This is a genomic window from Streptomyces sp. NPDC001502 (assembly GCF_042894785.1).
Taxonomy (GTDB): domain Bacteria; phylum Actinomycetota; class Actinomycetes; order Streptomycetales; family Streptomycetaceae; genus Streptomyces; species Streptomyces kutzneri.
Window position 1 is genome coordinate 433,704 of sequence record NZ_JBIAVW010000005.1, and the last position, 56,148, is coordinate 489,851.

Genomic DNA, 56,148 nt, shown 5'->3' on the forward strand with positions numbered 1-56,148 from the left:
TTCCGCGCTGTACGCCCTGACCGTCGTCCCCTCGGCCGGGGTGCGCACCATGGGTGTGGACCGGCACTGGCGCTGCTACGTCTCGCCCGCCTTCGTCGAGGCGACCCCGGTCGTCGAACTGGCCGGGGTGTGGATCCACGAGGTGGCGCACCTGCTGCGCGACCACCACGGCCGGGCCGGGCGTCTGCCGGCCGCCGACCAGCGCGATCCGGTCCGGGTCAACATCGCCCAGGACTGCGAGATCAACGACGACCTGCTGGCCGACGGGCTGGTGCTGCCCGAGGGCCGGATGGAGCCCAGGCTCTACGGCCTGCCCACGGGCGGCCTGTTCGAGACCTACCTGCCGGCGATTCCCCCGACGCTCCACGGGCCGGACTGCGGTTCCGGTGCGCACGGCACCCCCGGACCCTGGGAGCTGGGCGAGGACGGCGGCCCCGCCCGGGTCGGCCCGGTGGAGGCCGAGGCGCTGCGCCGGCAGACCGCCGAGGCCGTACGGGCCCACCGGCGCACCCGGGGCCGGGTCCCCGAGGGCTGGGCCCGGTGGGCCGAGGAACTTCTGGAGCCCTCCGTCGACTGGCGCCAGGCTCTGTCGGGAGCGGTCCGCGAGGCCGCCGCCTGGGCGGCCGGCGCGGTGGACTACACGTACCGCCGCCCCTCGCGCCGGACACCCGCGCTCGGCGGCCGGGTGGTGCTGCCCAGTCTGCGCAGGCCGCTGCCGCGGGTGGCCGTCGTCATCGACACTTCGGGATCGATGGGCCCGGACGACCTCGCGGCCGCCCTCGCCGAAGTCACCGGCGTCCTGCGGGAGGTGGGCGTCGGCGGGAACCGGGTCGCCGTCCTCGCGTGCGACGCCGACGTGCATGCCGTGACCCGGGTGCGCAGTGCCGGCGAGGTGACCCTGGCCGGTGGCGGGGGCACGGACATGCGGGTCGGCATCGGTGCGGCCCTGGCCCTGCCCGACCGGCCGAACGTCGTGGTCGTGCTGACCGACGGGTACACGCCGTGGCCGGAGGAGACCCCGTCGTGCCGGCTGATCGCCGCACTCATCGGCAACTCCCCGCCCGCGCCCCCGCCCTGGGTGGAGACGGTACGCGTCGACCTGGCCGTGTGAACCCAAGTGACGTGCCTCCGGCGGCCTTTGCCGGCACGGCACCGGCGCGGCACCGGCGCGGCCTCCACAGCATCTCCAGTCACCCTCTGTGTTTAACGTCCCGTGATTTGGTAACAAGATGTAGTGACAGGCAGTCAATACTCGACGAAAGGCAGGACCATGAATCTCGTCAACGTGCTCATCCTCGTCGCGGTCCTCGCACTTGTCGGCCTTCTGATCGCGGCCCCCAGCGCCACCGTGCGGCGCAACCCGTTCCCGGGCCGGCGACAGCGGGCCGGCCATCGCCGCTCGGGCGCTCCCCGGTCGACCCGGGTACCCGGTCAGCGGGGCATCCGGCACCACGCGCCCTGACCCCGGGCACGGCGGCCGGCCGTCAGACGGATTCGGTGGCGAAGAGCTCCAGGTGGGCGCAGTGCGGGCAGCGGTACGCCTCGATGCGCCGCCGGGGCTTCCCCAGCCGTTTGGCACCGCCGAACATGCCGCGTTCCAGCGCCCCGGCGATCCAGCGCGCGTACCCCCGGGCCCCCTCCCCGGCGTCCTCGACGAATCCCGGCTCCAGGCCGACGCCACCGCAGTACGTACATCTCATCGCGTCCACGGGGCGAGTGTAGGAAGCGGGCCGCGGCGCCGGCGACCGGGGTCGGCGCCGCGGCCCGTGAGGAACTTCACCGCGGAGGATGTCTCCGGGCCGCGGAGCGCGTTGCTAGATTGTCCGGCGGCCGGTCCACGGCCCCGGACGAGATGCGCCGTACCCGGTTACGCACGACGACGCGAGGTGCCGCACGAGCGGCGCCGTCCGCTGTCCGCACCCGGGCAGCGTCCTCGTCGAGCAAGATGGGCCGTACGTCATGACCGTGCCACTCACCCGCAGCCTGTACCGGACGACCGCGCACGCCGCGGGGGGACGTACCGGATCCGTCCGCACGGACGACGGACGCCTGGACGTCCGCCTCGCCCCGCCGCGCAAGAAGGTGCCCGGCACCACCAACCCCGAGCAGCTGTTCGCGGCCGGTTTCGCCGCCTGCTTCACCTCCGCGCTCGCGGAGGTCGCCGCCGAGTTCGGGGCGGACGCCTCCACCGCGCGCGTGGCCTGCGAGGTCCGGCTCGGCACCACGGACACGCCCGCGGGCTACGGCCTCGCGGTGGCGCTCACCGTCAGCCTGCCCGGGTGGCGGGCGGCGGACCTCCAGCCCCTGCTGCACCGGGCGGACGCGGTCTGCCCGTACTCGCAGGCCGTACGCGGCAACGTACCGCTGACGCTCCTGGCCGTGGAGGAGCCCGCCGAGGACACCAAGGACGCCGAGGCCATCGAGCCTGCCGCCGATGACCGCGCCTGAGCCCGGGCCGGCCGGGCATGTCCCGGACGGCCCCGGCGTCCCGGTGCCCGAGCACGGTGCCTGGCTGCGGCGCGGCATCAGCCGCAACGGCGGACCCCTCGTCGAGGACCGCGAAGTGGTGTGGCTGCAGGCCGGGTCGTACTACGCCGACAGCCGTGGCTTCGCCGGTACGACGTCCTTCGACGGCTCCCAGGTGCACTTCCACCACCTCACGGGCGAGCCCGGGGAAGACGCCGGCACCTTCCGGTGGGACGGTGCGAACCTCGTCGAGCGGGGCACCAACCCGGACGGCGGCACCTTCCTGGAGATCTGGACCCCGCTGCCCGCCGCCGACGGCGCCTGCGGCTCCTGGTCCGGCCCGGACCACCACGTGGTGCGCGTCGGCCGCCACGTGGTGCATGTCGATTCCCGTGCCGGTACGTACTGGCGGCTGTAGCCCCGGGTGGTGGCCCGGGGCGGCGGCGCACCGTCAGGGCAGGAGACCGGCCGGGAGGTATTCCGCGTACTCCGAGGCCGGCCGGCCGGTGGCCTGGCGGACCAGCTCCTCGATGGGGTCGGCCGCCTCCTCCGGCGCGGGCGTGCCGAGGCGGGCGGCGACGTCCTTGCGGAGGGTCGGGAGCAGTGCGTAGAGGTGGTCGCCGGGGCAGGCGGTGGCGTTGAAGTCGCGGTGGCCGTAGATCTCCGACGCGGCCAGGCCGTACTGGTCGCAGATGTGGGCGCACAGGTCGGCCAGGGCCGCGTACTGGGCCGCGGGCGGGTCCTGCGAGGTGTACGTGCCTTCGTTCTCGATGCCGATCGACACGGTGTTCTGTCCGACGCAGTGCGCCGCCCGCACCTGGCGGGTGCCGGTGCGCAGCTCCGCGAGGCTGTTGTGGCGTCCCTCCAGCACGAAGGCCCCGCGGCTGACGGTGAAGTGCTGACCCGTGTCGATCCAGCCCTGCGCGTCCATGTGGTACGTCTGGATCGCGCGGGCGAGGGCGAAGGCGCGCTGCTTCGAGTAGTCCGTCACGTTCGCCGTCGCCGTGTGGTGGACGATGATCCGCTCCGGGCGGTTGTCCAGGACGACGACGGCTTCGGACGCCGCCCGCGCACCCCAGGCGGCGCAGCCGATGATGTCCGGGGCGGCGGCGGACGCCCGCCCCGCCGTGGCGAGCGGCAGTGCCGTGGCGGCGGCGAGGGCGAAGGCTCCCGTGAGGACCGACCGGCGGGTGTACGGGGCGGTGGCGCGCGTGGACGGCTGGTGCGGTGCGGAGAAGGTCATGCGGCGCCATTGAAGGGGACTCCACCTCCACCGGTCGCGCAGACACACCGCGCAACCCCCCGGACGTACCACCGCCGGTGACCCTGCCGGGAGCCCTCGTCGGCGCCGGATCCCGGTCGGGGCCGCCGACCCCACCCGACTCGGTGAGGTCGGCGAAGATCAGCGGTCCGCTGATGCCTCCCGCCGCGGTGCCGAGGGCGTGGAAGAAGGCGATGGAGCACACCCGAGAGCAGGTACGTGGAGGAGATCATGATCCGGCGCCCGAGCGTGTCGAACAGCTTCCCGAGCAGCAGGGGGCCGAGGAAGTTGCCCGCGGCGATCACGGCGAAGCAGTAGCCGGTCCGGCCCCGAAGCCGATGCTCTTGCGCTGGTGGATGGTGATCTCACCGGCAGGCGGCGGGAGCCGCTCGCCCTTCTCCTCCTCGATCCGCTGCTCCACGGACGACACCAGTTCCTCGGCGTCGTCCGCCCTGCCGTGGATGAACTGCCAGCGAGGGCTCTGCGGAACGTGTCGGCGTACGAGCAGGGCGACACACCTGCCGCTGCCCGTTCACGACCTGGACCGTCGGCCGTCAGGAGACGAGACGGCCCAGGGGGTGTTTCGCCCATCAGGCCGGGCTCGCGGTGCCTGGCACGCACGCTCGCTGATCCGGCCTGACCGACAAGACACCCCCTAGCCGAGGCCCGGCGCCTCCTCCCCATCGGTCCACCAGACACCCAGTCTCTGGCGGACCAGGTGCCAGCCGCCCTCGGGGCTCCGGCGGAAGTCCCAGTCGTACGGACCGCCCATGGAGTAGGGCGAAGAGCTCTGCCCGCTCCCCGTCACGGCGACGAACCACATGTACCCCACGCCCGTCGCCCGGTCCTCCTCCACCTGGAAGTCCATGTTCAGAATGTGGTGCTGCATGCTCGGGAAGTGCGCCTCCGCCTCCTCCACCTTCGCCCGGACCGCCTCCCTCCCACGGATCTCTCCCCACGGCCCGAACTCCAGCACCGCGTCCTCGGCCCAGCACTCGATCCAGGTCCGCCAGTCCTTGCGGTCCAGCGCCCGCCAGCCGCGGATCATGAGCCGCCGCAACGCTTCCTTGTCCTCCAGGACCCGCAGTCGGCGCAGCAGGTCCTCGTACGCACCTTCGGCCCCCGCGGTCACTGCGCACTCGCAGCGGGGCGTACGACGATCTCGTTGACGTCGACCTCCGTCGGCTGGGCGACGGCGTAGGCAATGGCGTCGGCGATGGCGGACGCCGGCAGCGCCACGGCGCGATAGGCCTTCATGGCCTCGCGCGCGGCAGGATCGGAAATCCCTTCGGCCAGCTCCGACTCGGTCACCCCCGGGGAGACCAGAGTGACCCGGACGGAGCCGTCCGACTCCTGGCGCAGCCCTTCGGATATGGCACGGACGGCATACTTGGTGGCGCAGTAGACAGCCGCGGTGGGCGACACCTCGTACGCGCCGACGGAGGCGACGTTCACGAAGTGCCCGCCGCCCTGGGCGCGCATCACCGGCAGGGCGGCGGCGATCCCGTGCAGCACGCCCCGCACGTTCACGTCGATCATCCGGTCCCACTCGTCGACCTTCAGCGCGTCCAGCGGCGAGAGCGGCATCACCCCGGCGTTGTTGACCATGACGTCCATTCGGCCGTAGCGCTCCCGGGCGGCGGCCACGAAGGCCCGTACATCGCCGGCGTCGGTGACGTCCAGCCGCTGGAAGGCGGCGGTACCACCTGCCTCGTTGATCTCATGGCTGAGCGCATCGAGCCGATCGCTGCGGCGCGCGCCCAGAAGCAGCCGGTGGCCATCTGCAGCGAGCCGCCGCGCCGTCGCCTCCCCGATCCCGCTGCTGGCTCCGGTGATGGCCACGACCTTGGCTTCGTTCCTCATACCTGCCCTACTCCTCGCTCGAAGCGGATGGCTCCGCCCGACCGAGTCTGGACAAGCCGTGGCCGACCGGCCAGGACGCATCGCACCCTGGCAGCACGCCTCCCCATCCTCTAGGGGGTGTCTTCCCCTATGCGGTGACGCTGCCGAGCCACAGCAGGTCACGAGCCCGGGTCATCGCCACGAAGAGCTGGCTGCGCAGCAGTTCCTCGCGCTCCCGGGCCGTCTCCGAGGTCTCCGTACCGCCCGCGGTACCGCCCGCCGTGCCGGCCGGCGTCCCCTTCGCGAACACCGCATCGTGCCGGGGCAGGAAGACGTTCTTGAACTCCAGGCCCTTGGCCCTGCGATAGGTTCCCAGCTTCACCGCGTCGACCGCGCGGCCGTCGTAGTGCTCCAACTGGCACACCGGGATGCCCGCCTGGGTGAGCAACCGCTGGTAGTGGCCGATGGCGCGCATGGAGGGGCACAGCAGGGCGGTGTCGGCACGCCCACCGTCGGGCAGGGAACGCAGGGCGTCCAGGAGTTCCCTGTCGTGGGCGTCGACCGTGGGCCTCGTGACGCGTACGACGTCCCCGTCGTGGTAGGTGAGGTCGACGTCGCGGCGCCCCGGGGTGCGCAGGCCGTCGATGTCCTCGAAGGCGTCGTCGGCCACGACGGTGAGGGCCGCGTCCAGGATCTGCTTGCTGTTGCGGTAGTTGGTGCGCAGCACCTGTCCGCGGTCGCCGCGGATGTCGATGCCCGCGTCGGTGAGACGGAAGCCGCCCGGGTACACGGTCTGCTGGCCGTCGCCGACGAGCAGCAGACCGTTCGGCACATCACCGACGAGCGCGTGCAGGAGGCGCACGCCGACGAGCGTGAGGTCCTGGACCTCGTCCACGATGACGGCCGCGTACGGGGGCCGCTCGCGCCGGCGTGCCGCTTCGGCCAGGGCCAGGGAGAGGACGTCGTTGAAGTCGTGGACGCCGCGCTCGCCGCGCAGCGATTCGTACGCCTCGTACAGCTCCCAGACCGACTGCCGGTGCGTACGGTGGAGGCGCGCCTTGCGCCGCCGCCTGGGGAGGGTCACGTACTCCTCGAAGCGGGTGAGGCCCCGCCCCTTGATGACGTAGTCGATCTCTTCGCGCCAGTACGTGGGGGCCGGGTCGAGGCCGGCCAGGCGGCCCTCGCGGCCGACGTTCTTCCAGGCGAGACTGAAGGCGGTCTCGGCCTTGTCCCCGTGCAGCCGCACCGGTATGCCCCGCTCCTGCAGGAACTCCTGGGCCCAGGAGTGGAGGCTGCGGAAGTCCACCCGGTCGGCGACGGCCGGGGCCATGGTCCTGAGGAAGGTGCTCTGCACCCGGGGCAGGTTGTTGGCGAAGGTGACGTACAGGATGCGGCCGGTCGTCCGCCGGGCCAGATGGGCCGCACGGTGCAGGGCGACGACCGTCTTGCCGGTACCGGCCGGTCCGCTGATGCGGGCCGGGCCCGCCCAGTTGCGGCGCACCAGTGCTACCTGATCGGGGTGGAGGAAGGTCATCCACTGCTCGATCGGCGCCTGCATCGCTCCCTTCAAGGCCGCGTCGCGCAGCCCTTCCAGGTCGAACAGCCCGTCAGGGGAGCTCGGTCGGTGCTGCTCGGGCGCCTGCGGCATCTGCTGGTCGACCGCCGACCCCGCGTAGCCCGGGAACACCCGCTCCAGATGATCGGCGATCGCCCGGACCGACTCCGCGCGCAGCCTGTGCCGCTGCGACAGCAGCACGGGGCCGATCTCGTGTTCGCCCAGGAGCCGTATCCGGCCGCGGCTCGTGTCGACACGCTGCCCGGCGAACACCACGAGCGGCTGGACCGCCACCGGCGACATGCCGAGGGACGCCACCGCGCTCTCGGCGGCCTTCGTGGCGGCGAGCAGCCCGGCCGCGTGTGCGTCGTCCGGCTCGCCGCCGGCGGTGACGTCGATGACGAAGACACCGCCGGGCCCCACCAGCAGCATGTCCGCCTCGGCCGTCGCCGTTCCGGACCATTGCCGGTCGACGAGCAACCGCCAGCCGCGCGCCGTCAGTACCAACAGCTGGGCGAGGACCCGCTGTTCGCCCTCGCCGACCGCACCCCACCGCAGGGCCTGCCGGCGGGCGGCCTGCCACTGCTCCCGGAGTAACCGCTCCTGCCGCCGCGCGTCCTGCGCCCGCTGCGATGCCGCCCCGCCTGCCCCCATACCAGCCCCCCTCGTACGCGGAGTGACGATCATAGGGCGGAACGCAACGGTGCCGGCAGGGCGCGTACCGGGCCGACGGGGACCATGCCGTTCCGCTTACTCCGCCGTGGCGCCGGACCACAACCTCGCCCTCACGGGATCCGGTGAGGGCCGGGCCTGGATCACTTGCGGGACAGCCCTTGGGTGGAGGGCTACACTCGAAGGGAGGTGGGGGCCGCAACTGCGGGAGTCACCCAAATCCCGTGGTTACGCGCCAGGGCGCGACGGCGAGATGTCCACGCGCTGGTCCGACGTCCGCGGCCGGTCAACGCAGTGTGACGGCGGCCGCGGCTACAGCCTCACCTCCGCGTATGGGCCGACAAGCTCTCATGACATCTGTGCGTGAGGCATGTGGGCCGTGCGCTGCACGCCAGGTCATGTCGGTCTGCTCTGCGGGCCGTTCTGTACCGGTCTGGCCGCTGTTCCTCCTGCGTTGCTCCGAGGAGTTCGACGTGCGACCAGCACGTGCGACGCATCTCCGGACAAGTGGAAGCAGGTGGGGTTCGAGCGGCGCTCGGCCGGCCAGGACCTACGCGGCATGGAACACAACGAGAAGGGTGCTGAATCATGCAAGCACTGAGAATCAAGCGTCTCTTCGCGGTGTCCGCCATCGGCGTTCTGATGGCAGGTGGCGCTGCCCTCGGCGCCGCAGGCACCGCCTCCGCGGCAACGCCCACCCACGCTGTCACCTACGTCGCCGGTGGTGGCTGGGACCATGACGACGACCACGGATGGTACGACGACGATGACGACTGGGGCGGAGGCTACGGCGACGACTGCTGACTGAACAGTGTGTGAAGCTGTGCGGCGCGTCCGGCCGCACAGCTTCACCTGCGCCCTGCACGTGGCGCCGCGTTCGGGTCGCCGGCGCCAGGCGTCGACCCCGGCCTTCCCTGGGCTGCACGGGACACAGTGAAGAGGCCGGATCCCGCACGGTGGTGACGTGGCGTCACACCGCGTCGGCGTGTCCGAACTCGCCACCTCCGACGCATTCCCGAGGAGCGACGCGACCGCCGTACCGAGCTGCCGCGGTCGGGATCAGCCCCGGGCGCGAGAGTGGCCCTCCCCGACGGCATCGCTGCTCGCCGTGCCGGTCAGGATCGCGTCTGCGACCACACCGAAAAGGCGATCGGCGCGGGGAGCGAGCGAGGGCTGATCGCCGAGCCAAGCGAGCGCGGCCACGAGCGCGAACAAATCGGCGCCGTCCATGTCGGTCCGCGCCGCGCCTGCGTCCTGGGCGCGGGTGAGGAGCCGCGCACCGGCGGCGCGCAGAGTGACGCACGAAGCGTGGAGTGCGGACTCGGTGTCCTCGATGGCGGCTGCCATCAGCGCGACCGCGCCCCGATACTCCGTCGTCCACGCAACGCAGTCGTGTAGCCACGAAGCGAGAGCGTCGCCGGGCGAGCTGGACGCCTCCAGGGTGTCCGCCTTGGCGGTCAGCTCGCCGAAGCTCGTGCGGAGCAGGGTATCGAGCAGCGCCTCGCGCGTCGGGAAGTGACGCAGCAGCGTCGCGAGTCCGACGTCGGCCCTGCGCGCGATGTCGCGCATCGACACGTCGACACCCTGCTCGGTGATGGCGGCGCCCGCTGCTGCGAGCAGCTGGTCGCGGTTCTTCCTGGCGTCGGCGCGCATCTGTCCCTCTTGACTAAACGGATCAGTGGTCCATATATTCGGATCAGTGGTCCGTTTATGTGGATCACTGATCCGCTAAGCCTATCCCGCAGCGCGGGCTGGAGGAATCGATGGCGACACATACGATGAGGGCGATCCGGCTCCATGAGCACGGCGGCCCTGAAGTGCTGCGGTACGAAGAGGTGCCCCTCCCCGAGGTGGGGCCGGGTGAGGTGCTCGTCCGTGTGCACGCTGTCGGCGTCAACCCCCCGGACTGGTACCTGCGGGACGGGATGTCCAACCTGCCTCCTGAGCTGAGACCGGAGTTCAGCTTGCCCGTGGTTCCGGGAACGGACCTGTCAGGCGTCGTCGAGGCCGTCGCCGCGGATGTGGACGACTTCTCCGTCGGTGACGAGGTCTTCGGCCTCCTTCGCTTCCCGGGCTTCGACGGCAGCACCTATGCCGAGTACGTCGCCGCGCCTGCTTCGGACCTCGCACTCAAGCCGGCCGACATCGATCACGTGCACGCTGCCGGGGCACCGATGGCCGGGCTTACGGCGTGGCAGTTCCTGATCGAGCTCGGACACGATCACCCTTCCCCCTTCCAGGCGGCGCGGCATCGCCCGGTGCCACTCGACACCGGCACGACGGTGCTCATCAACGGCGCCGCGGGCGGCGTGGGGCACTTCGCCCTACAGCTGGCCAAGTGGAAGGGGGCACGTGTCATCGCGGTGGCCTCGGGCAAGCATGAAGCGTTCCTGCGTGAGCTCGGCGCCGACGAGTTCATCGACTACACCAGGAACCGTCCCGAGGAACTCGTGCACGACGTCGACCTCGTCGTCGACGCCGTCGGTGGCCCCCACAGCAAGCGCTTCCTGCGCACGCTCAAGCGCGGAGGCTCCCAGTTCCCCGTGTTCTTCGGCGAATTCGACGAAGAAGAGACCGCGAAGCTGGGCGTCACGGTCACGGGCACCCAGGTCCGCTCGGATGCCGCGCAGCTTGCCGAACTGGGACGCCTGCTCGACACGGGCACGGTCCGCGTCGCGATCGACAGCACGTTCACGCTCGCGGATGCCCGAGCCGCGCACGAACGCGCCGCCCAGGGGCACATCCAAGGCAAGATCGTGCTCACGGTCGCCTAGGCAGGAGCCACAAGGGTGCCCCCATCTCGCGCCGTCTTCATCAGGTCGGCACGATGACCGGCAGGAACCGGCCTAGTCCTGCCAGTAGAAGAGCAAGGTGTCGGCCTTCAACGGGTCGCGGCTGCCGAAGTAGTACACGCACAGGCCGGTGACCTCGATCGAGGCGACGGCCTGGTCGATCCAGCGGAACCCGGCCGATTCGAGGGCTCGGCGCACGTCCGGATCGTCGTCGTCACCGGTGGCGAACCGGCCGAGCGTGCTGACGAACACCGTGCTGTCGTCCGTGCCGTAGCCGATCACGTGGTACGTGCCGTCCCCTGAGCCGTTGTCCTCTCCGCAGGAGACCGGCGGCTTCGGCGCGAGGCCCGCGGCCGTGAGGGCGGCCGTGGCCCGCAGCAGCCGCTCGGCCGGGTCGGAAGCCGGCGGCGGCTCCGTGCACACGGCCTCGATCCGCCACCGCGGATCGCTCCGCTCCTCGGCCCACTGACCGTACTCGTGGACGATCGCCGCGCGCAGTTCCTCGTCCAGGCCGGCCACCTCGACGCGGGGCCGCCCCAGCTCCTCGTACAGCCTCCGGGTCTCGGCGACGTCGTCGGTCAGCCGGTGCAGCGCGTACACGGCCCACAGCTTCGCCTCCTCGGCCGGCGCCCCGGCGAGGTAGCCGCGCAGCCGTTCGGGGTCGGTCAGGAACTCCTGGGCGCGGTACGCGACCGCCCGGTCGGGGTCGGCGAGCGCATCGGTGACGTCCTCGCCGGCGTGGTGGCGCAGGCGGATGGCGGTGGAGCGGTCCTCGGGCCGGGCCCCGTCGAGTTCGGCCAGGACCGCCTCGAACCCGTACCGTGCGGCCAGGGCGTCCAGCCCCGCCTCGCCGGTCTCCCGCCGGTGACGCCACGGGCTGAAGGCGACTGTCGTCAGGGCGCCCGCCGCCGTGAGGTCGCCGAGCGCGCCGCGGGCCCCCAGGACCGCTTCGGCCATGCCGTACGCGCCGTCCTGCTGCCGGTCCTCGTGCCGCAGCCAGGGCAGCAGCTCGGGGCGGTCCGCGAGCAGGTCCAGCAGCGCGATGCGCACATGGCTCACGTCACCGGTGCCCTGGACGCAGGCGATCAACTTGGGCACGCGCCGCTCCGGCACCCGTCCGGCCAGTGCCTCCGCGCAGGCCTGGCGGCGCCACCACGGCTGGGCCGCGTCGGCCGCGCACCTCGCGAGGGCGTCCGCGTCGAACGCGCGCAGGCCCGCGGTGTCGGTCCGCCCGGCTTCCGGACTCAGCATCTTGATCGTCTTCGCCATCCCGGGAGGCTACTCGGCGCCGCCGGGCGAGGCCTCCCCTTTCCCGGGTCCGGGCGGACGGGATCCGGTGTCGGTGGGTGTCGATAGGCTTCATGGATGGCACTCCCCGACGCTTCCCCCGACACCGCCGAGACCTCCGAGACCTCCGACGCTCTGCAGGTACTGCACCGCGTGTTCGGCTACAGCTCCTTCCGCGGTGAGCAGCAGGAGATCATCGAGCAGGTCGTCGGCGGCGGCGACGCCCTCGTGCTGATGCCGACCGGCGGCGGCAAGTCGCTCTGCTACCAGATCCCGGCGCTGGTCAGAGAAGGCACGGGCGTCGTCATCTCGCCGCTCATCGCGCTGATGCAGGACCAGGTGAACGCGCTGACCGCCCTCGGGGTGCGGGCCGGATTCCTCAACTCGACGCAGGACCCGTACGAGCGGCAGGCCGTCGAGCAGGCGTTCCTCGGCGGCGAGCTGGACCTGCTCTACCTGGCCCCCGAGCGCCTGCGCACCGAGAGCACCCAGCGGCTGCTCGACCGCGGGACGGTCTCGCTCTTCGCGATCGACGAGGCGCACTGCGTCGCCCAGTGGGGTCACGACTTCCGGCCCGACTACCTCGCGCTGTCGACGCTGCACGAACGCTGGCCGAAGGTGCCCCGGATCGCGCTGACCGCGACGGCCACCGCGGCCACCCACGCCGAGATCGTGGCGCGGCTCGGCCTGGAGGAGGCCCGGCACTTCGTCGCCAGCTTCGACCGGCCGAACATCCAGTACCGGATCGCCCCGAAGAACAACCCGCTCAAGCAGGTGCTGGAGCTGATCCGCAGCGAGCACGCCGGTGACGCCGGAGTCGTCTACTGCCTCTCGCGGGCCTCCGTGGAGAAGACCGCGGCCTTCCTGGTGGAGCAGGGCATCGACGCCGTCGCGTACCACGCCGGCATGGACGCCCGGACGCGCGCGGCGAACCAGGCGCGGTTCCTGCGGGAGGACGGGGTCGTGGTGGTGGCCACGATCGCCTTCGGCATGGGCATCGACAAGCCGGACGTGCGGTTCGTGGCGCACCTCGACCTGCCGAAGTCGGTCGAGGGCTACTACCAGGAGACCGGCAGGGCGGGCCGCGACGGCGAGCCGGCCACGGCGTGGCTGGCGTACGGCCTGCAGGACGTGGTGCAGCAGCGCAAGCTCATCGACGGTTCCGACGGCGACGAGACGCACCGCCGCTCACTGGGCATGCACCTGGACGCCATGCTGGCGCTGTGCGAGACGGTCGACTGCCGCCGGGTGCGGCTGCTGGAGTACTTCGGCCAGGCGGGCACGCCGTGCGGCAACTGCGACACGTGTCTGACGCCGGCCGAGTCCTGGGACGCGACGGTCGCCTCGCAGAAGCTGCTGTCGACCGTGTGGCGGCTGGCGAACGAACGGCGGCAGAAGTTCGGCGCCGGTCAGGTCATCGACATCCTCCAGGGCAAGAAGACGGCCAAGGTCATCCAGTTCGACCACGACGCGCTCTCGGTGTTCGGCGTCGGGGCGGACCTCGGCACCGCGGAGTGGCGGGGGGTCGTACGCCAGCTGCTGGCGCAGCGGCTGCTGGCGGTGGAGGGCGAGTACGGGACGCTGGTGCTCACGGACGACAGCGGCGAGGTGCTGGGCGGACGCCGCAGCGTCCCGATGCGCAAGGAGAAGGCGCCCGCCGGACCCGCCCGCAAGGAGTCCGGTTCGCGCTCGGGGAAGGGCGCCCGCGTGCCGGTCGACCTGCCGGCCGCGGCGGAGCCGGTCTTCCTGGCCCTGCGCGCCTGGCGGGCCGAGACGGCTCGGGAGCAGGGCGTACCGGCGTACGTCGTCTTCCACGACGCGACGCTGCGGGAGATCGCGACCCGGCTGCCCGCCTCGACGCAGGAGCTGGGCACCATCGGCGGCGTCGGCGAGGCGAAGCTCGCCAAGTACGCCGAGGGTGTCCTCGACACCCTGGCGGAGTGCGGCGCCACGGCCTCGGCCGCCGCGTCCGCACCGGCGGCCGGGTCCGCCGCCCCGGCCCACCCGGAGGCACCGCCCGCGGCACGGCCCGCGGCGGCGGCGCCGGACGACGACGAGCCGCCCTTCGACCTGGACGAGATGGCTCCGCCGCCCTGGGACGACTGGCAGTAGCGGTTCCAGCCGCACGGGGCGCCGGGCCGCGGCACCCCGCACCCATGGGCGCGGCATCCTGCGCCCATGGGCAGTCCGGCCCATGGGCGCCCGGCGACCGGGTGTGAGCGGCCCGTTACCAGGTGCACCCTCGGGAAACCTGCACACGGCGTCCGCGATCTCGACAGCGGACCTCCCCCGCAGGGCAATTTGTCATGGTATATCCCGCCCCTTCAGTGGCGATTCGTCCCGTTCTGTTCCATGCTGGCAGCGCACCGTCCCTTTCTGTTACTCGTTCCTGTGAAGAAGTCGCCTCCATTCGGTGAATCAAGCTGCACGTCCGTCGGCAGAGGTGACCGCCCGCCCGTGACGGGAAGTCAACGGGATTGGGTGGAGGGTGCGTTCGCGTGCTTTCATCGAGCGCATCGCAGCAGTCAGGAACGGCGGACGAGTTTCGTTCCGCCGACCGCGCGGCGATGAATTCCTCCCCCCAATGAAAGGTGCGCGCCATGCGTAACGACCTGGAGACCCGCGAGATCGACGACACCGAGCTGGACGCCGTGTCCGGCGGCATCATCAGCGTGTCCGGTGGCCTGGGCGGCGCCGTGACCAGCGATGTCAGCAATGTCGTGGGCGTCGTGGGCTCCCTCCACACCGTCCAGGCCGCGACGGGCATCGTGTCCCACGTCCCCGGTCTCGTCACGGGCATCACCGGTGTTTCGGTGAACTCCGGTCGCGCCGGTCTCTGATCGGAAACACCCCGTGAACCCCGGATCATCCCCCACGGCTCCGGGGTTCACGGCCGCCCGTATCTCCGCCCGCATGTCCTCCCGACGATACGAATGCAGCTGAGGGAACAGTTCGTGCAGTTTCGCCAAAAGGCTCTTTCCAAGCTGCAATCGCCCGAGGAATTGGACCTGCCCGTTCGCTTCGCCCGCCCGCAGGGGCGACTGGTCCTGGCCGTCACCGTCGCCGTCATGGCGGCCGCGGCCTACTGGGCCTTCACCGGCACCGTGTCGTCCAAGCTGAGCGCACCGGGCATCCTCACCCGGGCCGAGGGCAGTTACGTGCTGCAGACGCCGGTCGCGGGACAGGTGACCGGGGTCCTCGCCGAGGAGGGCCAGCTGCTGGCCGCCGGTGCGCCCCTGCTCAACGTCCGTACGGAGCAGGGGGAACGGCCCGTGCGCGTGGTGACCGGCGGCCGCTTGACGACACTGGTGGCCAAGGTGGGTTCGGTCATCGCCACGGGTGCGGACGTGGCCACCGTGGAACGTGCGAAGGATCCGGAGGACCCGCTGGTGGCCGTGCTGTACGTACCGGGCGGCAGCGGTTCGGCGATCGCCGTGGGCGCCCCGGTCGACCTGAGCGTCCAGTCCGTCCCGCAGCAGCGGTTCGGCATGCTGCGCGGGCGCGTCACGGCGGTCGGCCGTGCGCCCCAGACGCAGGCACAGATCGGCGGCTTCCTCGGCGACAGCGGGCTCGCCGAACAGTTCTCCCGTCACGGCAGCCCGGTGGCCGTGGTCGTACGGCTCGAACGCTCCTCCTCCACCCCGTCCGGCTACCGGTGGTCCTCCGCGGACGGGCCCCCGTACGCCGTCGATTCGAGGACGCCGGTCACCGGAGCCGTCCACCTCGCCGCGCAGCGCCCGGTCGACTGGCTGCTGCCGTGACCGCGCCGCACCTCCCTCCCGCCGGGCGCCGGCGCCACCGCCCCGAGCCGAAGGGCGGCTCTCGCCGCAGGCCCGCACCCGCACCCGCACCCGCGCGCGTACCGAGGGGCAGGACGCCCCGCCCCGTACGCACTCGCACCGTGCTGCAGATGGAGGCGGTGGAGTGCGGCGCCGCCGCCCTGGCCATGGTCCTCGGCCACCACGGCCGCTTCGTCCCGCTCGAAGAACTGCGCATCGCGTGCGGTGTCTCCCGCGACGGTTCCCGCGCCAGCAGCCTCCTCAAGGCCGCCCGTGGGTACGGGCTGACGGCCAAGGGCATGCAGATGGACCTGGCCGCGCTCGCCGAAGTGAGCGCCCCGGCCGTCCTCTTCTGGGAGTTCAACCACTACGTCGTCTACGAGGGCACGGCCCGGCGGCCCGGCCGCACGGGCGTGTACGTCAACGACCCCGCCAAGGGCCGCCGGTTCGTCCCCATGGACGAGTTCGACACCAGCTTCACCGGGGTCGTCCTCACCTTCGAGCCGGGCGACGGGTTCCGCCGCGGTGGCCGCGGACCGGGTGTCCTGGGGGCCGTGCCGGCCCGCCTGCGGGGCACCTCGGGCACCATGGCCGCCGCCGTGGTCGCCAGCCTCCTCCTGGTCGCCGTCGGCGCGGCGGTGCCGGCCCTCAGCCGTACGTACATCGACATGTTCCTCATCGGCGAACAGACCTCCCTGCTCGGTGTGCTGTTCGCCTCGATGGCCGTCGCCCTCGTCCTCACCGCGACCCTCACCGCGCTGCTGCAGGCCAACCTGCTGCGCGGGCGCATCATCTCCTCGACCCTGAGCAGTGCCCGCTTCTTCCGGCACCTGCTCAGGCTTCCGGTCACCTTCTACTCCCAGCGCAACCCGGCCGACCTGGTCCAGCGCCTGCAGTCGAACGACGCGGTCGCCGAAACCCTCGCCCGGGACCTGTCCGCCGCGGGAGTGGACGCCGTGGTGGTCGTGCTCTACGCGGTGCTGCTGTGGACGTACGATCCGCAGCTCACCCTCGTCGGCGTGGCCGTGGCGCTGCTCAACGTGGTCGCCCTGCGGATCGCGATCCGGCTGAGGGCCACCGGTACCCGCAAGCTGCGCGCCGAGAGCGCCCGGCTGACCAACACCGCGTACGGCGGTCTGCAGCTCATCGAGACGATGAAGGCGACGGGCGGCGAGAACGGCTTCTTCCGCCGCTGGGCCGGACAGCACGCCGTCACCCTCGACGTGCAGCAGCGGCTCGGCGTGCCCGGCGCGTGGCTGGCGATCGTCGCGCCCACGCTCGCGGCGTTCAACAGTGCGCTGATCCTGACGATCGGCGGCCTGCGGGCGGTGGAGGGCCACCTCACGGTGGGCCTGCTCGTCGCCTTCCAGGCCCTGGTGACCAGCTTCACCGCGCCGATCTCCCGGCTGGGCGGCGTCGCCGGCCGGATCCAGGACTTCGCGGCCGACGTCGCCCGCCTGGGCGACGTCGAGAACTTTCCGGTCGACCGGGTCTACTCACGGCGCGAGCCCGCGGCCTCCACCCGGCGTCTCAAGGGGCATGTGGAGCTGGACGGCATCACCTTCGGCTACAACCCGCTGGACGCCCCGCTGCTCAAGGACTTCTCGCTGACGGTCGGACCGGGACAGCAGGTCGCGCTCGTCGGAGCCTCCGGCAGCGGCAAGTCCACCGTCTCCCGGCTGGTCTCCGGCCTCCACGCCCCCTGGGCCGGGGCCATCCGCATCGACGGGATGCGGCTGGAGGACATCCCGCGCGGCGCGCTGGCCGCTTCCGTCTCCTTCGTCGACCAGGACGTCTTCCTCTTCGAAGGCACCGTCCGCGACAACGTCACGCTGTGGGACCCCTCCATCGCGGACGAGGCCGTCGTCGCCGCCCTCCAGGACGCCGCCGTGCACGACGTGGTGGCCCGCCGCCCCGGTGGCATCCACAGCCGCGTCGAGCAGGACGGCCGCAACTTCTCGGGCGGCCAGCGCCAGCGCCTGGAGATCGCACGGGCGCTGGTGCGCCGCCCCAGCGTCATGGTGCTCGACGAAGTGACCAGCGCCCTGGACGCGGTGACCGAGCAGATCATCATCGACAACCTGCGCCGCCGTGGCTGTGCCTGTGTGGTCATCGCCCACCGGCTGAGCACGGTGCGCGACAGCGACGAGATCGTCGTGCTCGACCGGGGCACGGTCGTGGAACGCGGGCGCCACGAACACCTGGCCGGCGCGCAGGGCCCGTACGCCGCACTGGTCAAGGAGCACTGAGGTGACGTACGCCGACCATGCCACAGCTGCTGCCGCCACCGGTACGCCGGCCGGAGCTCCGGACCCGGTCGTCGCGGCCCTGGGCGCGCTGGGCTCGCCGGTGGACTGCACGGGACTGCGCAGCCTGTCCCTGGAAGGTCCGCTCGTCCTGTGGCTGGTCGTCGAGGGCGAGCTGGACCTGTTCGCGGTGGCCGCCGTGCAGGGCGGGCAGTGGCACTTCCTGGGCCGGCTGGAGCCGGGCACGCTGCTGCTCGGGCCCGCCGAGGGCCCCGACCACACCCTGGTCGGCCGGCCCCTGCCCGGGTGCCGGCTGCGGCGTATCGGGCTGCGGGAGCTGTACCGCTCGGAGTACGCGCCGTTCCCGCAGGACCCGCAGTACCCCCAGTACACCGGTGAGGAGCCGTACGGCGCCGCTGCCGCGGGAGGGCCGAGCCCGCTGGAGGACGCCTTCGCGCGCGGCATCGGCCGCGGTCTGCGCGTGCTCTGCGAGGCGCCGCTGGACGCCGCCACCACCGGGCACGGCGGAGCCGACGACGACATCCTGTGGATGCGGATCGCCCCCGGCAGTGTGCGGTACGGCGCCGTGTACGAGACGGAGCCGGTCGGCACCCTCCTCGTCGACGCCGCGATGTGGCAGGGCATGGTCGACCAGCAGTACCGGCTGCTGTACGCCCTGGACGGCTGGATCGAACAGCTGGAGCGCGCCCACGAGGACCGCACGGCCGCCGGGATCCAGGCGGGCCGGGCAGCCCGTACCCAGGCGGACCGGACGCTGCTGGCGTCCATCGTCCGCGCCGGCGGCCGCGATCGGCACCGGAGCGCGGACGCCGACGCGACCTTCGCGGCGTGCCGCGTCGTCGCCGGCGCGGCCGGTATCGCCCTGTCCGCACCGGGCGGGGCAGGCACCACGTCCGAGCAGCTGGACCCCGTCGAAGGCATCGCGCTCGCCTCGCGGATCCGCACCCGCGTGGTCGGCCTCGGCGGGCGCTGGTGGCGGGAGAACAGCGGGCCGTTGGTGGGCCGGCGCGAGAAGGACGGCACGCCGGTCGCCCTGCTGTGGCGGCGCGGTGGCTACGAGGCGGTCGAACCCGCCACCGGCAGGCGCGAGCGCGTCAGGAGAGCCAACCAGGCCGCCTTCGAACCGCGCGCCGTCATGCTGTACCGCCCCCTGCCCGAGGGTCGGGTGGGCCTGCCCGCACTGCTCCGGTTCAGCCTGCGCGGCACCCTCCCCGAGCTGCGCAGCCTGATGGCGGGCGGACTGGTCGCGGTGGTGCTGGGGGCGTTGGTGCCGGTCGCCACCGGCCAGGTCCTCGGCCGGTACGTCCCGCAGGGCGAGACCGGCCTCATCGTGCAGACCGGGCTGGCGCTGGTCGCGACCGCCGTGGTCGCGGCCGTCTTCATGCTGCTGCAGAACACCTCCCTCCTGCGCATGGAGGGCCGTATCGAGGCCACCTTGCAGCCGGCCGTGTGGGACCGGCTGCTGCGGCTGCCGGCCACGTTCTTCGCCGGTCGCTCCACGGGCGAGCTGGCCGGCGCGGCGATGGGCATCAGCGCGATGCGCCGCGTGCTGTCCGGCATCGGCCCGGTCTGCGTACAGGCGGGCGCGGTCGGCGTGGTGAGCTTCGTCCTGCTGCTCGTCCACAGCGTGCCGCTGGCGATGGCGGCGCTGGGCATGCTGGCCGTCATCGCGGTGGTCTTCCTGGGCCTGGGGCTGTGGCAGCTGCGGTACGAGCGCCGGCTGAACACGCTCGGCCACCGGCTGGGCAACCAGGCCTTCCAGACCCTGCGGGGCCTGCCCAAGCTCCGCGTCGCCGCGGCCGAGAGCTTCGCGTACGCCGCCTGGGCACGGGAGTTCGCCCGTACCCGCGACCTGCAGCAGCGCATCGGCCGGACCCAGAACGTCAGCACGGTCCTCGGCGCCGTCTACCTGCCGCTGTGCACGCTGGTGATGTTCGTGCTGCTGGCCGGTCCGGCACGCGGCGCCATGTCCGCGAGTGAGTTCCTCACCTTCAGCACCGCGCTGACGATGCTGCTGTCGTCGGTCACGCAGGTGACCGGCGCGCTCGTCTCGGCCGCCGCGGTCCTGCCGATGTTCGAGCAGATCAGGCCGCTCCTGCGGGAGATCCCCGAGGTGGACCGTTCCAGTACCCGCCCGGGAGAGCTGACCGGTGCCGTCGAGGCCAGGAACCTGTCCTACCGTTACGCCGACGACGTCCCGCTCGTCCTCGACGACGTCAGCCTCCGGATCGGACCCGGCGAGTTCGTCGCGGTCGTCGGGGCCAGTGGCTGCGGCAAGTCGACCCTGCTGCGGCTGCTCATCGGATTCGACAGGCCCGTCTCGGGCAGTGTGCTCTACGACGGTCAGGACCTGGCGGCGCTCGACCGGGCGGCCGTACGCCGCCAGTGCGGCGTCGTGCTGCAGCACGCCCAGCCCCTGACCGGCTCGATCCTCGACTGCATCCGCGGCACCGGGACGTTCTCGACGGAGGAGGCCTGGGAGGCCGCCGCCATGGCGGGCCTGGCGGCGGACATCGAGGCCATGCCGATGGGCATGCACACCATCCTGTCCGACGGCGGCGGAACCGTCTCGGGCGGTCAGCGCCAGCGGCTGATGATCGCCCAGGCCCTCATCCGCAAGCCGCGCATCCTGTTCCTCGACGAGGCCACCAGCGCGCTGGACAACGAGGCCCAGCGTGTGGTCACCGAATCCACCCGCGCCCTGCGCGCCACCCGCCTCGTGATCGCCCACCGGCTCTCCACGGTCATGGACGCCGACCGCGTGATCGTCATGGCGGACGGCCGGATCGTTCAGCAGGGCCCGCCCGCCGAACTGCTCGCCGACACGGCCGGCCTCTTCCACGGCCTGGTCCGCCGGCAGCTGCGCTGACCCGCGCGTCACCCCGGAACGCTCCCGGGGCGGGCGCTGGTGCCTTCCGGTCCGCTACTGGAGCTCGGACAGGTCGACCGAGTCGGCCGGCGCCGGGGGCCGGGGCGTGACGGGCTTGTCGAAGTCGGAGAAGGAGGCGTCCACGCGCCGGCCGGACTCGTCGGTGCCCCGCACCTGCAGGAGATACGGCTCGTCCTCGGTGGCGACCTGGTAGGTGCCCGTCCGGCCGTCGCGCTTGCTGGTGACCGTGATGGCGGGCTGGCCGTCGACCGTGGTCCGGGAGCCCTTGACCAGCTGTTCGCTCGGCGGCTTCGAGGAGAACTCCTTCTTGAAGAAGTCCAGATCGCAGACCTGCGCGAAATCGCTCAGCAGGGGACTGTCCGTAGTCCCGTGCAGGTAGCGGCCGTTGATGAGCGCGATCGCGTCGTCGGCCGCGGGACCCGGCACCTGGGCTTTGAGCAGGGCGTCGTCGAGTTTCATCCAGACGTCGTCGCCGCGTTTGACGATGTCGGCCTTGCCGGCGTTGCCGGGGGGTGTGACGGTGCCGACGCAGTCGCCCTGCTCGTCGAACCGCAGGTCGAGCGTGGTGGTGCCCGAGGTGTCGGTCACCTTGCCCACCATGTGCATGGAGGTGACCTCGGACATGGCCTCGCGCGAGGCCTGTGCGATGGCCTGGGCACTCTCGTCGGCGATGCCGTTGTCATCGGCGACGGCCGTGCCCCCGCCCGCGAAGACCAGCAGGCAGGCGGCTCCGGCGGTCGCGCAGCGGGCCGCGACTGCCCTGGGTGCGGACATCGGGCATCACCTTCCTCGGGCCGCATCCGGTACGGCGGCGGCAGCCATCACCGCCCCTCCGGCGCGACCGGGTCACCTGATCAGCGTAGGTCCGCCGCACGGTGGTCGCAGTTCGGGTGGGTTCGGCCGGATCCGGACGGGACGGGCCCCGGCGTCGGGCAGCATGGTGCCCGATCACGTCCCCACAGCACAGCCGACGGAGGGTTGGATGACCATTTCCACGTTATGGGCGCCGATGAGGGCACGTCTCGCCATGACCGTGACCGTGACGGCCGCCGCCGCTCTCACGATGGCCGGGGCCGCCACCGCCGGGGCGAGCGCACCGCCGTCCGAGGCGAAGGCTCCGGGCGCGTTCGTGGCACTGAGCTCGGTCGACCCGACGATCCTGCAGGACATGCGGTACGTGCGTGCGCACAACTTCGTCGGCGAGCCGGTCGACGGCTACCGCCAGCCCCTCTGCATCCTGACCCGCCCGGCCGCCGAGGCCCTGCACCGGGCCCAGGTGCGCCTGCTGCGCCAGGGCTACTCGCTCAAGGTGTACGACTGCTACCGGCCGCAGCGGGCCGTCGACCACTTCGTACGGTGGGCCGAGGACCTCGGCGACGAGCGGCGGAAGGCGGAGTTCTATCCGCGGGTCGACAAGTCCCGGCTGTTCGAGGACGGCTACATCGCGAAGAAGTCGGGACACAGCCGGGGCAGCACCATGGACGTGACGCTGGTGCGGCTGCCGGCGCTGCCGGCGCCCCGACCGCGGCCGGGGCAGGAGTCGGTGCCCTGCTACGCGCCCCGGGCGGAGCGGTATCCGGACAACTCCGTGGACATGGGCACGGGCTTCGACTGCTTCGACACGCTGTCGCACACCGACGACCCGCGCGTCCAGGGCGCACAGCGCGCGAACCGGGACCTGCTGAGGTCGGCGCTGACGGCGGAGGGATTCGTCAACCTGCCCGAGGAGTGGTGGCACTTCACGCACAAGCCGGAGCTGTTCCCCGACACGTACTTCGACTTCCCCGTCGCACACCGGTCGGTCGCCGGACACCGCTCCTGAGGATGCGCGCCGCGGTCGGGCGGGCGACGCGGCCGCCGGGATGCACGGGACGCCGCGGCGGCGGACAGTGGAGGCGGGGCCTTGGGCAGACCGGGAGGACCCGCGTGACGGACGACGACCCGACCCCCGACCGGGCGGTTCCTCCTTTCATGTCGGAGGCGGCCTTCCGCTCCCTCCACGCCGAGCTGTGCCGGCGGGCACCCGCCGGTCCGGAGCACCGGCGCGGCACCCTCGCCCACCTGACCCCGGAGCGCGTGGCCGCGGCCGCGGCCGAGGTGCGCCTCGGGCGCACCGTGTCGCTGGCCACCCCCATCGAGACACAGCCGGGGCCGGACGATCCGCAGCCCGCCGTCTACCGCCTGACGGCGCCGACCGCGCCGGAGGCCGGAACCCCGGGGGTGCACTTCGCCCTGGACCGGTTCGCCATGAACGTGCACGGGGACGCCCACAGCCATCTCGACGCCCTGTGTCACGTCGTGTTCGACGGCGAGCTCCACGGCGGCCTCCCGGAGAGCCGTCTGACGGCGGGCGGCGCCCGCGGGATCACCCTCGACCTGGTGCGCGACGGGATCGTCGGCCCCGGGGTCCTGCTGGACGTACCGCAGCTGCGCGGGGTCTCCTGGCTGGAGCCCGGAGACTTCGTGACCGCCGACGACCTCACGGCGGCCGAGGAGGCCCAGGGCGTCCGGATCGGGCCGGGCGACCTGCTGCTCGTACGGGTCGGCCACCGCCGCCGGCGCCGGGAGACCGGCGCCTGGGACGCGGCGCACGCCCGGGCGGGCCTGCATCCGGCGTGCATGGGGCTGCTGGCCGAGCGGCAGGTCGCCGTCCTCGGCTCGGACGGCAACAACGACACGGCCCCGAGCCCGGTGCCCGGCGTCTCCTTCCCCGTGCACGTCCTGGCCCTGCACGCCCTGGGCATGCACCTGATGGACTACCTGGACCTGGACGAACTGGCCGACGCGTGCGCGGGGCTCGGGCGCTGGCGGTTCCTGTGCACGGTGGCACCGCTGCGGCTGCCGGGGGCCACCGGCTCCCCGGTGAACCCGATCGCCGTCCTGTGACACGCGCCGCCGGTGCCTGAGGGCTCCGGCCCCGGCATTCCCGGCCGCGCGCATCCCCGGGTGCCGCACCGGCGAGGGGCGTATACGTTCGTAGGGGGACCCTGCCGCGACAGGCCCGCCGGGGCGGCGGCACCGCAAGCCGAGGACGGTGATCCGGTTGAACGACGCTCCGCACTACGACGTCATCGTCATCGGAACAGGTGCGGGCGGCGGCACGCTCGCCCACCGGCTCGCGCCGTCCGGGAAGCGGGTGCTGATCCTCGAACGCGGCGGCTACCTCCCCCGCGAACGCGACAACTGGGATTCCACGGCGGTGTTCGTCAAGGGGAAGTACCGCGCGCCCGAGTTCTGGTTCGACCGGCACGGCCGCGAGTTCCCTCCCGAGGTCAACTACTACGTCGGCGGCAACACCAAGTTCTACGGCGCGGCGCTGTTCCGGCTGCGCCCGGAGGACTTCGGGGAGCTGCGCCACCACGACGGCATCTCGCCCGCCTGGCCGGTCGGTTACGAGGACCTGGAGCCGTTCTACACCCAGGCGGAGCACCTCTACCGGGTGCACGGCCGGCACGGCGAGGACCCCACGGAGGGTCCGGCGAGTGCCCAGTACGCCCACCCGCCGGTGGAACACGAGCCGCGGATCCAGCAGTTGAGCGACGATCTGGAGATGCAGGGGCTGCACCCCTTCCACCTGCCCATCGGGGTCGATCTGGACCAGGACGCGACCGGCCGGGCGACCCCGTCCAGCGTCTGCATCCGCTGCAACCGGGTCGACGGCTTCCCCTGCCTGGTGCGCGGCAAGTCCGACGCCCAGGTGATCTGCGTGGAGCCGGCGCTGCAACACCCGGGCGTCGAGCTGGTCACCCACGCGCACGTGCTGCGGCTGGAGACCGATCCGACGGGACGTACGGTCAGCTCGGTCGTCGCCCGCCTCGACGGCGGCGAGGAGGCCCGGTTCTCCGCCGACCTGGTGGTCGTGGCCTGCGGCGCGGTCAACTCGGCGGCGCTGCTGCTCGCTTCGGCGAACGACCGGCATCCGCGGGGACTGGCGAACGGTTCGGACGTGGTCGGGCGGTTCTACATGCGCCACAACAACCTGGCCCTGATGGCCATCTCGCGGGAGCCGAACGACACGCAGTTCCAGAAGACCCTCGCCCTGCACGACTGGTACCTGGGCGCGGACGACTGGGACTACCCCCTCGGCGGGATCCAGATGCTGGGCAAGTCGGACGCCGAGCAGATCCACGGCGAGGCCCCGCGCTGGGCCGGCGCGGTGACCCCGGACATGCCGTTCGAGGTCATGGCCCACCACGCGGTGGACTTCTGGCTGTGCGGTGAGGATCTGCCGCTGCCCGACAACCGCGTCACTCTGGACGGCGACGGCCGCATCCACCTCGCGCTCGACGAGTCCCACAACACGGCCGGGCTGGGGCGGCTGCGGCACAAGCTCCAGAGCATGCTGGGGCACCTGGGCATGCACGAACACCACCTGCTGGACCACAGCCTCTACCTGCACAAGGGCATGCCCATCGGTGCGACCGCGCACCAGGCCGGCACCGTACGGTTCGGCACCGACCCGGCGTCGTCCGCCCTGGACCTCAACTGCAAGGCGCACGAACTGGACAACCTGTACGTGGTCGACACGAGCTTCTTCCCGAGCATCGGCGCGGTGAACCCGTCGCTGACGGCCATCGCGAACGCCCTGCGGGTCGGCGACCACCTCCTGGAACGGATGGGCTGACCCGAGCCGGGACACCACGGCCGGGACACCGCAGCGGACACCGCCGACCGGGCGAAGATCCTGCACCGGGTGGCGCAACACGGATCGCGGCAAGGCGCCGCGCGCCGGATGCGGTGATTGGGTGACGCCGGACCCGCCGGGGTGCCGTCACCCCGACGGCACGGAGCGGCGGTGCGAAGGAGGCAGTCCGTCGTGAGTTCGACCGAGGGCGTACCCCGGGGCGTGATCCCCGCGCACCTGCTCCGGGGCCAGAAGGCGCTGGTGACGGGTGCGAACTCCGGAATCGGCAAGGCCACGGCGATCGGCATGGGCCGGGCCGGGGCGGACGTGGTCGTGAACTACGTGGCCGGACGCGAGGATGCCGAGAAGGTCGTCGCGGAGATCGCCTCGTTCGGGGTGCGCGCGGCGGCGTACGAGGCGGACGTGTCCGACGAGGGCCAGGTCGTGGCCATGATGGACCGCATGGTCGAGGAGTTCGGGACCATCGACATCCTCGTCGCCAACGCCGGCCTCCAGCGGGACTCCGCCTTCACCGAGATGACGCTCGCCCAGTGGCAGAAGGTCATCGACGTCAACCTGACGGGACAGTTCCTGTGCGCCCGCGAGGCGACGAAGGAGTTCCTGCGGCGCGGGGTCGTCCCGGAGGTCTCCAGCTCCGCAGGAAAGATCATCTGTATGAGTTCGGTGCACCAGATCATCCCCTGGGCCGGGCACGTGAACTACGCCTCCTCCAAGGGCGGCGTGCAGATGATGATGGAGACGCTGGCCCAGGAACTCGCCCCGCAGAAGATCCGCGTCAACGCGATCGCCCCCGGCGCGATCCGTACGCCCATCAACCGCAGCGCCTGGGACACGGAGCAGGCCGAGCAGGACCTGCTCAAGCTGATCCCGTACGGCCGGGTCGGCGATCCGGAGGACATCGCGCACGCGGCCGTCGGTCTCGCCTCCGACCTCATGGACTACGTCGTGGGCGCCACGCTCTACGTGGACGGCGGAATGACCCTCTTCCCGGGCTTCGCCACCGGCGGCTGACCTCCATCCGCTTCGGCCCCGGGGAGGGACGCATGCACACCACGCTCCACCTGTTGGCGGAGGCACCGCCGCCGCAGATGCTGCCGGCCCGCTCGCTCATGGCCTTCACCCTGGCCTCGCACATCATCCTGGTGCCGATGGGCGTGGCGCTGCCGCTGATCACCCTGATCATGCACGGCTACGGGCTGTGGCGCGGCGACGCGACCGCCCTGCTGCTGGCGCGCCGCTGGTCGGCGGTCATGGCGGTGCAGTTCGCCATCGGCGTCGTCACGGGCACCGTCCTGTCCTTCGAGTTCGGCCTGCTGTGGCCGGGGCTGATGGGCCGGTGGGGCGATGTGTTCGGGATCGGCTTCGGCGTCGAGGCATGGGCCTTCTTCCTGGAAGCCGTCCTCATCGCGATCTACCTCTACGGGTGGCGCCGGCTGCCCGCCCGTACCCACTTCCTCCTCGGACTGCCCCTGCCGGCGACGGCCCTGCTGGGCGCCTTCGGCATTCTTGCGGCCAACTCCTGGATGAACACCCCGCAGGGCTTCTCCCTCGACTCCGAGGGCAATCCCGTCGACGTGGACGTCCGCAAGGCGATCTTCACGCCGATGTTCGGGCCGCAGTACTGGCACTTCGTCGTGGCGATGCTGGTCACCGCCGGGTTCGTGGTGGCCGGTGTCTACGCCACCGGCTGGCTGCGCGGGCGCCGCGACCGCTACCACCGCCTCGGCTTCACCGTTCCGTTCACGGTCGCGGCCGTGTTCACCCCCGTCCAGTTCGTGCTGGGCGACGCCATCGCCCGGGCGGTGTTCCAGAAGCAGCCGGTGAAGTTCGCGGCGATGGAGATCGTCTGGAACACCGACACGCATGTCCCGGAGTACCTTTTCGGCCGCCTCCACCCCGACGGGACCGTCACCGGCGGCATCAAGATCCCCCAACTCGACTCCATCCTGGCCGGCTTCAGCCCCGACACCGAGGTGCACGGACTGTCGACCGTACCGGCGGAGAACCGGCCCACCGTTGCCCAGGCCACCCTCATCCACTGGACCTTCGACATCATGGTGGGCATCGGCTCGGTGCTCCTGCTGCTGGTCATCTGGTACGCGTTCGTCTGGTGGCGCCGCCGCCGGCTGCCCGCGTCCGCGTGGTTCTACCGCAGCGCCGCCTGCGCCGGGGTGGCGAGCGTCATCGCCGTGGAGTGCGGCTGGATCACCACCGAGGTGGGCCGCCAGCCGTGGATCGTCTACGAGAACATGCGGGTCGCCGAAGCGGTGACCGGGGCCCGCTCCGGGTCCTTGTGGACCATGTTCGCCGTGGTCGTCGTCGTGTACGTCCTCATCTTCGGGGCCTTCCTGGCCGTGCTCCTGAAGATGCGCACCCGATGGCGCCAGGACGACGAACGAAGCCTTGAGGCGGGCACGATGGCGACACCGGAGACCGACACCCCCTACGGCCCCCGCTCCGCCGTCCCGGCCGGCGACGCCCCCGCTCCGGGCGACGGCACCGGCGAGGCACCGGCCGAGGACGGCAGGCCATGACCGCCGCCGGTGTGGTCGCCGCCGTCCTGCTCCTCGCGGTGGCCGCCTACACCTGCGCCGGGGGCACCGACTACGGGGCGGGGTTCTGGGACCTGACGGCGGGCGGCGCGGAACGCGGGAAGCGCCCCCGGTGGCTCATCGACCACGCCATGGCTCCCGTGTGGGAGGTCAACAACGTCTGGCTCATCTTCGCCCTGGTCATCATGTGGACCGGGTTCCCGGTGTTCTTCCAGACCGTGTTCTCCTCGATGTGGCTGCCCCTGGCCCTCGCCGTCATCGGCATCGTGCTGCGCGGCGCCGGCTTCGCGCTGCGCAAGCCGACCCGCAGGATCGCCGGACGGCGCGTCTACGGAGCCGTGTTCGCGGTCTCCTCGCTCCTCACCCCGTTCTTCCTCGGTGCCGCTGCGGGCGGGATCGCCTCGGGGCGGGTGGGACCGGGCACCGAGCCGACGGCGCACGCCTGGTTCAACCCGACCTCCGTCTTCTTCGGCCTGCTGGCCGTCGTCGGCACGGCGCTGCTCGGGGCGGTGTTCCTGGCCGCGGACGCCGTCCGCTACGAAGCCCCCGACCTGCACGTCTACTTCCGGCGGCGGGCGCTGGCCGCCCTCGGCCTCTTCGCCGTGCTGGGGGCGGTCACGCTGATCGTCGCCCACGAGGACGCCCCCCACCTGTGGCACGGCCTCACCCACGGCGCCGGGCTCGTCCTCGTCGTCGTGGCCGTACTGGCCACCCTCGTCACGGCATGGCTGCTGCTGCGCACGTCCGGGGCGTGGTCCCGGCCGGCGGCCGTCGTCCTCATGGCCTCGGCCGTGCTCGCGTGGGGCGTGGCGCAGCGCCCGTACCTCATCCCCGGCCGGCTGACGGTGGCCGAGGCGGCGGGGGCGCCCAGCACCCTGCACTGGCTGATCATCGTGACCGTCGTGGCCGCGATCCTGGTCTTCCCCGCCGTGGCCTTCCTGTACCGGCTCGACACCCGCGGCGCACTGGAACCGCTCACCGACGCCGACCTGCGAAGGGACGGCGGTCCGGAACCCGGGGCCTGACGGATCCCGTCGGCGGGCGCCGGAACACCGGAACACCGCACGGCACGAGCAGAATGGAGCCTTGGCCAGCCTTCGCCGTACCGAAAGCGACTGCCGTGAACCGTCTTCCCGCGGACCCGACCGTGCTCCACCCGTTTCCGGACCAGCCGCGCGTGGTACTGCTCAAGCCGCTGCTGACGTCGCCGCTGATCGAGGCCGGGGAGTACTCGTACTACGACGACCCGGAGGACCCGACCGCGTTCGAGACCAGGAACGTCCTGTACCACTACGGGCCGGAGAGGCTGGTCATCGGGAAGTTCTGCGCGCTGGGCACCGGGGTCCGGTTCATCATGAACGGGGCCAACCACCGTATGGACGGCCCCTCCACGTTCCCCTTCCCCATCATGGGCGGCTCCTGGGCCGAGCATTTCGACCTGCTCACCGGCCTGCCCACCCGGGGGGACACGGTCGTCGGCAACGACGTCTGGTTCGGCTACGGCACGACGGTCATGCCCGGGGTGCGCATCGGGCACGGTGCCGTCATCGCCTCCGGTGCCGTCGTGGTCGACGACGTCCCCGACTACGGCATCGCCGGCGGCAACCCGGCCCGCCTGATCCGCACCCGCCACACCGACGCCGACATCGCCCGCCTGCTCTCGATCGCCTGGTGGGACTGGCCGGCGGCGCACCTCACCGAACACATCCGGACCGTCATGTCGGGCACCGTCGACGACCTCGAAAGGGCAGCGCCGCGAGCGTGAAGGGGCGGCGTCATGACCGCACTGCCGGCAGGATCTCCTACGGCGCGGAGCCCCGGTTCAGGGCCGCGTCCAGGGTGATCGCCGCGTCGATGAGGGCGAGGTGGGTGAAGGCCTGCGGGAAGTTGCCCAGTTGGCGTCCGGTCAGGTCGATCTCCTCGGAGTACAGGCCCAGGTGGTTGGCGTAGCCCAGCATCTTCTCCAGGACGAGCCGGGCCTGGTCGATCCGTCCGGCCCGGGCGAGGGCGTCGACGTACATGAAGGTGCACAGGGAGAAGGTGCCCTCAGAGCCGCGCAGGCCGTCCGGCGACGCCTCGGGGTTGTAGCGGTACACCAGGCTGTCGGTGACCAGTTCCTGCTCCATCGCGTCGAGGGTGGATGCCCACATCGGGTCCTGGGGGGTGAGGAAGCCGACGGTGGGCATGCGCAGGAGCGAGGAGTCGAGGACCCCGCTGCCGTAGTGCTGGACGAACGCGCCGCGCTCCTCGCTCCATCCCCGGTCCATGACCTGTTCGAAGATCCGGTCCCGGGTGGCGCTCCAGTGCAGTACCGGTGCGGGCCGGCCGCTGAACACGGCGTGCCGCAGGGCACGGTCGAAGGCAACCCAGGACATCACGCGGCCGTAGGTGAAGTCCTTGGCCCCGCCACGGGTCTCCCACAGCCCTTCGTCGGCCGAGTCCCAGTGTTCCGCCAGCCACTCCAGCACGCGGATCAGGCCGGTCCAGCCCCGGTACCCGAGGTGGATGCCGTGCCTCTGCGCGAACGAGATGCTGTCCAGCGCCTCGCCGTAGATGTCCATCTGGAGCTGGGTGGCCGCTCCGTTGCCGATGCGGACGGGCGACGAGCGTTCGTAGCCCTCCCAGTGGTCCAGGGTCTCCTCCTTCAGGTCGGAGGAGCCGTCGACCGCGTACATGATGTTCAGCGGCCCGGTGTCCCCCTCGCCGCCCGCCCGTTCCGCGATCCGGTCGCCGAGCCATCCGATGAACGCCTTCGCCTCCTCCGTGAACCCCATGCCGAGCAGGGCGTACACGGAGAACGAGGCGTCCCGGATCCATGTGTAGCGGTAGTCCCAGTTGCGCTCGCCGCCGAGCTGCTCGGGCAGCCCGGTGGTGGGGGCGGCGATCACGGCGCCGGTGGGGGCGTAGGTCATCAGCTTCAGGGTGACGGCGGAGCGCTCCACCGCCTCGCGCCAGCGGCCGGAGTAGCGGGAGGTGCTCAGCCAGTTCCGCCAGTAGCCGATGGTGGCCTGGAAGAGCTCCTCGTACTCGTCGAGGCGGATCCGCTGGGGCGGCCCGTCGGCGGCGGACTCCAGGATCAGCCCGCGCTGCTGCCCCGCTTCCAGGCTCAGGGTGAGGTGCACGTCGCGCTCGCCGCCCGTGAGGAGGTGGCCCAGCCGCTCGTCGTCCGGCTCCCGGATGGTGTGCACGGTCAGGGTGGTGCCGTCGGCGGTGAACACCGCCCCGTTCTCCGTGAGGTGCAGATCGTGCGACTTGCGCCCGTAGTCGAACCGGGGAGCGATGTCGACGTCGAAGGTCATGCTGCCGCGCACGCAGCGGACCATGCGGACCAGCCGGTGCCGGGCCGTGACCGTGGTGCCGGTCAGGGGCATGAAGTCGACCACCTCGCCGGCGCCGGCCTCGGTCATGAAGCGGGTCACCAGCACCGCGGTGTCGGGCAGGTACAACTGCTTGGTCGCGTACGTCGTGTGGGCCGGGCGGACTGTGCAGTGGCCGCCCTTGCCCTTGTCGAGCAGGGCTCCGAACACGCTGGGCGAATCGAATCGCGGGCAGCAGAACCAGTCGACCACTCCGTCGGAGGTCACCAGCGCCGCGGTCTGCAGATCGCCTATCAGGCCGTGGTTCTCGATCAGCGGGTACTCGTCCATCAGGGCGTCCCTTCCGGCATGCGTCGCCGCCCGGATCTCGGCCCCCCGAACCAGCGTATGCCGGGCCTGCGGCACCGTCCCGCCGAGCCGGGCCTCTACGACGTACGGCGTACGCCGCAGGGGGGTCCCCCGAGCGGCTCGGCGGGCGGCTTCAGTCCCCGCTTCCGGCACCACGGTCGGGGGCGCTCATGTCCCCCGTCGCGGGAATGCCGTCGGCGAGCCCGTAGCGCAGGTAGACGGTGCCCTTCGGGCCGGCTGCCGGGGGTGCGAGGAGCGTGAGGTTGCTGGGCACCTCGCCGCCGTCGAACACCTTCTTCCCGACGCCGAGGACGATCGGGTGCAGCCAGAGGTCGAGGCGGTCGAAGAGCTTTTCGCGCAGGAGGGTCTGTACGAGGTTCAGGCTGCCGACGACCTTCACGTGCTCGTGGCGGTCGCGGATCTCGCGGACCGCGCCGGCCAGGTCGGGGCCGAGCTGTGCGGATCCGGCCCACGGGAGGTCGGGCCTGCCGCGGGAGGCCACGTACTTCGGGACGCGGTTGAAGAGCGTGGCGATCTCGTCGTCCTCACCACCCTCCTGGTGGGGCCAGTAGGCGGCGAAGATGTCGTACGTCCGGCGGCCGAGCAGGAGGGCGTCCGTGCCCTCGTACGCGGCACCGATCTGCGCCCCGGCGACCTCGTCCAGCAGGGGCGCCTGCCAGCCGCCGAACGGGAACCCCGCCGGGTCCTCGTCGGGGCCGCCGGGCGCCTGCCCGACGAGGTCGAGGGTCGCGAACAGCTCGATGTGGATGAGGCCCATGGCGCACTCCCGATGAATCGGTTTTCTCCGTTGTCTCCGTCAAGAGTCGGACCGGCCGGCGCCCTCGAACTCATCGCCGCGCCGGAACCGGATTCGCCCGACGCCGGCATTTGCCTATAGCCTTTAGGTAAACACATAATGACTGTAGCTGAATCAAAGGAAGGTGAAGGTCATGGTGAGGGTGGGGCTGACCCCGGAGCGGCTGACCCTGGCAGGGGCGGAAATGGCCGATGAGGCCGGATTCGAGCAGGTGACCCTTTCGGCGCTCGCCCGGCGGTTCGACGTCAGGGTCGCGAGTCTGTACTCGCACGTGAAGAACTCCCACGAGCTCAGGACCAGGATCGCCCTGCTCGCGCTGGAGGAACTCGCCGACCTGGTCGCCGCCGCCGTGGCCGGGCGTGCGGGCAAGGACGCCCTGATCGCCTTCGCGAACGCCTACCGCGACTACGCCCGGGCGCATCCCGGCCGCTACGACGCCGCACGGCTCAGGCTCGACCCGCAGACGGCTGCCGCGAGCGCAGGGGTGCGGCACGCGCAGATGACGCGGGCGATCCTGCGCGGCTACGACCTGACGGAGCCGGACCAGACGCACGCGGTCCGCATGCTGGGCAGCGTCTTCCACGGCTACGTCAGCCTGGAGGCGGCCGGAGGCTTCAGCCACACGGCCGTCGACGCGCAGGAATCCTGGGCCTGGACCCTGGAATCCCTCGACGCCATGCTGCGGCAGCGGAACACCCCCTGACCGGCGGGGCACCGCGCGCCGACCCGACCCACACCCCGTACACCCCGTACACCCCGATCAGCAGGCTGAGGCAAGGCAATGAGCACCGAACAGGACTGGATCACCACACCCGTCACCGCGGACATGCTGCGCGGGCACCTCGACGTGGAGAGGACCGCGCACGGTCTGCTGCCGCACCGGCTGCCGGCCTGGGCGCGCCAGCAGATCCCCGACGACCGACTGGCCGTGGCCGAGGCCCAGCCCTCCGGCGTACGGCTGGCGTTCCGCACCCGGGCCACGGCCGTCGAACTCGACACGCTGCCCACCAAGCGGGTCTACCGGGGCTTCCCGCCTCCGGCGGACGGCGTCTACGACCTGCTCGTCGACGGCCGTCTCACCGCCCAGGCCACGGTGGCCGGCGGCAATGTCCGTACGGTCACCGACCTGGTCGGCCAGACCTCGGAGCTGACCGAAGGGCCTGCGGGCACCGCCCGGTTCACCGGTCTCCCGGCCGGTGACAAGGACATCGAGATCTGGCTTCCGCACACGGAGATCACCGAACTGATCGCCCTGCGCACCGAATCCCCCGTCGAACCGGCACGCGGCAGCGGGCGCAGGGTGTGGCTGCACCACGGCAGTTCCATCAGCCACGGCTCGAACGCCGTCCACCCGAGCGCCATCTGGCCCGCCCTGGCCGCCGCCCGGGGCGGAGTGGAGCTGGTCAACCTGGGGTTCGGGGGCAGCGCGCTGCTGGACCCGTTCACCGCGCGTGCGATGCGGGACACGCCCGCGGACCTGATCAGCCTCAAGATCGGCATCAATGTCGTCAACGGCGACACGATGCGCCTGCGCGCCTTCACCCCCGCCGTCCACGGCTTCCTCGACACCATCCGCGAGGGCCGTCCGACGACACCGCTGCTGGTGGTCTCCCCCATCCTGTGCCCGGTCCAGGAAGACACCCCCGGCCCTCTCGCGCCGGACTTCGACGGCGGGACCCTGCGGTTCAAGGCCACGGGCGATCCGGCCGAACGCGCTGCCGGGCGACTCACCCTCACCATCATCCGCGACGCACTCGCCGCGATCGTGGAACAGCGGGCGGCCGAGGACCCGAACCTCCACCACCTCGACGGACGCGCCCTGTACGGCGAGAGCGACCACGCCGAATTCCCGCTGCCGGACGCGATCCACCCCGGCCCCGAAGGACACCACCGCATCGCCGAGAACTTCGCACGGCTGGCATTCGCGGGCGACGGCCCCTTCGCCACCGGGACCGGCTGAGCTGCACGGGGATCACCAGCGCATGCGGACGTCCTCGGCCCATCCCAGCAGCCGGTCCACCACGATCCGCTCGCCGTCGTCCGTGCGGATCGAGCCCGTGTAGTGGCCGAAACACTGATCCGTGCGGTTGGCGAGGAGACCGATGTCGGTGCGGGTGGACCGGTTGTGGAACGGGGTGAACACCAGGTCCACCCGGTCCGATCCAGGGGTGCGGATCGACCACGGCGCCAGGTGGTCACCGCGGGACCAGTGCCACGTGAGCTCTTGGCCGATCTTGCTGATCCGGCCGTCCACGCACACCGCGTTCTCCGTCGCTCCGGTGCCGCGGGTCCAGCGGCCGCCGAACTGCAGCCCGACGGTGCGGCCGTCCGTACGCCCGGAGGCGGCGCCCCAGTTCCACGCCACCGAGCGGGGCCACCGGCCACGCCCGTGATCGAGGGTGCCCCAGGCGTCGGCGCCGAAGGCCAGTACGTCGCCGCCGATGCGCACCGTGCCGGAGGCGGGCCGGGCCGTGTGCTTGGACGTGTACTGGAAGCGGCGTTCGTCCCAGGGCACCACCACGGAGAGGGTCTCGTGCCCGGCGGGCATCTCGACGAGGAGGTCCACCTCCACCGAGAGGCCCTGCGGGCCGAGACAGCGCGCCCGCAGGCGGGTGCCGGAGCCCTCGCCGTGGATCTCGATCCGTACCCGGCTCCCGGCCGGCCGCGGCGGTCCGACCACGAGCGAGGGAGATCCCGGATCCGGAGCTCCGGCGATGGTGTCGGGGAGGCGGACGCCGAATCCGCCGGGCACGATCGCGGTGCGCTCGAACTCCCTTGCAGCCGCACCGTATTCCAGGACGTAGATCGAGTTCAGGGCCAGGTAGTCGAGGTCGCTCACGGTCAGGGCCACCAGGTGCGTGGGCGTGGTCACGCACCAGTACTCCCAGCGCTTCGTCCGCCCCCAGCCGGGAATCCGGCAGCGGTGCAGGGGCCGGCGCGACCAGCCGATCGCGGCCGGGGCGATCCTCCCGTCGGTACGGCACAGGTCGACGGGCGCGACGATCTCACGTTCGTGCGTGGACATGGCCGGACCCTACCGGCCATCGGCACACCGGAACGGGCAGTCGCGAGAACCCCTGTGAGAACCCCTGCGCCGAACCCCTGCGCGAGCCGCGCTCTCGGCCGGGGACGGGTAAGCGGCGGGCGGCGGGCGGCGGGCGGCGGGCGGCGGGCGGCTCAGGGCAGCAGGACGGCCTTGCCACGGTTGCGGTGGGCTTCCAGGTCGGTGTGGGCCTGGGCGGCTTCCGCCAGCGGGTAGGTGCGCCAGACCGGCACCGAGACCTTCCCCTCGGCGGCCAGCCGCACCAGCTCCGGCAGGGAGTCCCCGGTCCGGTCCGTGCTTCCGGCGCTGAAGAGCACACCGTGCTGCGCCGCCGACGTGTCGGCGATGGTGACGACACGGGTGCTGTCACCGGTCAGCGCGACCGATTCGGCCAGCACACCCGCACCGGAGGTGTCGAAGACGAAGTCCACCCTCTGGGGAGCGGCGGCCCGCACCCGCTCCGGCCAGCCGTCGCCGTAGCGGACCACAGCGGCTCCCAGCGCCCTCACCCGTTCGAGATCGCGTTCGCCGGCCGTTCCCACGACGGTGATGCCCCGGGCGACGGCCAACTGCGCGGCGACCGTGCCCACACTGCCGGCGGCGCCGTGGACGAGCAGGGTCTGCCCGGTCCGCACGCCCAGCTGCTCCAGGACACGCAACGCGGTCTGACCGACCGTGACCAGGGAGGCCGCGGCCTCCCAGGACAGGGCTCCGGGCTTGGCCACCGGCCGGTCGAGCAGCGCGTACTCGCTGTAGCTGCCGCCGACGGCGACGCCGAGGACCTCGTCTCCCGCGGACGCGTCGGCTCCCTCACCCACGGCATCGACCACGCCGGCCGCGTCCAGGCCGAGGACCACGGGAAACCGGGCCGGGACGGCACCGGCCATCAGACCGGAGCGGAGTTTCATGTCGAACGGGTTCACGGAGGCGGCCCGCACCCGGATCCGGACCTGGCCCGGTCCGGGCTCCGGCAGGGTGACGTCGGCCAGGCGCAGCACCTCGGGCGCGCCGTACTCGGAGAAGGTGATCGCTCTGGACATCAGGAACTCCCGGGTGGAGGGCGTGCGTACGGCGCGGCCGCAACCTCGTGGCTCGGCCGGTGAGGGCGGGCACCCGCCCTCGGCGCACCACAGCATTCCGTGCTTCTCCGCGAGCACCGGTGCGCCGCGCGGAACATCAGGACGGTGGGTCGGCCAGGGCGTACAGGCCGGACACCCCGGCCCCGCGGCGGCGCTTGGCCTCGATGGCCTTCATGCCCGCGTGCAGGGCGGTCGTGCCGTGGACGTAGGCCTCCTCGATGGGCAGGTAGTACATGAGGTTGAAGTACAGGTGGGGCGCCGGGTGGCGGCGGTCGAGGGCGACCGCGCGGATCCACGTCGTGGTGCCGTAGTGGTAGAAGAGGCAGAAGCCGATCATCCGGGGTCCGTCGTAGGCGGCCACCACGCGCGCTTCGCTGCCCATCGCCGTGGCCTGCCGTTTCAGCAGCGCGGTCATCGCGTCGAGGCCGTCCCGGTCGTGCCCGTGGTCCTGCTGGTGTCCGGCGAGCAGGACCGCGGCGTCCTCCCAGCAGTCGGCGAGTACCTGTCGGCGTACGTCGAGGCCGGTGGCCGCCGCGAAGGCGCGGCGTTCACGGCGGATGCCGGCGCGGCGCTGTGCGGGCAGGGAGGAGATGTAGTCGTCGATGCCTGCGCCGGGGAGCGGGATGAGGGCGTCGTCCTCCAGGCGGAGGGCGGGGTCCGGATAGAGGGGGGCGAGCCGGGTGGCGGCCTCGGTGGTGAGGTAGGGCCACCAGTGCGTCGTGCCGTGGTGGTCGGCGAAGCGGCGTACGGCGTCCCGGAGGAGGGCGAGGCAGGCGTCTCGGCGGCCGGGGCCGAGGCCGGGGGCGGTGAGCGGGGTGTTGTGGTAGCCGCGCCGGGCGCCGGCGATCACGCGGGGCCGCAGGTGCGGGGGCAGTACGGTCTCGGGCTGGTAGCTGTCGTTCGGTTCGTCCCGCACCAGGTAGAGGGGGGTGGCGGCGAGCAGCATGCCTCCGGGGTCCCGGACGAGCACGTACGCGCAGGTGGCGGTGGGGTCTTCCGCTTCGCCGGCGAGCCACCGGTGGGAGAGGTAGAGGCCGGCCGACCGGGCGAGGTGCTCCCACTCGGCGGCGGGGACCTCGTGGACGGACTCGACGATGCTCGTGATCAACGGGGATTCCTCCGGCGGTGGCGGTTGGGGGCCCTGAGGGCGGGCGCGGCGAGTACGGCGATCAGGCAGGCGGCGGCTTCGACAGCCCACGGGAGCAGCGGGCCGGCCTCCAGCAGCAGGGTGAACAGGGCGGGAGCGGCGACCATGCCGACGGCCCACGAGAACTGGTACAGGCCCTGCGTGAAGCCGCCGGCCGCCTGGGGGGTAAGGCTCACGGACAGTTCGCTCAGCGCCGGGCCGAGGAGGATCTCCGCCACGCTGAACAGGACGATCGCCACGATGAGGGCCGCCCAGGTGGCGGAACCGGCACCGGGCGGCGAGGACAGAGCGGGCAGTGCGGGCAGTGCGGGCAGTGCGAACGCCCACATCCCGACGGCCATGATCAGGTATCCGGCGGTCACGGCGCGACGGGGCACCTTGGGCGCCACGTGCGCGGTGACGACCGTCGAACACGCGGAGACGATGACGGTGTTGATGACGAACAGCAGGCTCGCCGCCGAGGCGGGGAGCCCCAGGGCGCGGGTGGTGTAGACGGCGACGAGGACGGCGAGGACGGCCTGCGCGAGGACGTAGGGGATGTTGACGGCCACGAGCAGCAGGTAGCGGCGGGTGTGGTCGGCCCGGGTCACCAGGGCACCTGGCGGCGTCCCGTCCTGTTCCGGTGGGGTGGTGGTGAGGGCGGCGAAGCAGGCGGCGGCCAGGAGGTAGGTGGCGGCGTCGACCGCGATCATCCAGCGCAGCGAGCCGTTTCCGAACACGGTGAGGGCACCCGCGGCGGCGGCGGACCCGGCGGCGAGCCCGATGTTGCGCAGAGATCCGGTGAAGGCGAACCATCCGCGGCGTTCGCCGGCCTGGGTGACGTGCGTGATCAGGGTGCGCTGCGCGGTGAAGTACATGTTGATGCCGGCCTGTACGAGGAGGTACACGCCGGCGACGTGCGACGGCTCGTGGGCGAGCAGGAACAGGGCGAACCCGGCGGCGGAGAGGATGTTCGCCCACACCACGACGCGTTTCGGTCCGACGCGGTCCATGAGGCGTCCGGCGAGGAACGTGACGGGCAGGGCGAGGGCCTGGCCCACCGTCATGGCCGCGCCCACCCGCGCCAGGGGCAGGCCCTGGACGTCGGTGAAGTAGAGCAGTCCCAGCGGCAGGAGCATGCCGTTGCCGACGGAGTCGATCAGGTTGCCGGTGATGAAGAGGCCGTGCCCGCGCAGTCCGGGCAGCCCGAGACGGTCCGCCGCGGTGCGCGGGCGCCGGGTGTCGGTCGCTGCGCTCACCGGTGCAGCAGGGAGCTGATCTTGCCCAGGACCTCGGCCGCGGGTAAGCCGGTCGCCTCGTGCAGCTCCGTCAGGGCCTTCACGGTCCGGTCCTCCTCGCCTTCGGCGAGGGTGACCACCACGATGTCCCCGTGCGAGGCGCCGTCGATGACCAGCTCGTGCGCGGTGACCACCCGGACGCGCCGGCGGAGCTCGGTCAGCACCGCCGGCGGGATGCCGGCCCCGGCGAGGAACTCGATCGCCCAGCCGGCCCGTCGTGCCGTGCCTCCGGTGAAGGGGAGGCCGCGGGCCAGGCGGGCGAGGGAGGCGAAGGTGTTGGTGCCGGACGCGGCGCAGGAGAGGGTGGTGGCGCCGCCGATGCGCGGGTTGATCTCCAGGATCACGAACCGGCCGCCGGTGTAGATCATGTCGACGTTCACCGACCCGTGCACTCCGAGGCCCCCGCAGAGGTCCACCAGGGTGCGGGCCACGTCGGCGAACGCGGCGTCGGCCTCCTCACGGGGGCCGCACCAGCGCAGGTCCGCGAAGGTGAACACCGGCTCCGCCCCGGCGCGTCCGGTCCAGCACAGGGGAAGGACCTGGTAGGCACCGGGGCGCCCCACGATGTCCACGCTGCACAGGTCACCTTCGACGACCTGTTCCACCACTGCGGACACCACCGCCGGCTCCGCCCGCGACACCGCGGTGCGGGGTGCGAGGTAGGCATCGAGGTCGGCGGGTGAGCGCAGGGTGCGGATGCCCATGCTGGTCGAGCCCCATACGGGCTTCGACATCAGCGGATAGCCGATCCGTTCGGCCTGCACGCGCAGCGCATCCCGGTAGCCGGGCACCGCGAGACCCCGGCCCGCCAGCAGATCGGAGTCGACACGGAACCCGTCGGGCACCGGCAGCCCGGCCCGCTCGCAGAGTTGCTTGGTCTCCCACTTGTCCACCAGCAGCATCGTCGCCGCGAGCGGGGTCATGACCGTCGGGATGCCCACGGCGTCCAGGAAGGCCTTGACCGCGGCGTCGCGCAGGGCGTTCTCGCACGGCAGCGAGATCGACACCGCGGCATCCGCCCCCCAGGCGGCGACCGCGTCCGCGAGCTCCCGCGGCGTCACGCCCCGGTCGAGTCGTTCCCGGTAGCCGGGGAAGTCCTCGTCGCCGGCGGTGCCGCTGGTGTGGAACAGCCCGGCCTCGATCCCGTCCGCCGCGAGCCCGCGTACGGCCTGCTGGACGTAGGGATCGGCGCGCCGGATGCCTACCGACCGTAAGAACGCGATCTTCCGCACCGGTTTCAGCCCACTTCCACTCGGGACCGGGCGGCCACCCGGTCGGCCAGCCCGCGCGCTCGCTCGGCCGTTTCCGCACGGGCCACCACGTGCCCGATCCGGCAGGCCGAATCCGCCGGGTCCGGCACCGCCTCCCCGGGCCGCAGATGCACCTCGCCCCGCGTACCGGGCAGGTCCGGGATGACCACCTGTCGCACCACACCGCCGTGCTCCGGCAGCAGGAACCGGATCGACGCCGCGTCCGTACGGGAGGGAACGGTGTCGGGCACCAGGCCGAGGACGGCCTGGAGTTGGGCCACGGCCTCGCTCACGCCCGTCGCGGCCTCGACGATCTCGCACAGGTTGTCCCCCGGCAGGCGGGCGCCGGTCTCGATCACGTACGGGGTCTCCGTGCCCGGCGGAATCTTCACTTCCGTGTGCGCGATCCCGTTGCGGACGCCGACGGCGAGCGCCGCCCGCGCCGCGATGTGCTGCACCTTCCTGACCAGCGGCGCGGGCAGGCCGGAGGGGCATGTGTGCCCGGTCTCGATGCGGTACCGGCCCTCGGTGGTGTCCTTCGCGACGACGGGCAGGGGGTAGGCCACCCCGCCCGCGACCACCGTGTCGCAGGAGTACTCCCTCCCTGGGATGTACTCCTGCAGCAGGGCCCGCGTGTCGAGCTCCAGGCCGTGCGGGTCGGCGTGCGTGAACCGCTGGGCCGCGCCGACCGCGTCGGCGAGCTGGTCCGGGCCTTCGACCACGGACACGCCCCACGAACCGCCCTGCTCCGCCGGCTTGACCACCAGCGGCCATCCGAGCGCGCGCTCCCGTGCCGCCCGGTACGCCTCTGCGGCATCGTGCGCGACCGCCCAGCGGGGTGCGGGGAGGCCGGCGGCCGCGAACGCCTCACCCATCTCGATCTTGTTCCTGGCCGCCCGCGCGAGCCGGGGATCGTTGCCGGGCAGGCCGGTCCGTTCGGCGAGCAGTGCGGCGAGCGGGGTGAACAGCTCGAAGCAGGCGGCGACACCGGTGACGGCGTGCTGCCGGCAGAAGGCGGCCATGTCATCCAGGGCCCTCGGGGTGTCGGTGAGGTCCGTCGCGCACACCCCCGCGAGGCCGGCCCGCAGCCGGTCCGCGTAACCGTCGTGGATGTCCTTGCGGGTGGCCGCGTACAGACGCACTCCCAGCCGGTCGGCCGCCTCGACGAGGAACCGCCCGGCGTTCCCCATCGGCTCGATCACCAGCACTCCCGGCCCGCGCGGGCCCACCCCGATTGTCATTTCTCCAGCAAAGCCGGGCGGCGGGCGCGGCGGCTATCGGCCTGACAGACGAAAAGAAGTCCCCCCGCGGCAAGGGCCTTTGGAGCAACTGCCAACGAACCGGCCAGTAGGCACCGGGTATTTGGTGCGCCCACCCGATGGAACCGGACAAGAGTCCCGTGATCGGATCGCCAGGCCGGGGAAACCCGCGCCGGCACCCCGTACGGGAAGGCAACACCGTGACCAGCAGCCTGCACCAGGAGCTCGCCGACCACATCGACCAGGGCGTCATCCCGCCCTACCAGTACTCGTACCCGCCCCGCTCCACGTACCGCCCGCTCCCGGAGGGCAAGTGGAGCGTGTCGGAGGTGTGGGCGGGGGATCTCGCCAACCACCAGGTCCCCGAGCTCAATCTCTACCTGCACGTCCCCTTCTGCGACCGCAAATGCGGCTTCTGCAACCTGTACACCATCATCAGCACCGACGAGGACGTCTACGACGCCTACACCGACGCCCTCTGTACGCAGATCCGCGATCACGCGGAGATCATCCAGGCCCGGCGGTTACGCACGATCTACATAGGCGGCGGCACCCCCGCCCTGCTCAAGCCCCGCCACTTCGAGCAGATCTTCACCACCATCGGCGAGATCTACCCCAACTGGCGCTCCACGGCCGAGGAGGTCGCCGTGGAAGCCACCCCGTCGTCGATCGCCGACGCGCCCGGCGAGTTCAAGGCCCTCATCGACATGGGCCTCACCCGCGCCAACGTCGGCATCCAGTCCCTCGTCCCGCGCGAGATCCGCGAAGCCGGCCGCGGCGGCGAGGACGAGGACGTCATCCGCCGCGCCGTCCGCACCGCCCACGAACTCGGCCTGCCGGACCTGTCCACCGACCTGATCATGGGCTTCGCGGGACAGACCCCCGAAACCTGGCGCCAGAGCGTGGACGAGCTGGCGGCACTCCGGCCCACCACCATCAGCACCTACTTCCTCACGGTGCGGCCGGACGCCTGGTTCTCCAGGACCGGCGCGTACCAGTACATGTGGCAGCCCGAGCTGTACGAGCGCTACGACTACGCCCGCCAGGTCTTCCTCGACCACGGCTACGTCCAGGAGGGCTCCGTCCGCTACAAGAAGCCCGGTCGCGGCGGCTACGTCCAGAAGGTGCTCACCTTCCACGGCGTGCCCCTGCTCGGCCTCGGGGTCGGCGCCCGCTCGTACACCAGCGTGCTCGACTACATGTGCGGCAGCGTGAAGCCCTCGGCGGCCGAGGTCGCCGATTACATCAAGAGGGCCAAGAACCACGAGCTCGCGCCCGTCACCGGTTTCGAGCTGACCGGTGAGGAGCTCGTCCGCAAGCGCCTCGTCCTCGACATGTTCGACCTCGACCTCACGGAGCTCGACCGCTTCGGCTATGGCGAGCACGCCGCCGAGTTCGAGCCCGTCCTCGAAGCGGCCGAGTCCAACGGGCTCATCCACCGTCTCGGGCGCCGCGTCCAGCTGACGCCCAAGGGCTTCAAGTACCGCGACGTGCTGTCCTGGATGTTCTACTCCGGGTCCGTGAAGGACCTCGACCGCGAGTACTACGAGAACCTCCACGCGGCGAACAAGCGCGCCCGGAAGAACATGGGGGCGACACCGGTACGGATCACCGGCATCGACCTGCGCGAGCGCGAGGGAGCCGCGTGAGGGACCTGTACATCGCGGCGGGCGGCGGAGGAGACCCCCTCGGGACCCTGATCGCCGCCCGCACCCTCACGGCGGACCGGGCCGGCCCGGCGGATCCCCCGTTGATCGCCACCTACGCCTGGGAGCGCCCGGAGGTCGACCCGACCGCCCGCCCCCTCGGGGCGGACGACTTCGACGGCCTCACCCACGAGACGGGAGGCGCGGGGGGCGGCGGCCTCGGGAGCGGCGGTATCGGGGGCGGCGGTCTCGGGGGCGGCTTCGCAATGTTCACACCGGCCACCCGCGCCCGCCCGCCGGCCGGATCCACCATGCCCGCCCTCGCCAGGGACCTGCCCGCCCGGCTGCTGCTCCTCGACCCCGCCCGGGGACTCTCCTCCCTGGCACGGCAGATCTCGTCGATGGCCGAATCCGCAGGCGGGCGGATCCGCGTCGTCGACATCGGCGGCGACATCCTGACCCACGGCAACGAGCCCGGCCTGTGCAGCCCGTTCGGGGACGCCCTCACCCTCGCCGCCTGCCACCTCACCGGCATCCCCGCCACCGTCCACATCGCGGGCCCCGGCCTCGACGGAGAGATCGGTGAACAGCCCCTCCTCGAACGCCTCGCGGGAAGCCACCCCCTCACCCCGGACCGGGACGCGGCGGCGGCGGCCTCCCGCGCACTGGCCTGGCACCCTTCCGAGGCATCCGCGCTGTGGGCCGCCGCCGTCCGCGGCGCCCGCGGCACGGTCCGTACCGTGAACAGCGTCATCCGCCTCACGGACGTCTCCCCGCGGCTGTACCCCCTGCCGCTCCAGGAGGCCATCGGCCACAACCCCGTCGCCCGGGCCCTCGTCGACGAGCGCCCGGCCACCCTGGACGCCGCCGCCGACGTCTCCCACCGGATCACCGGCATTCCCGGGCTGGAGAGCGAACGCACCCGATCCCCCCGGCAGGACCCGCCCGCCGGGAGGATCAGCTTCCTCGACCGGGACGAGGCCATGAGGACCCTTCGTGACGCGGCCGACGGAGCCGACCACATCACCCTCCGCCACGCCGCCCGCTCCCTCGGCCTCGCCTGGACGGACATCCCCGCCCTCCGGGCCCTCCTCGCCACGGACACCCCCCTCCTCCGGCTCGCCTCCGGGCCCGCACGGCGGCCCCGTCGGCCGCGCGTTGGGCACGTGTCGGGTGCCGCGTGCACTCTTCCCACGTCGACCGAGGCGCCCCGGGCACCTCGCCCGTGATCGTCGGCGCAGGCCGGTACGGGCGTGCCCGCTCAGCACCCGACGAACAGGGGACGGACGGATCATGAGGAACAAGCGCAGTCGGATACTCACCCGGGTACTCACCCGGGCTCTGCCGGTCGCGGCCATGGCCCTCGCCACGCTGATGACCACGGGCCATCCCGCCTCGGCCGCCGGGCTGGGGTGCAGCGGCTACGGCTGCGACGGCTGGAACCCGGGCCCGGTCAGCTGGGACTCCGGTCCGGACACCGACTCGACGGCGACCGTCCGCGGCGACGCCACCGCGGAACTGCGCTCCGGCAAGAAGGACGGCAGATGGTACGGCTGGGCCCGGACGGCCACCCCGTACTACAAGTACGGGGTGTGGATCGGCCGGTCCACGGACGGCGGCCGGACGTGGGACGGAATGCGCGGTTACGGGCACCATGACGGGAGCGATGCGTACACGTCCATGCAGTACTGGCCGGACGGCACCTGGCTGCGCGCCTGCGTGAACGTCGAGGGCGTCGAGCTGAAGTGCACCGGCTGGGTCAGCTGACGTACTGGCGGCACTTCGGGAGCGTGGCCCCGAGCACGTGCTCGGGGCCGCGCTTCGGGGCGCGGGTGCGCTACGCCGGCGCGGCCAGGCCCGCACGGCTCCGCTCGATGTGCTGCGTCATGCCGTGGCGCAGCCCCAGGTCCAGGCACTGCTCCCAGCAGGCCCGCACGGCGTCCCGTTCGCCGAACTGGTGGTGCGTCCGGGCCATGAAGGCCAGGCAGTCGGCCGTACCGCCGAGGTCGTTCATCCGCCGCCGGATGGCCAGCGCCTCCGTCTGCGCCTCCACCGCCGCCTCACGGCGGCCGAGTTGCCGGTGGATGTCGCCGAGCCAGCGCGTAGCCGGTCTGCCACAACGGGCCACCCACACGGCTCCGGCCGCCGTGTTGGACACCGGGGGCAGACCGGCGGGCACGGCCGCGCTGCGGCGTTCGCCGGCCGGGGATGCTCGACCCCCGTTTGACATGCTTCGAGGGGGTGGCAGGGTGGTACGTGGGGTACATGTTGGGAGGTTCCGCATGCTATCCGCTTCGGCACGGCGTTCCGCTGCGCGACAACTTCCGCTGCGGCTGACGACCGGCGTGTTCTTCCTGAACTCCGGGATCTCGAAGCTCGGTGCCGACGAGGCCACCGCCGAGGGGCTGCAGCAGTTCGCCGCCATGACCTACCCGTTCCTGAAGAAGCAGGACGCTCAGAAGTTCGCCAGGCTGCTCTCCGCCGGGGAGCTCGCCATCGCCGCCACGCTGCTCGTACCGGTCGTCCCCGCCGTTGTCGCCGGGGCCGCGCTGACCGCGTTCTCCGTCGCCACCCTCGGGCTCTACCTGCGTACGCCGGGGATGCGGGAGGAAGGCAGCCTGCGCCCGACCGAGCAGGGAATCACCCTGGCCAAGGACCTCTGGCTGCTGGGCATCGGCGTCGCCCTCATCGCCGACGGTGTGACCGAACACGAACACCGGTGAAGCACGAGCACCGGTGAAGAGGCACGTCAGGGGTGCATATGGTCATGACCACATGGTTCTTCGAACCCGGTCACACCGCGGCGGAGTTCCGGGCCAGGCACATGATGGTCACCTACGTGCGCGGACAGCTCAAGAACGTGCACGGCTCGCTGGAGGTCGATCCCGACAAGCCGGAGGAGGCTCGTGTCGAGGTGACGATCGACGCGACCCAGGTGTACACCGGTCAGCCCCAGCGCGACGCCCACCTCCGCAGCGCCGATTTCTTCGACGTCGAGCACCACCCGACGTGGACGTTCGTCGGGTCGCGCGTTCACCAGGTGAGCGGAACCGAGTTCGAGGTCACCGGAGATCTCACGGTACGCGGTGTGACGCGCCCCGTGACCTTCGACGTCACCTCCCTGGGACAGTGGGACACCCCCTGGTGGGAGGAGGGGCAGGACCTCGGGCCCCGGCGACGCGCCGGGTTCGTCGCCACGGCGCGCATCGACCGTCATGAGTTCGGGGTGAGCTGGAACGATGTGGTCGACCGCGGCGGAGTGGTCGTCAGCCCCATGGTCGACGTCACGGTCGACGTGGAGGCCGTCCTGGACCCCGGCGCGACGGCCACCTGAGCGTGTGGGGGTGCGCCGGGTCCCCCGGGGTCAGGGGCGGATGCCGTCGCAGGCGATCGGCAGGTGGCGGGGGCCGCGCAGCACCGCGTTCTGGCGGTACGGGGGCGGGTCCTCCAGCAGCCGCGGGTTCTCCAGTCTGCGGGCCAGCTCGCCGAGGGCCAGCTGGGCCTCCATTCGAGCCAGCGGGGCGCCGAAGCAGCTGTGGATCCCGCTGCCGAGGCCGAGGTGCTGGATGTCCCCGCGGTCGGGGTCGAAGCGGTCCGGGTGCTCGAACCGCTTCGGGTCGCGGTTCCCGGAGGCCAGGATCAGCGAAACCGTGGCCCCCTTGGGGATGTTCACCCCGGCCACCTCGATGTCGTCGAGCGTGCTGCGCCGCGGCAGGAGCTGCACGGGCGGTTCGTAGCGCAGGAGTTCCTCGACGATCGGTACCGACAGCTGCGGGTCCTCGCGCAGCCGCTGGAGGACGTCCGGGTGGCGCAGGAGGGTCAGCATGCCGTTCGTGATCAGGTTGACCGTGGTCTCGTGGCCCGCGATCAGCAGCAGCGCCGCGGTGCTGATGGCCTCCAGCGTGCTCATGGACCCGTCCGCCTCCTCGCTGGCGGCCGCCAGCTGGGACAGCATGTCCTCGCCCGGGTCCTTGCGGCGCTCCTCGATCAGCCCGGCCAGGTACATGCCGAGCTCCATCTGTGCGTCGGCGGCGCCCTTCGGCTTCTCGCCGGGGTCGGCGTCGGGATCGGGGTCCAGGCTGGCGGCGATGGTGTCGGCCCAGCCGTGGAAGCGGGGCTCGTCCTCGTGCGGCACACCGAGCAGCCGGCAGATCACCGTCACCGGGAAGGGGTAGGAGAACTGGTCGACCAGGTCGATCCGTTCCGGGGAGCCCGTGTCGACGATGCCTTCGATGAGGCCCGAGACGATGCCGCCCAGCTCGCCGCGCATGTCGTGGACCTTGTGCGGCGAGTGCGGGGGCCCGAACGGCCGGTTCGTGATGCGGCGCAGCCGGTCGTGGTCAGGCGGGTCGAGCTTGAGGAACACCGGGGGCAGCGCCGAGTCGTCCCCGTCCTCCTGCGCCAGCGGGTCGCTCGACGGCAGTGTCAGGTTGCGGGGGTCGGAGCTGATGCGCGGATCGTGCAGCAGGCTCTGTATCTCGTAGTACGTGCTGACGACGTACGGCCCGTCCTCGTCGTGGAACACCGGCGTTTTGCGCAGCTCCTCGTACAGCGGGTACGGATCGGCGCGGCTGGAGTAGTCGATGATCTGCCGGAGCATGGCTTGGCTCATGATGTGTCCTCGTACGGCTCGCGGGATCGGCGGATCGTTCGTACGGTCCGCCGCCGTCGTCGTGCTGACACTGGTCGCCGGCCGACTCCGGCTCCCCGGTTTCCCCAGCATGCAGGCAGGCCCGGGCGGCCGCCTGCCGGGCACCGAAACCGCAGGTCACGGCCCCAGCACACAGGCCGCGAAGCCATCGTTCGGGGCGCGGCGCCGCGCCTTCCCGGCGCTTCGGCGTGTGTGTCCGGACCCTCGACATCCCGTCGGCCTCTCCCGCATCATCATTATTGCACTAGCAGTGCAATGATTCCGGCGGGAAGGAAAGGCCTACGCATGCGTACGTTCCTCCGTGTCCTGGCTGTCCTGGTGGCAGCCGCCGTGTTACCGCCCCTCACCGCCGCGGCCCCGGCCGGAGCGGTGACCCTGCCCGCCCTGTCCATACCCGGGGATCCTCGCGGAGCCGGACTGCGCCCGTTCACCGGTCACGCCGTCGCACCTCGGCCGGTCGCCGTCCCCCCGGTCCCGCAGCACCCGTTCATGGCCGCCAACGGCTCCAGCAACCTGCACGGCGACGCCTACCAGAGCGACACGTACGAAGGACCCGGCCCCACCGGCCGCGATCTCGCCGTACGCAGCAGGCTCCAGGGAGGGCTCTGCGGCTCGGTCACCTTCGACTCCAGGGGCCGGATCGTCACCGTCTGCATGACCCCAGGACTCTCTCCCCGGCTGATGCTGCTCGATCCGCACGACCTCGGAGCGGTTTCCTCCCTCACACTGCCCGGGACGGCGGGCACCAGCCCCACGGAAGTCTCCGGGGGCGGCTACTTCTACCTCGATCAGCTCGACCGGGCCGTCGTCCCCACGAAGGACGGCACCATTCAGGTCGTGGCCGTCCGGCGCGACGCACTCGTGACGCAGGCCCGTTACGACCTCAAGGCGGTGGTCGGCGCCAGCGGCATCGTGTCCGTCCTCCCCGACTGGTCGGGGAGGATGTGGTTCGTTACCGGCAGCGGTGTGGTCGGCGTCCTCGATCCGGCCACCGGCGCGGTCTCCACCCACGTGCTGCGGGGGGAGGCGATCGCCAACAGCATCGCGGTCGACGAGTCCGGCGGCGTCTTCGTCGTCAGCGATCACGCCCTCTACCGCTTCGACGCCCCGGCCGGAGGCCGACCCGTCGTCACCTGGCGCACCCCGTACGACAGGGGCTCGCGGCACAAGCCCGGCCAGCTCAGCCAGGGCAGCGGGACCACTCCCACGCTCATCGGCCCGGCATCCGGCCCGGGCGGAGGGTACGTCGCCATCACCGACAATGCCGACCCCCGGATGAAGGTGCTCGTGATGGAGCGCGGGAAGGCCGGGCCCGCGAAGGTGTGCGAACAGCCGGTCTTCGCCCCGGGCAGGGGTGCCGACGAGAACAGCCTCGTCGCCGTGGGCGGTGACCTCATCGTGGAGAACAACTACGGGTACGTCGTCGAAGAACACGCCCTCCTGAAGGGAATGCTCGGAGGGCGTCAGGTCGACACCGAACCCGGCCTGGCCCGGGTCCACGTCGACTACACCACCCGTACCTGTTCCCTGGCCTGGTCCGACAGCACGGAACGGGTTCCCAGCGTCGTCAGCAAGGTCTCCCTCGCGACGGGCCTCCTGTACACCTTCACGCACCCCACCGCCGACGAACTGCGCGCCGCCCACCGGACGGGCACCGCCGCGATGCCCGACGCCTGGTACCTCACGGCGTTGGACGTACGGACCGGCAAGCGGGTGTGGAGCCGGCTGGTCGGCGCCGGCCCCCTGTTCAACAACCACTACGCGCCGGTGACCCTGGGAAGCGACGGCTCCGCCTATGTCGGCGTGGTCGGCGGCCTCGTCAGGATCACGGACTCCTGACCCGGACGGGCGGGCCGTCCGACGCGGCGCCCGACCCGCCGCCCGACCCGCCGTCCGGGTCTCAGGCTGGGACCGGACGTGTGACAGACCGCGGCCACGCCGCGTTACGGGGCATGAACCGCGCCCCGCGCGGTTACCCCTTCCCCGGGTCCCAGCGTCCTCGGAGCTGTGCTCGGCAGAGCGCGGCATTGCCTGACGGCATCGCGCCGGGCCGCGTACCGCACCCGGACGGCTCCACGAACGGCTTGACGAAAGGTACGACGATGAGACGGCGCAGCACGCGTCACCGGGGACTGAGCTCCCTTGTCACCCTTGCCCTGACCGGCGTGGCGGCCACGACCGCCGTGGTCCCCGCCCACGCGGTCACCGTGCCGTGCGACACCGCGGCCTTGATCACCGCGATCAACAACGCCAACGCGAACATCGATACGGTCATCGACCTGGAGCCGTACTGCCTCTACGAGGTCACGGCTCCCTACATGGTGGGATCCGACGACGGGCTTCCGCCCATCACCAACAACGGCGGTGTGACGATCAACGGTCACAACGCGACCATCAAGCGGGTCGGCACCAGCAGCTTCCGTTTGTTCGAGGTCGGCACGTCCGCGGTCGTCCCGGGCACCCTGACGCTCAACGACCTGACTGTCATGAACGGGCAGCCCTCCATGGCGGTGGGCGGCGGCAATGTGCTGGTCAGGAACAACAGCACCCTCACGGGAACCAACGCCGCCTTCCAGGGTGCGACGGCGAACATCGGCGGCGGCATCAGGTTCATGTCCGCCACCACGGGAACCCTGACCGACAGCAGCATCTCGGACAACCGCACCGACGGCGGAGCGAGCAACGGGGGCGGACTGTACACCGAGGGGCAGGTCACCCTCGTCAACACCCAGATCACGAGCAACCGCGCCCGTATCGGCGGCGGCATCGGGCACGATTCGGGGACGCTCACCGTCAACGGGGGCAGCATCAAGCACAACACCGCCTTCGACACCGGCGGCGGCATCAACTCCGAGAGCAACGACACCGTCCTGAACGTGACGGGGACCGCCGTCACCGACAACCGCGTCACCACCGGCGGTCTCGGGGCGGGCACCGGCGGCGGGGTGTTCATCGGCGTCGGCGGTACCCAGACCTTCACCAACTCCACCATCGAGGGGAACACGGTGACCGTCCGGTCCGCGGACGACGGCGGAGGCGGCATCTTCGCGCTCGCCGGAGCGCTCACGCTGGACAACACCAAGGTGAAGGGGAACAAACTCATCGGGGAGGCCGGCCACGGGGCCGGAATCAGCGCGCTGGGAGGCACCGTGAACCTCCTGAACGCTTCGGACGTCACCGGGAACCTGGCCGCCGGCCGCTACTCGCTGGGCGGTGGGATCTACACCCAGACGCTGGTCAACACCCCGGCGGTGACCGTGAACGGTTCCGCGATCGACGGCAACAAGGTCTCCGGCACCGGTTCACGAGGCGGCGGCATCTACAACGCGGGCGGTACCTACGATCTGACCGACGCCTCGGTGCAGTTCAACGTCGCGCCGGACGCCCCCGCGCCCGGCGGCATCTGGACGGCCACCGCGATCACCGCGGTCACGACCACCACGATCGCCAACAACACGCCGACGAACTGCCTCTACAGCCCGGCGGCCGTGACGTCCTGCGTCGGCTGACCCCCTCTCCCCGCCGAAGCCCCGCGGCCCCGCCCCCGACAGGGGGCGGGGCCGCGGGGCGTTTCGCACGACCGTCGGCAGTGCGCCGGAGCCGGCATCGTCCCGACGGCACGGCAAGTCACGGCAAGTCACGGCAAGTCACGGCACAGCAAGGCCGGCGGAGGAGACCCGAGGGCTCCGCCGCCGGCCGGGCCGGGTGTCAGCCGGAGGTGCCGACGAACGTGGCGTAGACGGCGCCGTTCGCGCCGGCGTTGCCGTTGGAGATCACCGGGACGCTCGCGACCGTGTCGGTGTTGGCCACCGCCCAGCTGCCGCCACCGCCGCCGCCACCGCCGGTGATGGCTTCACCGCCACCGCCGCCGCCACCACCGCCGCCCCAGCCACCGCCGCCGCCTCCGCCGCTGCCGTAGTTGGTGCCGTTGGTCCGCCACTCGCCCTCGCCGCCCTGCCCGGCGTTGCCGAAGAAGAGGGAGGAGTTGTTCGTCCAGCTCGCCCCGGCATTGGGGCCGTTGCTGGTGTGGACCGGACCGCCCAGTCCGCCGATGCCGTCGATGCCGCTGGTCCCGGCCTTGTGGTCCACTCCGGAGCCGCCTCGGCCGCCTGAACCGCCGTCACCGTTGCTGCCGCCACTGCCGCCCGCACCTGTACGCGTCAGGCTGCCGGTGGTCGCCTTGCCGTCACTGCCCGCGGATCCGCCCGAGATGATCTGACCCGAGACCGCGGTGCCGCCGTTGCCGCCGGCGCCTCCGTTGCCGTTGGCGTTGCCCTGGCCGCCGCCGCCACCACCGCCGGCGTCGGCGAGCAGCGTGGTCGAGGTGCAGGTGCCGTAGCCGGAGATACACGGGTCCTGCGTGGTCAGGTCCACGCCGGAAACGAGGGTCGAGGCGCCGCCGCGGCCGCCGGCGGAGGTCGCGCCGAGCTGACCGACGTAGTAGTACAGGGTCTGTCCGAACGCGGTCTGGAAGCTTGCGACCGACGTCACGGTCTGTGCCTTGCCACCGTTGCCGCCGTCGCCTCCGCGGTAGAGGCCGCCGCCATTGCTGCCGTACCGTCCGGCACCCCCGTAGGCGGTGATGACCAGGGGGGTGGTCGTGGACAGCGCCGTCTGCGTCTCCGCCTGGGCGGCCGCCAGCAGAGCCGTGGTGTCGTACGAGGACGCACCGTCCGGCAGCAGGCAGGACACCACACCGGCCTGGATCTCGCCGCAGTCGATGGTGGTGGTGGTGGCCGAGGCGGTCGGTGCGGAGAGTGCCAGGACGGAGACCAGGCATGCGCCGGTCCCCAGAGCCTTGACGACCCTTGCCGATCTGAGCATGAAATTCCCTTCAAGGGCGGGCGGATGGGCCCGAAGTGCGGTCACGGAGCGCATTGCGCGACGGCTGCCACGGTGGCGGAGGCCGTTGTCGAAGGGTTGAGGACGGTGACGGTCCAGGTGTTGGGAGTCGCTGCCCGCGAGGTCATCAGGACCTGCAGCGAGCCGCTCATCAGGTACCCGCCGCTCACGAGGGTGCTCCCTGCCGGACAGGTGGCGAACACGGTGGCCTCATTGCCGGGGGCCACGGTGATGGGATCGCCGACTGTCTCGGTGGTGGACACGGGCCCGGCCGGACCCGTGGCACCCGGAGAGCCGCTGGGTCCCGCAGGACCCGAAGGCCCGGACGGACCCGCAGGACCGGACGGCCCGGACGGACCCGCAGGGCCCGAAGGCCCGGACGGACCCGGAGAACCGCTCGGCCCCGGAGGACCGGACGGACCCGAAGGACCAGCAGGACCCGAAGGACCGGGAGGCCCTGTGGGCCCGGTGGGTCCGACCGGGCCCGGCGGGCCGGAGGGACCCGGAGGCCTGTGCCCGTCGTGACCTTCGTGGGGCGGCGGCCCGTCTTCGTGGGGCGGCGGCCCGTCCTCGTGGTGCGGCGGTCGGCCGTGCGACGGGCCCGACAGAAGGGGACCGCAGTCCACCCAGGGCGGACACAGCCTGTTCGGCGGTCCGGGGTCCGCCTTCGCCACGGCCGAGGAGCTCGCTGTCTGCACCGGGGCCGATTCCGCGGTGCCCGCGAGCCCGGCCACGGCCGCGGTGAGCACGGCGAGGGCCCCGCAGACGTGGGGGATCCGCCGACCTGGCAGCGACCCCGAACGGCCGCGCCGAGGGAGATCAGAGCGCATCAAAGAGCTTCTGCTTTCTAGGGGAGGAGGAGAGCAGTCGCGGCATCGTTACCCTCCGAGGGGTCATCCGCGTCCGCTCTGCTCCCTTTTGAGTGACTGTCATACGACGCCCGGCCTAAGGCGCTTCAGGACCGCTCCGCGGCGCCTGCACATCGTTCGTGCACGCGCCACGGAACAGCGACGTACCGGGAACGCCGTCAGGCCGCGGTCAGTCCCCGGGGGTCTTCTCCGGTGAGTCCTCCGGGGCGCCCTCGGGCGCGCCCTCCGGCGCGTCCTCGTGGGGCTGCTTCGTGTCCGACTCCCCGTGCGGGCCCTGGCCGTGGTCCCGACCAGGGTCCCGTCCGGGGTCCCGACCGGGCTTCTCGGCCGGGCCGTGGCCGGGCTTGTGGTGCCCGCCGAACTCGGCCGCGACCACCCTGAAGGGGATCGACTGCCACAGCTGGGAGCCGTGCCCGGCGAGCTCCAGGCGGTACTCGCCCCGGAGGTGGTGGTGACGGCCGTGCCGCTCGGGGACCCTGACGGTGCCGGAGACCTCTCCGTCGCCGTTCGCGAGGAGGATCGCGAGGGTGACGATGCGTCTGCCGGCGCGCAGGTCGCCGTCCCCGTCGACCCCTTCCAGGCCGCGGGTCTCATCGGCCCGGCCTTCCGGGACCAGCCGTACGTACACCTCCTCGTTCGGCCAGTAGCGGCTGGCGGACACGGTGAAGCTCTCGCCGTGCGCCACCGTGCTGCGGTCGACGGTGATGGTGGAGAAGGGGGCCGGGTTGACCGCGGCCGGCGGCGCTGCCGACGCCACGGCCGGGCCCGCGCTCAGTACTGCGGCTCCGGCCGCCAGGGCGACGAGCCATCGCGGGTTTCTGGGCATGGTGGGAAGGTCTCCTTCGGAAGCGGAGGGGCACCGGCCTGTTCTTCGAACACCGGCCCGCGATTCGTAGACGCGTACGCACCGGACCAAACAGGCGCGCCACGCGGCTCCCCGGGACGGTCGCGCTCCGCCACCCGTACGGTCGGCACCTGGAGGGCTCCGCGCGCTGCCGGGGGTGTGCGCCGATTCGTTTGCGACAATGGCACCCAGCGAAGTCGGGAGGGGCGCCGTGAACCAGTCGGCCCGAAGGCCGCGGTCCGAGGACCGCGCCACGGACGGTCGCGCCGCCGACGGCCGTGCCGAGCGCGGCCGTCAGTCCCGGGTGAAGATCGCCGAGGCCGTACTGTCCCTGCTCGACGACGGGGAATCCAGCTTCCCCGCCGAGCGGGTGGCCGAGCGCGCGGGCGTGTCCCGGCGCCTGGTGTTCCATCACTTCGCCGACATGTCCGAGCTGGTGGAGACGGCCATCACCCGCCGGCTGGAACAGCTGATCGAGCAGATCAGACCGCTTCCGACCTCCGGTCCGCGCGACACCCGGGTAGCGGCCCTGACGGAACAGCGGGCCCGGATCCTGGAGTGGATCACACCGGCCCAGCTGACCCTGATGCGCCTGGAAGCCCCGGGGGGCCGCGTTGCCGAGGTCACCCGAGAGGTCCTGGACCTCGCCCGGGCGCGACTGGCCGAGATCTTCGCGGAGGAACTCGAACGCCTGCCCGCCGCACGTGGGATCGAAGTGCTCTACGGGCTGGACGCGGTGACGACCTGGGGCGCCTGGTACCACTGGCGCAGCAGTGGCCTGAGCGCCGAAGCGGCGGCCGGCACCATGGAAACGGCCGTACACGCCCTGCTCGCGACCACCGACCGGCCTCGCTCCGGCGACTAGGCCGTTCCCCTCTTGCGGGCTGGACGACCGATGCGACGGCGACGGTGGTGACAGTCTTGCCGTGGCGGGTGGTGAGGCCGCGTGTGAGCTTGTCGATGCACGGCTCGGCAGGGTTGAGCTGTCTGCCTCGTCGGTGCGCTGACGTCATTCCTGGCGACGACCACGGCCGAGCGCACCCGGCACCAACGGTCTCGGCCGACGGCGTCGAGCTGCGGGCCTCATGTGGAGCGCCCATGCTGAGTAGAAGGGCGCCCTCGTCCTGAGACTCGTCCCTCCGGAAGGCCGAACGGCGCAGGCGCCTGCGAGGAGGAGGAAGCCATGCGCATGCGAAGAATCCTGGGCCTCGCCCTGGCCACGGCGACCCTGGCCGGCATGAGCGCCGTCGGCGCCGTCGGCGCTGAAGCCGCCTCGTCTCCGAACATCACCAGAGACGAGTGCACGGCTGCGGGCGGACAGGTCACGTCACAGCCCTACGCCGGATACGTCTGCGCGCTGCCTGACGGGACCAAGCAGCCGATCACGTGATCGACATCCCGGCGCCGGCCGCGCACGGTGGGGCAACCGGTCCGGCCGGTGCACTCCATGCGGCGCGGTCACGCCGTCCGGCACGATCGCGCCGAGTGAGAGCCCGGCGGCGTTGAACAGTCCGACGGTCGGCGGGTGTGCGGCCGCTCACCCTCGGGAAGAGGGTCGGCGCGCGCCATCTGCGAGGTTCATGCGGGGTCGGCGGGTGGCATGCAGCGCGGGGCGTCTTCCTCCGCGCGCGGCCAGTAGCGTCCTTCGAGGGCCTCGGCGCTGCGGTTGAGCCGGACCAGGACGTCCGCCAGCTCCCCCACTTCCTCAGGGGACCAGTCGGCAACCACCCGGGCCAGGCAGGACCGGTTGA

The 56,148-nt window shown here is 72.0% G+C and carries 51 protein-coding genes, 1 pseudogene and 1 riboswitch (2 of these 53 running past the window's edge); of the genes and pseudogenes, 29 read left to right on the forward strand and 23 right to left on the reverse strand.

Features of this window, described 5'->3' with window-relative positions; genetic code table 11:
* Positions 1-1,111: the 3' portion of a VWA-like domain-containing protein gene (locus tag ACFY0D_RS11535; protein WP_390798121.1), read on the forward strand. It extends 74 nt beyond the left edge of the window; only the last 1,111 of its 1,185 coding nucleotides appear in the window; its start codon lies beyond the left edge, outside the window; it ends in the stop codon at positions 1,109-1,111.
* A gap of 159 nt (positions 1,112-1,270) precedes the next feature.
* Entirely contained in the window at positions 1,271-1,462 is a 192-nt protein-coding gene (locus ACFY0D_RS11540) for a hypothetical protein (protein WP_390798122.1), read from the forward strand.
* A 22-nt stretch (positions 1,463-1,484) separates the two neighbouring features.
* Here the strand turns inward: ACFY0D_RS11540 and ACFY0D_RS11545 are convergent, their stop codons facing one another.
* Positions 1,485-1,700, reverse strand: a complete 216-nt coding sequence (locus tag ACFY0D_RS11545; protein WP_382505271.1) for a hypothetical protein — start codon at positions 1,698-1,700, stop codon at positions 1,485-1,487.
* Positions 1,701-1,823: 123 nt separating this feature from the next.
* Positions 1,824-1,886: riboswitch (guanidine-III (ykkC-III) riboswitch) on the forward strand.
* Between the two features lie 73 nt (positions 1,887-1,959).
* Between ACFY0D_RS11545 and ACFY0D_RS11550 the strand changes: the two genes are divergently transcribed.
* Together ACFY0D_RS11550 and ACFY0D_RS11555 are read left to right on the forward strand one after the other, a co-directional pair.
* Positions 1,960-2,448, forward strand: coding sequence for an Ohr family peroxiredoxin (locus ACFY0D_RS11550; protein ID WP_390798123.1), 489 nt, complete (start codon positions 1,960-1,962; stop codon positions 2,446-2,448).
* On the forward strand, positions 2,435-2,884 hold the full coding sequence (locus ACFY0D_RS11555; protein ID WP_390798124.1) for a hypothetical protein: 450 nt from the start codon (positions 2,435-2,437) through the stop codon (positions 2,882-2,884). The genes ACFY0D_RS11550 and ACFY0D_RS11555 overlap by 14 nt, the downstream gene beginning before the upstream one ends.
* A 33-nt stretch (positions 2,885-2,917) precedes the next feature.
* Here ACFY0D_RS11555 and ACFY0D_RS11560 read toward each other — a convergent pair whose 3' ends face one another.
* The 5 genes and pseudogenes from ACFY0D_RS11560 to ACFY0D_RS11580 form a co-directional block, all read right to left on the reverse strand.
* Positions 2,918-3,709: a peptidoglycan recognition family protein gene (locus ACFY0D_RS11560; protein ID WP_390798125.1), complete on the reverse strand. Its 792-nt coding sequence runs from the start codon at positions 3,707-3,709 to the stop codon at positions 2,918-2,920.
* Between the two features lie 124 nt (positions 3,710-3,833).
* Positions 3,834-4,241: pseudogene (locus ACFY0D_RS11565) on the reverse strand (MFS transporter); the annotation flags it as partial.
* Between the two features lie 141 nt (positions 4,242-4,382).
* Positions 4,383-4,859 (reverse strand): nuclear transport factor 2 family protein, encoded by a 477-nt coding sequence (locus tag ACFY0D_RS11570; protein WP_390798126.1) that lies wholly within the window; start codon positions 4,857-4,859, stop codon positions 4,383-4,385.
* Positions 4,856-5,590: an SDR family oxidoreductase gene (locus ACFY0D_RS11575; protein ID WP_390798127.1), complete on the reverse strand. Its 735-nt coding sequence runs from the start codon at positions 5,588-5,590 to the stop codon at positions 4,856-4,858. Before ACFY0D_RS11575 ends, ACFY0D_RS11570 begins: the two co-directional genes overlap by 4 nt.
* Positions 5,591-5,717: 127 nt before the next feature.
* Entirely contained in the window at positions 5,718-7,778 is a 2,061-nt protein-coding gene (locus tag ACFY0D_RS11580) for a UvrD-helicase domain-containing protein (protein ID WP_390798128.1), read from the reverse strand.
* A 606-nt stretch (positions 7,779-8,384) separates the two neighbouring features.
* Between ACFY0D_RS11580 and ACFY0D_RS11585 the strand changes: the two genes are divergently transcribed.
* A complete protein-coding gene (locus ACFY0D_RS11585) occupies positions 8,385-8,600 on the forward strand; it encodes a hypothetical protein (RefSeq protein ID WP_390798129.1) in 216 nt (71 codons plus the stop codon).
* Between the two features lie 255 nt (positions 8,601-8,855).
* On the opposite strand, the gene ACFY0D_RS11590 is transcribed toward ACFY0D_RS11585, so the two are convergent.
* Complete coding sequence (locus ACFY0D_RS11590) at positions 8,856-9,449, reverse strand: TetR/AcrR family transcriptional regulator (protein ID WP_390798130.1); 594 nt, start codon at positions 9,447-9,449, stop codon at positions 8,856-8,858.
* Between the two features lie 110 nt (positions 9,450-9,559).
* On the opposite strand from ACFY0D_RS11590, the gene ACFY0D_RS11595 reads away from it, so the two are divergent.
* Complete coding sequence (locus ACFY0D_RS11595; RefSeq protein WP_390798131.1) at positions 9,560-10,570, forward strand: NADP-dependent oxidoreductase; 1,011 nt, start codon at positions 9,560-9,562, stop codon at positions 10,568-10,570.
* A 72-nt stretch (positions 10,571-10,642) separates the two neighbouring features.
* Here the strand turns inward: ACFY0D_RS11595 and ACFY0D_RS11600 are convergent, their stop codons facing one another.
* Positions 10,643-11,857 carry a hypothetical protein gene (locus tag ACFY0D_RS11600; RefSeq protein ID WP_390798132.1) on the reverse strand — a complete coding sequence of 405 codons (1,215 nt, stop codon included), beginning with the start codon at positions 11,855-11,857 and terminating at the stop codon, positions 10,643-10,645.
* A 96-nt stretch (positions 11,858-11,953) separates the two neighbouring features.
* Here ACFY0D_RS11600 and recQ point away from each other — a divergent pair, with 96 nt between their 5' ends.
* The 5 genes from recQ (at position 11,954) to ACFY0D_RS11625 (ending at position 20,790) form a co-directional block, all read left to right on the forward strand.
* Positions 11,954-13,987, forward strand: coding sequence for a DNA helicase RecQ (recQ, locus tag ACFY0D_RS11605; protein WP_390798133.1), 2,034 nt, complete (start codon positions 11,954-11,956; stop codon positions 13,985-13,987).
* A gap of 488 nt (positions 13,988-14,475) precedes the next feature.
* Positions 14,476-14,715 carry a hypothetical protein gene (locus ACFY0D_RS11610; RefSeq protein WP_390798134.1) on the forward strand — a complete coding sequence of 80 codons (240 nt, stop codon included), beginning with the start codon at positions 14,476-14,478 and terminating at the stop codon, positions 14,713-14,715.
* Positions 14,716-14,829: 114 nt separating this feature from the next.
* Positions 14,830-15,636 (forward strand): hypothetical protein, encoded by an 807-nt coding sequence (locus tag ACFY0D_RS11615; RefSeq protein ID WP_390798135.1) that lies wholly within the window; start codon positions 14,830-14,832, stop codon positions 15,634-15,636.
* Entirely contained in the window at positions 15,633-17,903 is a 2,271-nt protein-coding gene (locus ACFY0D_RS11620) for an NHLP family bacteriocin export ABC transporter peptidase/permease/ATPase subunit (RefSeq protein WP_390798136.1), read from the forward strand. Before ACFY0D_RS11615 ends, ACFY0D_RS11620 begins: the two co-directional genes overlap by 4 nt.
* A gap of 1 nt (position 17,904) precedes the next feature.
* On the forward strand, positions 17,905-20,790 hold the full coding sequence (locus tag ACFY0D_RS11625) for an NHLP bacteriocin export ABC transporter permease/ATPase subunit (RefSeq protein WP_390798137.1): 2,886 nt from the start codon (positions 17,905-17,907) through the stop codon (positions 20,788-20,790).
* Between the two features lie 54 nt (positions 20,791-20,844).
* On the opposite strand, the gene ACFY0D_RS11630 is transcribed toward ACFY0D_RS11625, so the two are convergent.
* Positions 20,845-21,585: a hypothetical protein gene (locus ACFY0D_RS11630; protein ID WP_390798138.1), complete on the reverse strand. Its 741-nt coding sequence runs from the start codon at positions 21,583-21,585 to the stop codon at positions 20,845-20,847.
* 208 nt (positions 21,586-21,793) lie between these two features.
* Here ACFY0D_RS11630 and ACFY0D_RS11635 point away from each other — a divergent pair, with 208 nt between their 5' ends.
* From ACFY0D_RS11635 to ACFY0D_RS11665, 7 genes are all read left to right on the forward strand, one after another.
* On the forward strand, positions 21,794-22,633 hold the full coding sequence (locus ACFY0D_RS11635; RefSeq protein ID WP_390798139.1) for a M15 family metallopeptidase: 840 nt from the start codon (positions 21,794-21,796) through the stop codon (positions 22,631-22,633).
* A gap of 149 nt (positions 22,634-22,782) precedes the next feature.
* The gene (locus ACFY0D_RS11640) at positions 22,783-23,697 is read left to right on the forward strand and encodes a cyclase family protein (protein ID WP_390798183.1); all 915 of its coding nucleotides are present in this window, start codon (positions 22,783-22,785) and stop codon (positions 23,695-23,697) included.
* A gap of 157 nt (positions 23,698-23,854) precedes the next feature.
* On the forward strand, positions 23,855-25,435 hold the full coding sequence (locus ACFY0D_RS11645) for a GMC oxidoreductase (protein ID WP_390798140.1): 1,581 nt from the start codon (positions 23,855-23,857) through the stop codon (positions 25,433-25,435).
* Positions 25,436-25,672: 237 nt separating this feature from the next.
* Positions 25,673-26,467, forward strand: coding sequence for an SDR family oxidoreductase (locus ACFY0D_RS11650; RefSeq protein WP_390798184.1), 795 nt, complete (start codon positions 25,673-25,675; stop codon positions 26,465-26,467).
* A 32-nt stretch (positions 26,468-26,499) separates the two neighbouring features.
* Positions 26,500-27,990, forward strand: a complete 1,491-nt coding sequence (locus ACFY0D_RS11655; protein WP_390798141.1) for a cytochrome ubiquinol oxidase subunit I — start codon at positions 26,500-26,502, stop codon at positions 27,988-27,990.
* Positions 27,987-29,033 carry a cytochrome d ubiquinol oxidase subunit II gene (locus ACFY0D_RS11660; RefSeq protein ID WP_390798142.1) on the forward strand — a complete coding sequence of 349 codons (1,047 nt, stop codon included), beginning with the start codon at positions 27,987-27,989 and terminating at the stop codon, positions 29,031-29,033. The genes ACFY0D_RS11655 and ACFY0D_RS11660 overlap by 4 nt, the downstream gene beginning before the upstream one ends.
* A 53-nt stretch (positions 29,034-29,086) precedes the next feature.
* Positions 29,087-29,773, forward strand: coding sequence for a CatB-related O-acetyltransferase (locus tag ACFY0D_RS11665; protein ID WP_390798143.1), 687 nt, complete (start codon positions 29,087-29,089; stop codon positions 29,771-29,773).
* A 37-nt stretch (positions 29,774-29,810) separates the two neighbouring features.
* Here the strand turns inward: ACFY0D_RS11665 and ACFY0D_RS11670 are convergent, their stop codons facing one another.
* A complete protein-coding gene (locus tag ACFY0D_RS11670; RefSeq protein ID WP_390798144.1) occupies positions 29,811-31,655 on the reverse strand; it encodes a glycoside hydrolase family 15 protein in 1,845 nt (614 codons plus the stop codon).
* A 151-nt stretch (positions 31,656-31,806) separates the two neighbouring features.
* Positions 31,807-32,451 (reverse strand): dihydrofolate reductase family protein, encoded by a 645-nt coding sequence (locus ACFY0D_RS11675; protein WP_390798145.1) that lies wholly within the window; start codon positions 32,449-32,451, stop codon positions 31,807-31,809.
* Positions 32,452-32,623: 172 nt separating this feature from the next.
* Between ACFY0D_RS11675 and ACFY0D_RS11680 the strand changes: the two genes are divergently transcribed.
* Positions 32,624-33,193 carry a TetR/AcrR family transcriptional regulator gene (locus tag ACFY0D_RS11680; protein ID WP_390798146.1) on the forward strand — a complete coding sequence of 190 codons (570 nt, stop codon included), beginning with the start codon at positions 32,624-32,626 and terminating at the stop codon, positions 33,191-33,193.
* Positions 33,194-33,271: 78 nt separating this feature from the next.
* On the forward strand, positions 33,272-34,450 hold the full coding sequence (locus tag ACFY0D_RS11685) for a GDSL-type esterase/lipase family protein (protein ID WP_390798147.1): 1,179 nt from the start codon (positions 33,272-33,274) through the stop codon (positions 34,448-34,450).
* Positions 34,451-34,462: 12 nt separating this feature from the next.
* On the opposite strand, the gene ACFY0D_RS11690 is transcribed toward ACFY0D_RS11685, so the two are convergent.
* The 6 genes from ACFY0D_RS11690 to ACFY0D_RS11715 all read right to left on the reverse strand — a co-directional run bounded on the left by ACFY0D_RS11690 (position 34,463) and on the right by ACFY0D_RS11715 (position 41,527).
* On the reverse strand, positions 34,463-35,515 hold the full coding sequence (locus tag ACFY0D_RS11690; RefSeq protein WP_390798148.1) for a DUF2804 domain-containing protein: 1,053 nt from the start codon (positions 35,513-35,515) through the stop codon (positions 34,463-34,465).
* Between the two features lie 152 nt (positions 35,516-35,667).
* Entirely contained in the window at positions 35,668-36,573 is a 906-nt protein-coding gene (locus ACFY0D_RS11695; protein WP_390798149.1) for an NADP-dependent oxidoreductase, read from the reverse strand.
* Positions 36,574-36,709: 136 nt separating this feature from the next.
* Positions 36,710-37,720, reverse strand: a complete 1,011-nt coding sequence (locus ACFY0D_RS11700) for a GNAT family N-acetyltransferase (RefSeq protein WP_390798150.1) — start codon at positions 37,718-37,720, stop codon at positions 36,710-36,712.
* A complete protein-coding gene (locus ACFY0D_RS11705) occupies positions 37,717-38,997 on the reverse strand; it encodes an MFS transporter (RefSeq protein ID WP_390798151.1) in 1,281 nt (426 codons plus the stop codon). Before ACFY0D_RS11705 ends, ACFY0D_RS11700 begins: the two co-directional genes overlap by 4 nt.
* The gene (locus ACFY0D_RS11710; protein ID WP_390798152.1) at positions 38,994-40,268 is read right to left on the reverse strand and encodes an acetyl-CoA carboxylase biotin carboxylase subunit family protein; all 1,275 of its coding nucleotides are present in this window, start codon (positions 40,266-40,268) and stop codon (positions 38,994-38,996) included. Before ACFY0D_RS11710 ends, ACFY0D_RS11705 begins: the two co-directional genes overlap by 4 nt.
* Before the next feature lie 5 nt (positions 40,269-40,273).
* Positions 40,274-41,527 (reverse strand): ATP-grasp domain-containing protein, encoded by a 1,254-nt coding sequence (locus ACFY0D_RS11715; protein ID WP_390798153.1) that lies wholly within the window; start codon positions 41,525-41,527, stop codon positions 40,274-40,276.
* 218 nt (positions 41,528-41,745) lie between these two features.
* Between ACFY0D_RS11715 and ACFY0D_RS11720 the strand changes: the two genes are divergently transcribed.
* The 3 genes from ACFY0D_RS11720 (at position 41,746) to ACFY0D_RS11730 (ending at position 44,958) form a co-directional block, all read left to right on the forward strand.
* A complete protein-coding gene (locus ACFY0D_RS11720; RefSeq protein WP_390798154.1) occupies positions 41,746-43,194 on the forward strand; it encodes a coproporphyrinogen-III oxidase family protein in 1,449 nt (482 codons plus the stop codon).
* Positions 43,191-44,420 carry a DUF1152 domain-containing protein gene (locus ACFY0D_RS11725; protein ID WP_390798155.1) on the forward strand — a complete coding sequence of 410 codons (1,230 nt, stop codon included), beginning with the start codon at positions 43,191-43,193 and terminating at the stop codon, positions 44,418-44,420. The genes ACFY0D_RS11720 and ACFY0D_RS11725 overlap by 4 nt, the downstream gene beginning before the upstream one ends.
* 64 nt (positions 44,421-44,484) lie before the next feature.
* Positions 44,485-44,958: a hypothetical protein gene (locus tag ACFY0D_RS11730; RefSeq protein ID WP_390798156.1), complete on the forward strand. Its 474-nt coding sequence runs from the start codon at positions 44,485-44,487 to the stop codon at positions 44,956-44,958.
* A gap of 70 nt (positions 44,959-45,028) precedes the next feature.
* Here ACFY0D_RS11730 and ACFY0D_RS11735 read toward each other — a convergent pair whose 3' ends face one another.
* On the reverse strand, positions 45,029-45,421 hold the full coding sequence (locus ACFY0D_RS11735; RefSeq protein ID WP_390798157.1) for a tetratricopeptide repeat protein: 393 nt from the start codon (positions 45,419-45,421) through the stop codon (positions 45,029-45,031).
* 52 nt (positions 45,422-45,473) lie between these two features.
* Between ACFY0D_RS11735 and ACFY0D_RS11740 the strand changes: the two genes are divergently transcribed.
* Positions 45,474-45,914 carry a hypothetical protein gene (locus ACFY0D_RS11740; protein WP_390798158.1) on the forward strand — a complete coding sequence of 147 codons (441 nt, stop codon included), beginning with the start codon at positions 45,474-45,476 and terminating at the stop codon, positions 45,912-45,914.
* A gap of 44 nt (positions 45,915-45,958) precedes the next feature.
* Positions 45,959-46,525, forward strand: a complete 567-nt coding sequence (locus ACFY0D_RS11745) for a YceI family protein (RefSeq protein WP_390798159.1) — start codon at positions 45,959-45,961, stop codon at positions 46,523-46,525.
* A 30-nt stretch (positions 46,526-46,555) separates the two neighbouring features.
* Here the strand turns inward: ACFY0D_RS11745 and ACFY0D_RS11750 are convergent, their stop codons facing one another.
* Entirely contained in the window at positions 46,556-47,803 is a 1,248-nt protein-coding gene (locus tag ACFY0D_RS11750; protein WP_390798160.1) for a cytochrome P450, read from the reverse strand.
* A 324-nt stretch (positions 47,804-48,127) separates the two neighbouring features.
* On the opposite strand from ACFY0D_RS11750, the gene ACFY0D_RS11755 reads away from it, so the two are divergent.
* Together ACFY0D_RS11755 and ACFY0D_RS11760 are read left to right on the forward strand one after the other, a co-directional pair.
* A complete protein-coding gene (locus ACFY0D_RS11755) occupies positions 48,128-49,681 on the forward strand; it encodes a hypothetical protein (protein WP_390798161.1) in 1,554 nt (517 codons plus the stop codon).
* Between the two features lie 263 nt (positions 49,682-49,944).
* Positions 49,945-51,351, forward strand: coding sequence for a hypothetical protein (locus tag ACFY0D_RS11760; RefSeq protein ID WP_390798162.1), 1,407 nt, complete (start codon positions 49,945-49,947; stop codon positions 51,349-51,351).
* A gap of 199 nt (positions 51,352-51,550) precedes the next feature.
* Here the strand turns inward: ACFY0D_RS11760 and ACFY0D_RS11765 are convergent, their stop codons facing one another.
* From ACFY0D_RS11765 to ACFY0D_RS11775, 3 genes are all read right to left on the reverse strand, one after another.
* Positions 51,551-52,666, reverse strand: coding sequence for a hypothetical protein (locus ACFY0D_RS11765; protein WP_390798163.1), 1,116 nt, complete (start codon positions 52,664-52,666; stop codon positions 51,551-51,553).
* Positions 52,667-52,707: 41 nt separating this feature from the next.
* Positions 52,708-52,947, reverse strand: a complete 240-nt coding sequence (locus ACFY0D_RS11770; protein WP_390798164.1) for a hypothetical protein — start codon at positions 52,945-52,947, stop codon at positions 52,708-52,710.
* Positions 52,948-53,722: 775 nt separating this feature from the next.
* Positions 53,723-54,379 carry a hypothetical protein gene (locus tag ACFY0D_RS11775; RefSeq protein ID WP_390798165.1) on the reverse strand — a complete coding sequence of 219 codons (657 nt, stop codon included), beginning with the start codon at positions 54,377-54,379 and terminating at the stop codon, positions 53,723-53,725.
* Positions 54,380-54,608: 229 nt separating this feature from the next.
* On the opposite strand from ACFY0D_RS11775, the gene ACFY0D_RS11780 reads away from it, so the two are divergent.
* Positions 54,609-55,262 carry a TetR/AcrR family transcriptional regulator gene (locus tag ACFY0D_RS11780; RefSeq protein WP_390798166.1) on the forward strand — a complete coding sequence of 218 codons (654 nt, stop codon included), beginning with the start codon at positions 54,609-54,611 and terminating at the stop codon, positions 55,260-55,262.
* A 318-nt stretch (positions 55,263-55,580) separates the two neighbouring features.
* Positions 55,581-55,787, forward strand: coding sequence for a hypothetical protein (locus ACFY0D_RS11785; RefSeq protein ID WP_390798167.1), 207 nt, complete (start codon positions 55,581-55,583; stop codon positions 55,785-55,787).
* A 188-nt stretch (positions 55,788-55,975) separates the two neighbouring features.
* Here the strand turns inward: ACFY0D_RS11785 and ACFY0D_RS11790 are convergent, their stop codons facing one another.
* Positions 55,976-56,148: the final stretch of a MarR family winged helix-turn-helix transcriptional regulator gene (locus tag ACFY0D_RS11790; protein WP_390798185.1), read on the reverse strand. Its footprint extends 283 nt past the window's final position; 173 of the gene's 456 nt are visible here — the last part of the coding sequence; the start codon falls outside the window, past its right edge; it ends in the stop codon at positions 55,976-55,978.

What these genes read in the sequence shown, in the direction of transcription:
- ACFY0D_RS11715 (WP_390798153.1), bottom strand. Translation starts at nt 41,527, where the DNA reads ATGACAATCGGGGTGGGCCCGCGCGGGCCGGGAGTGCTGGTGATCGAG.
- ACFY0D_RS11680 (WP_390798146.1), top strand. Translation starts at nt 32,624, where the DNA reads ATGGTGAGGGTGGGGCTGACCCCGGAGCGGCTGACCCTGGCAGGGGCG.
- ACFY0D_RS11580 (WP_390798128.1), bottom strand. Translation starts at nt 7,778, where the DNA reads ATGGGGGCAGGCGGGGCGGCATCGCAGCGGGCGCAGGACGCGCGGCGG.
- ACFY0D_RS11630 (WP_390798138.1), bottom strand. Translation starts at nt 21,585, where the DNA reads ATGTCCGCACCCAGGGCAGTCGCGGCCCGCTGCGCGACCGCCGGAGCC.
- ACFY0D_RS11665 (WP_390798143.1), top strand. Translation starts at nt 29,087, where the DNA reads ATGGAGCCTTGGCCAGCCTTCGCCGTACCGAAAGCGACTGCCGTGAAC.
- ACFY0D_RS11550 (WP_390798123.1), top strand. Translation starts at nt 1,960, where the DNA reads ATGACCGTGCCACTCACCCGCAGCCTGTACCGGACGACCGCGCACGCC.
- ACFY0D_RS11575 (WP_390798127.1), bottom strand. Translation starts at nt 5,590, where the DNA reads ATGAGGAACGAAGCCAAGGTCGTGGCCATCACCGGAGCCAGCAGCGGG.
- ACFY0D_RS11635 (WP_390798139.1), top strand. Translation starts at nt 21,794, where the DNA reads ATGACCATTTCCACGTTATGGGCGCCGATGAGGGCACGTCTCGCCATG.
- ACFY0D_RS11750 (WP_390798160.1), bottom strand. Translation starts at nt 47,803, where the DNA reads ATGAGCCAAGCCATGCTCCGGCAGATCATCGACTACTCCAGCCGCGCC.
- ACFY0D_RS11690 (WP_390798148.1), bottom strand. Translation starts at nt 35,515, where the DNA reads ATGTCCACGCACGAACGTGAGATCGTCGCGCCCGTCGACCTGTGCCGT.
- ACFY0D_RS11540 (WP_390798122.1), top strand. Translation starts at nt 1,271, where the DNA reads ATGAATCTCGTCAACGTGCTCATCCTCGTCGCGGTCCTCGCACTTGTC.
- ACFY0D_RS11610 (WP_390798134.1), top strand. Translation starts at nt 14,476, where the DNA reads ATGCGTAACGACCTGGAGACCCGCGAGATCGACGACACCGAGCTGGAC.
- ACFY0D_RS11785 (WP_390798167.1), top strand. Translation starts at nt 55,581, where the DNA reads ATGCGCATGCGAAGAATCCTGGGCCTCGCCCTGGCCACGGCGACCCTG.
- ACFY0D_RS11760 (WP_390798162.1), top strand. Translation starts at nt 49,945, where the DNA reads ATGAGACGGCGCAGCACGCGTCACCGGGGACTGAGCTCCCTTGTCACC.
- ACFY0D_RS11730 (WP_390798156.1), top strand. Translation starts at nt 44,485, where the DNA reads ATGAGGAACAAGCGCAGTCGGATACTCACCCGGGTACTCACCCGGGCT.
- ACFY0D_RS11595 (WP_390798131.1), top strand. Translation starts at nt 9,560, where the DNA reads ATGGCGACACATACGATGAGGGCGATCCGGCTCCATGAGCACGGCGGC.
- ACFY0D_RS11600 (WP_390798132.1), bottom strand. Translation starts at nt 11,857, where the DNA reads ATGGCGAAGACGATCAAGATGCTGAGTCCGGAAGCCGGGCGGACCGAC.
- ACFY0D_RS11755 (WP_390798161.1), top strand. Translation starts at nt 48,128, where the DNA reads ATGCGTACGTTCCTCCGTGTCCTGGCTGTCCTGGTGGCAGCCGCCGTG.
- ACFY0D_RS11555 (WP_390798124.1), top strand. Translation starts at nt 2,435, where the DNA reads ATGACCGCGCCTGAGCCCGGGCCGGCCGGGCATGTCCCGGACGGCCCC.
- ACFY0D_RS11545 (WP_382505271.1), bottom strand. Translation starts at nt 1,700, where the DNA reads ATGAGATGTACGTACTGCGGTGGCGTCGGCCTGGAGCCGGGATTCGTC.
- ACFY0D_RS11695 (WP_390798149.1), bottom strand. Translation starts at nt 36,573, where the DNA reads ATGTCCAGAGCGATCACCTTCTCCGAGTACGGCGCGCCCGAGGTGCTG.
- ACFY0D_RS11560 (WP_390798125.1), bottom strand. Translation starts at nt 3,709, where the DNA reads ATGACCTTCTCCGCACCGCACCAGCCGTCCACGCGCGCCACCGCCCCG.
- ACFY0D_RS11655 (WP_390798141.1), top strand. Translation starts at nt 26,500, where the DNA reads ATGCACACCACGCTCCACCTGTTGGCGGAGGCACCGCCGCCGCAGATG.
- ACFY0D_RS11745 (WP_390798159.1), top strand. Translation starts at nt 45,959, where the DNA reads ATGACCACATGGTTCTTCGAACCCGGTCACACCGCGGCGGAGTTCCGG.
- recQ (WP_390798133.1), top strand. Translation starts at nt 11,954, where the DNA reads ATGGCACTCCCCGACGCTTCCCCCGACACCGCCGAGACCTCCGAGACC.
- ACFY0D_RS11685 (WP_390798147.1), top strand. Translation starts at nt 33,272, where the DNA reads ATGAGCACCGAACAGGACTGGATCACCACACCCGTCACCGCGGACATG.
- ACFY0D_RS11765 (WP_390798163.1), bottom strand. Translation starts at nt 52,666, where the DNA reads ATGCTCAGATCGGCAAGGGTCGTCAAGGCTCTGGGGACCGGCGCATGC.
- ACFY0D_RS11585 (WP_390798129.1), top strand. Translation starts at nt 8,385, where the DNA reads ATGCAAGCACTGAGAATCAAGCGTCTCTTCGCGGTGTCCGCCATCGGC.
- ACFY0D_RS11775 (WP_390798165.1), bottom strand. Translation starts at nt 54,379, where the DNA reads ATGCCCAGAAACCCGCGATGGCTCGTCGCCCTGGCGGCCGGAGCCGCA.
- ACFY0D_RS11735 (WP_390798157.1), bottom strand. Translation starts at nt 45,421, where the DNA reads ATGTCAAACGGGGGTCGAGCATCCCCGGCCGGCGAACGCCGCAGCGCG.
- ACFY0D_RS11670 (WP_390798144.1), bottom strand. Translation starts at nt 31,655, where the DNA reads ATGGACGAGTACCCGCTGATCGAGAACCACGGCCTGATAGGCGATCTG.
- ACFY0D_RS11740 (WP_390798158.1), top strand. Translation starts at nt 45,474, where the DNA reads ATGCTATCCGCTTCGGCACGGCGTTCCGCTGCGCGACAACTTCCGCTG.
- ACFY0D_RS11675 (WP_390798145.1), bottom strand. Translation starts at nt 32,451, where the DNA reads ATGGGCCTCATCCACATCGAGCTGTTCGCGACCCTCGACCTCGTCGGG.
- ACFY0D_RS11660 (WP_390798142.1), top strand. Translation starts at nt 27,987, where the DNA reads ATGACCGCCGCCGGTGTGGTCGCCGCCGTCCTGCTCCTCGCGGTGGCC.
- ACFY0D_RS11590 (WP_390798130.1), bottom strand. Translation starts at nt 9,449, where the DNA reads ATGCGCGCCGACGCCAGGAAGAACCGCGACCAGCTGCTCGCAGCAGCG.
- ACFY0D_RS11640 (WP_390798183.1), top strand. Translation starts at nt 22,783, where the DNA reads ATGTCGGAGGCGGCCTTCCGCTCCCTCCACGCCGAGCTGTGCCGGCGG.